Source organism: Streptomyces sp. NPDC050610 (genome assembly GCF_040654875.1).
Classification (GTDB): Bacteria; Actinomycetota; Actinomycetes; order Streptomycetales; family Streptomycetaceae; genus Streptomyces.
In genome coordinates this window covers 227,622-285,292 of record NZ_JBFAIV010000003.1, presented here as the reverse complement: position 1 = coordinate 285,292, position 57,671 = coordinate 227,622, and the positions used below count along the sequence as shown (strand labels likewise).

At 73.3% G+C, this 57,671-nt stretch carries 44 protein-coding genes (1 of these 44 only partly in view); 31 read left to right on the top strand and 13 right to left on the bottom strand.

The window, feature by feature from the left end; all coding sequences use genetic code 11:
• Positions 1-209: 209 nt before the first annotated feature.
• From AB0I22_RS05595 to AB0I22_RS05540, 12 genes are all read left to right on the top strand, one after another.
• Entirely contained in the window at positions 210-1,310 is a 1,101-nt protein-coding gene (locus AB0I22_RS05595) for a zinc-binding alcohol dehydrogenase family protein (protein ID WP_363129344.1), read from the top strand.
• A 21-nt stretch (positions 1,311-1,331) separates the two neighbouring features.
• Positions 1,332-2,678 carry an NAD(P)/FAD-dependent oxidoreductase gene (locus AB0I22_RS05590; RefSeq protein WP_363129343.1) on the top strand — a complete coding sequence of 449 codons (1,347 nt, stop codon included), beginning with the start codon at positions 1,332-1,334 and terminating at the stop codon, positions 2,676-2,678.
• Positions 2,679-2,733: 55 nt separating this feature from the next.
• Positions 2,734-9,249 carry a beta-ketoacyl synthase N-terminal-like domain-containing protein gene (locus AB0I22_RS05585; RefSeq protein WP_363129342.1) on the top strand — a complete coding sequence of 2,172 codons (6,516 nt, stop codon included), beginning with the start codon at positions 2,734-2,736 and terminating at the stop codon, positions 9,247-9,249.
• Entirely contained in the window at positions 9,246-14,006 is a 4,761-nt protein-coding gene (locus AB0I22_RS05580) for a thioester reductase domain-containing protein (RefSeq protein ID WP_363129341.1), read from the top strand. Before AB0I22_RS05585 ends, AB0I22_RS05580 begins: the two co-directional genes overlap by 4 nt.
• Positions 14,003-15,703 (top strand): FAD-dependent monooxygenase, encoded by a 1,701-nt coding sequence (locus AB0I22_RS05575; RefSeq protein WP_363129340.1) that lies wholly within the window; start codon positions 14,003-14,005, stop codon positions 15,701-15,703. Before AB0I22_RS05580 ends, AB0I22_RS05575 begins: the two co-directional genes overlap by 4 nt.
• A 228-nt stretch (positions 15,704-15,931) precedes the next feature.
• Positions 15,932-17,365, top strand: coding sequence for an FAD-binding oxidoreductase (locus AB0I22_RS05570; RefSeq protein ID WP_363129339.1), 1,434 nt, complete (start codon positions 15,932-15,934; stop codon positions 17,363-17,365).
• 75 nt (positions 17,366-17,440) lie between these two features.
• On the top strand, positions 17,441-17,695 hold the full coding sequence (locus AB0I22_RS05565) for an acyl carrier protein (protein WP_363129338.1): 255 nt from the start codon (positions 17,441-17,443) through the stop codon (positions 17,693-17,695).
• Positions 17,692-18,963 (top strand): beta-ketoacyl-[acyl-carrier-protein] synthase family protein, encoded by a 1,272-nt coding sequence (locus tag AB0I22_RS05560; RefSeq protein ID WP_363129337.1) that lies wholly within the window; start codon positions 17,692-17,694, stop codon positions 18,961-18,963. Before AB0I22_RS05565 ends, AB0I22_RS05560 begins: the two co-directional genes overlap by 4 nt.
• 89 nt (positions 18,964-19,052) lie before the next feature.
• The gene (locus tag AB0I22_RS05555) at positions 19,053-19,772 is read left to right on the top strand and encodes an ABC transporter ATP-binding protein (protein ID WP_363129336.1); all 720 of its coding nucleotides are present in this window, start codon (positions 19,053-19,055) and stop codon (positions 19,770-19,772) included.
• Complete coding sequence (locus AB0I22_RS05550) at positions 19,772-20,509, top strand: ABC transporter permease (RefSeq protein WP_363129335.1); 738 nt, start codon at positions 19,772-19,774, stop codon at positions 20,507-20,509. The genes AB0I22_RS05555 and AB0I22_RS05550 overlap by 1 nt, the downstream gene beginning before the upstream one ends.
• A 311-nt stretch (positions 20,510-20,820) precedes the next feature.
• Positions 20,821-21,444, top strand: coding sequence for a TetR family transcriptional regulator (locus tag AB0I22_RS05545; RefSeq protein WP_363129334.1), 624 nt, complete (start codon positions 20,821-20,823; stop codon positions 21,442-21,444).
• A 158-nt stretch (positions 21,445-21,602) separates the two neighbouring features.
• Entirely contained in the window at positions 21,603-22,319 is a 717-nt protein-coding gene (locus AB0I22_RS05540) for a response regulator transcription factor (RefSeq protein WP_363129333.1), read from the top strand.
• 159 nt (positions 22,320-22,478) lie between these two features.
• On the opposite strand, the gene AB0I22_RS05535 is transcribed toward AB0I22_RS05540, so the two are convergent.
• Both AB0I22_RS05535 and AB0I22_RS05530 read right to left on the bottom strand, forming a co-directional pair.
• The gene (locus tag AB0I22_RS05535; RefSeq protein ID WP_363129332.1) at positions 22,479-23,945 is read right to left on the bottom strand and encodes an AMP-binding protein; all 1,467 of its coding nucleotides are present in this window, start codon (positions 23,943-23,945) and stop codon (positions 22,479-22,481) included.
• Entirely contained in the window at positions 23,945-25,081 is a 1,137-nt protein-coding gene (locus AB0I22_RS05530; RefSeq protein ID WP_363129331.1) for an acyl-CoA dehydrogenase family protein, read from the bottom strand. The genes AB0I22_RS05535 and AB0I22_RS05530 overlap by 1 nt, the downstream gene beginning before the upstream one ends.
• A 458-nt stretch (positions 25,082-25,539) precedes the next feature.
• On the opposite strand from AB0I22_RS05530, the gene AB0I22_RS05525 reads away from it, so the two are divergent.
• The 7 genes from AB0I22_RS05525 (at position 25,540) to AB0I22_RS05495 (ending at position 31,659) form a co-directional block, all read left to right on the top strand.
• On the top strand, positions 25,540-27,033 hold the full coding sequence (locus tag AB0I22_RS05525) for a cation:proton antiporter (protein WP_363129330.1): 1,494 nt from the start codon (positions 25,540-25,542) through the stop codon (positions 27,031-27,033).
• A gap of 80 nt (positions 27,034-27,113) precedes the next feature.
• Positions 27,114-28,010 (top strand): 4'-phosphopantetheinyl transferase superfamily protein, encoded by an 897-nt coding sequence (locus AB0I22_RS05520; RefSeq protein WP_363129329.1) that lies wholly within the window; start codon positions 27,114-27,116, stop codon positions 28,008-28,010.
• An 82-nt stretch (positions 28,011-28,092) separates the two neighbouring features.
• Positions 28,093-28,383, top strand: coding sequence for an acyl carrier protein (locus AB0I22_RS05515; protein ID WP_363129328.1), 291 nt, complete (start codon positions 28,093-28,095; stop codon positions 28,381-28,383).
• A gap of 338 nt (positions 28,384-28,721) precedes the next feature.
• On the top strand, positions 28,722-29,393 hold the full coding sequence (locus AB0I22_RS05510) for a helix-turn-helix domain-containing protein (protein ID WP_363129327.1): 672 nt from the start codon (positions 28,722-28,724) through the stop codon (positions 29,391-29,393).
• Positions 29,377-30,000 carry a TetR family transcriptional regulator gene (locus tag AB0I22_RS05505; protein ID WP_363129326.1) on the top strand — a complete coding sequence of 208 codons (624 nt, stop codon included), beginning with the start codon at positions 29,377-29,379 and terminating at the stop codon, positions 29,998-30,000. The genes AB0I22_RS05510 and AB0I22_RS05505 overlap by 17 nt, the downstream gene beginning before the upstream one ends.
• A 189-nt stretch (positions 30,001-30,189) precedes the next feature.
• A complete protein-coding gene (locus AB0I22_RS05500) occupies positions 30,190-30,972 on the top strand; it encodes an alpha/beta fold hydrolase (RefSeq protein WP_363129325.1) in 783 nt (260 codons plus the stop codon).
• Between the two features lie 105 nt (positions 30,973-31,077).
• Complete coding sequence (locus tag AB0I22_RS05495) at positions 31,078-31,659, top strand: hypothetical protein (RefSeq protein WP_363129324.1); 582 nt, start codon at positions 31,078-31,080, stop codon at positions 31,657-31,659.
• Between the two features lie 49 nt (positions 31,660-31,708).
• Here the strand turns inward: AB0I22_RS05495 and AB0I22_RS05490 are convergent, their stop codons facing one another.
• Complete coding sequence (locus AB0I22_RS05490) at positions 31,709-32,293, bottom strand: HAD-IIIA family hydrolase (protein WP_363129323.1); 585 nt, start codon at positions 32,291-32,293, stop codon at positions 31,709-31,711.
• 381 nt (positions 32,294-32,674) lie between these two features.
• Between AB0I22_RS05490 and AB0I22_RS05485 the strand changes: the two genes are divergently transcribed.
• Both AB0I22_RS05485 and AB0I22_RS05480 read left to right on the top strand, forming a co-directional pair.
• The gene (locus tag AB0I22_RS05485; RefSeq protein WP_363129322.1) at positions 32,675-34,480 is read left to right on the top strand and encodes a carbamoyltransferase C-terminal domain-containing protein; all 1,806 of its coding nucleotides are present in this window, start codon (positions 32,675-32,677) and stop codon (positions 34,478-34,480) included.
• 249 nt (positions 34,481-34,729) lie between these two features.
• Complete coding sequence (locus tag AB0I22_RS05480) at positions 34,730-37,540, top strand: M4 family metallopeptidase (protein WP_363129321.1); 2,811 nt, start codon at positions 34,730-34,732, stop codon at positions 37,538-37,540.
• Positions 37,541-37,600: 60 nt separating this feature from the next.
• On the opposite strand, the gene AB0I22_RS05475 is transcribed toward AB0I22_RS05480, so the two are convergent.
• Together AB0I22_RS05475 and AB0I22_RS05470 are read right to left on the bottom strand one after the other, a co-directional pair.
• Complete coding sequence (locus tag AB0I22_RS05475) at positions 37,601-38,782, bottom strand: FAD-dependent monooxygenase (protein ID WP_363129320.1); 1,182 nt, start codon at positions 38,780-38,782, stop codon at positions 37,601-37,603.
• Complete coding sequence (locus AB0I22_RS05470) at positions 38,779-39,537, bottom strand: TetR/AcrR family transcriptional regulator (RefSeq protein WP_363129319.1); 759 nt, start codon at positions 39,535-39,537, stop codon at positions 38,779-38,781. The genes AB0I22_RS05475 and AB0I22_RS05470 overlap by 4 nt, the downstream gene beginning before the upstream one ends.
• Positions 39,538-39,954: 417 nt before the next feature.
• Between AB0I22_RS05470 and AB0I22_RS05465 the strand changes: the two genes are divergently transcribed.
• The 4 genes from AB0I22_RS05465 (at position 39,955) to AB0I22_RS05450 (ending at position 45,617) form a co-directional block, all read left to right on the top strand.
• Positions 39,955-41,529, top strand: coding sequence for a hydantoinase/oxoprolinase family protein (locus tag AB0I22_RS05465; protein ID WP_363129318.1), 1,575 nt, complete (start codon positions 39,955-39,957; stop codon positions 41,527-41,529).
• Positions 41,522-42,601, top strand: a complete 1,080-nt coding sequence (locus tag AB0I22_RS05460; RefSeq protein WP_363129317.1) for a DUF917 domain-containing protein — start codon at positions 41,522-41,524, stop codon at positions 42,599-42,601. The genes AB0I22_RS05465 and AB0I22_RS05460 overlap by 8 nt, the downstream gene beginning before the upstream one ends.
• A gap of 229 nt (positions 42,602-42,830) precedes the next feature.
• Positions 42,831-43,793, top strand: a complete 963-nt coding sequence (locus tag AB0I22_RS05455; protein ID WP_363129316.1) for an alpha/beta hydrolase — start codon at positions 42,831-42,833, stop codon at positions 43,791-43,793.
• Positions 43,794-44,096: 303 nt separating this feature from the next.
• Positions 44,097-45,617: a GMC family oxidoreductase N-terminal domain-containing protein gene (locus AB0I22_RS05450; RefSeq protein ID WP_363129315.1), complete on the top strand. Its 1,521-nt coding sequence runs from the start codon at positions 44,097-44,099 to the stop codon at positions 45,615-45,617.
• Positions 45,618-45,725: 108 nt separating this feature from the next.
• Here the strand turns inward: AB0I22_RS05450 and AB0I22_RS05445 are convergent, their stop codons facing one another.
• Positions 45,726-46,880, bottom strand: coding sequence for a Vms1/Ankzf1 family peptidyl-tRNA hydrolase (locus AB0I22_RS05445; RefSeq protein ID WP_363129314.1), 1,155 nt, complete (start codon positions 46,878-46,880; stop codon positions 45,726-45,728).
• Between the two features lie 295 nt (positions 46,881-47,175).
• Between AB0I22_RS05445 and AB0I22_RS05440 the strand changes: the two genes are divergently transcribed.
• A complete protein-coding gene (locus AB0I22_RS05440) occupies positions 47,176-47,610 on the top strand; it encodes a DUF2795 domain-containing protein (RefSeq protein WP_363129313.1) in 435 nt (144 codons plus the stop codon).
• A gap of 113 nt (positions 47,611-47,723) precedes the next feature.
• Here the strand turns inward: AB0I22_RS05440 and AB0I22_RS05435 are convergent, their stop codons facing one another.
• Complete coding sequence (locus AB0I22_RS05435; RefSeq protein ID WP_363129312.1) at positions 47,724-47,927, bottom strand: hypothetical protein; 204 nt, start codon at positions 47,925-47,927, stop codon at positions 47,724-47,726.
• A 411-nt stretch (positions 47,928-48,338) separates the two neighbouring features.
• On the opposite strand from AB0I22_RS05435, the gene AB0I22_RS05430 reads away from it, so the two are divergent.
• Both AB0I22_RS05430 and AB0I22_RS05425 read left to right on the top strand, forming a co-directional pair.
• The gene (locus tag AB0I22_RS05430) at positions 48,339-48,665 is read left to right on the top strand and encodes a plasmid stabilization protein (protein ID WP_363129311.1); all 327 of its coding nucleotides are present in this window, start codon (positions 48,339-48,341) and stop codon (positions 48,663-48,665) included.
• A gap of 65 nt (positions 48,666-48,730) precedes the next feature.
• Positions 48,731-48,859 (top strand): LPFR motif small protein, encoded by a 129-nt coding sequence (locus tag AB0I22_RS05425; RefSeq protein ID WP_363129310.1) that lies wholly within the window; start codon positions 48,731-48,733, stop codon positions 48,857-48,859.
• 187 nt (positions 48,860-49,046) lie between these two features.
• On the opposite strand, the gene AB0I22_RS05420 is transcribed toward AB0I22_RS05425, so the two are convergent.
• The 6 genes from AB0I22_RS05420 to AB0I22_RS05395 form a co-directional block, all read right to left on the bottom strand.
• Positions 49,047-49,682: a class I SAM-dependent methyltransferase gene (locus AB0I22_RS05420; protein WP_363129309.1), complete on the bottom strand. Its 636-nt coding sequence runs from the start codon at positions 49,680-49,682 to the stop codon at positions 49,047-49,049.
• A complete protein-coding gene (locus AB0I22_RS05415) occupies positions 49,679-49,870 on the bottom strand; it encodes a hypothetical protein (RefSeq protein ID WP_363129308.1) in 192 nt (63 codons plus the stop codon). Before AB0I22_RS05415 ends, AB0I22_RS05420 begins: the two co-directional genes overlap by 4 nt.
• Before the next feature lie 167 nt (positions 49,871-50,037).
• Positions 50,038-50,526, bottom strand: a complete 489-nt coding sequence (locus AB0I22_RS05410) for a hypothetical protein (RefSeq protein WP_363129307.1) — start codon at positions 50,524-50,526, stop codon at positions 50,038-50,040.
• 85 nt (positions 50,527-50,611) lie between these two features.
• Positions 50,612-51,532: a PhzF family phenazine biosynthesis isomerase gene (locus AB0I22_RS05405; RefSeq protein WP_363129306.1), complete on the bottom strand. Its 921-nt coding sequence runs from the start codon at positions 51,530-51,532 to the stop codon at positions 50,612-50,614.
• Positions 51,533-51,668: 136 nt separating this feature from the next.
• The gene (locus tag AB0I22_RS05400) at positions 51,669-52,322 is read right to left on the bottom strand and encodes a response regulator transcription factor (RefSeq protein ID WP_363129305.1); all 654 of its coding nucleotides are present in this window, start codon (positions 52,320-52,322) and stop codon (positions 51,669-51,671) included.
• Positions 52,323-52,432: 110 nt separating this feature from the next.
• Positions 52,433-54,175: a histidine kinase gene (locus tag AB0I22_RS05395; RefSeq protein WP_363129304.1), complete on the bottom strand. Its 1,743-nt coding sequence runs from the start codon at positions 54,173-54,175 to the stop codon at positions 52,433-52,435.
• Between the two features lie 295 nt (positions 54,176-54,470).
• Between AB0I22_RS05395 and AB0I22_RS05390 the strand changes: the two genes are divergently transcribed.
• The 3 genes from AB0I22_RS05390 to AB0I22_RS05380 form a co-directional block, all read left to right on the top strand.
• On the top strand, positions 54,471-55,304 hold the full coding sequence (locus AB0I22_RS05390) for a M55 family metallopeptidase (protein WP_363129450.1): 834 nt from the start codon (positions 54,471-54,473) through the stop codon (positions 55,302-55,304).
• Positions 55,297-56,694, top strand: a complete 1,398-nt coding sequence (locus AB0I22_RS05385; protein WP_363129303.1) for a M20/M25/M40 family metallo-hydrolase — start codon at positions 55,297-55,299, stop codon at positions 56,692-56,694. The genes AB0I22_RS05390 and AB0I22_RS05385 overlap by 8 nt, the downstream gene beginning before the upstream one ends.
• Positions 56,695-56,776: 82 nt before the next feature.
• A protein-coding gene (locus AB0I22_RS05380) for a prolyl oligopeptidase family serine peptidase (RefSeq protein ID WP_363129302.1) crosses the window boundary here: on the top strand, positions 56,777-57,671 show its start. The gene runs 1,100 nt beyond the window's last position; 895 of the gene's 1,995 nt are visible here — the first part of the coding sequence; its start codon is at positions 56,777-56,779; its stop codon lies off the right edge, out of view.

The following is a 57,671-nucleotide window of genomic DNA, read 5'->3' as shown; positions in this document are numbered from 1 at the left end:
GTGCCCGGTGAATTCATCAGGCCGACGGAAGACGGGCAGAACCCTCCGAACGTAGATTTCCATGCGTTGCGCCAAGGGCTGACGAACGCCCGGCCGAGGAAGATTCCGAACTCACCGAGGGGCCTACTCAGGTGATCACCACCGATGCATGGGTATTGCATGCGGGACCCGTCCGCGCGGAATCCCAAGAGCCCGCGCCCGGAGAACTGGTGCGGGAGGATTTCAGTTTTCCGGATATCACCGAGAACGAAGTTCTGGTGGCGCCGCTCTACGGCTCCTGGGAAGCGAACATGAGCCACGCGCTGGAGCGGACCCCGGTGGACGTGTGTCGCCAGCGCGGCGAGGACCGCATGGTCATCGGGAACTTCGGGGTCGTACGGGTGGAGCGCCCGGGGAAGGCGGTCACCCGCGTCAAGGAGGGCGACCTCTGCCTGATCCAGGCGTTCGCCCGTACCGACCAGGACGGCTACGTCAAGCTGGTGCACGCCTACGACGCCCCCGGCACCACCGGCGTCCTGGCCCGCCGCACCAAGATCGGCGAACATCTGCTGCTGCCCCTGCCCAAGGACACCCGCTACTCGCTCCAGCAGTGGGCCGCCTCCTACGGGCGGTACTGGACGGCCTGGGACAACTGGAAGGTCGCCTACGCCTGCTGGCGCTCCCAGGTGCGTACGGACCCGGCGCACACGGACCCGCCGCCGCTCGCCTTCGGCTGGGGCGGCGGCGTGGCCGTGGCCGAACTCGAACTCGCCCGGCGGGCGGGTTTCCGCGCCGCCATGGCCTCCGGCAACCCGCGCCGGCTCGCCGAGATCGAGGCCAAGGGCATGATCCCGGTGGACCGCCGGCTCTTCCCGGACCTCTGCCACGACGAGGCCCGGATGGCCGCCGACCCCGGCTTCCGGCAGCGCTACCGCCGGTCCGAGCGGACGTTCCTGCGGATCATCGGCGAACTCAGCGGTCGGCGCGGCGCCGCCGTCGTCATCGACAACATCGGCGAGCCCGTGTACCGGGCGACCCTGCGGGCCCTGGGCCGGCAGGGGGTGCTCACCACCGTCGGCTGGAAGCACGGCATGCGGCTGGAGACCGTACGGGCCAACGAGTGCATCAAGCGCCATATCCACGTCCACACCCACGCCTGCTGCTTCCACGACATCGAGGAGATCCTCGAATTCCAGGAGAGCTCGGGCTGGATGCTCGACGTGGGCGATCAGCGCGTCTACCGCTTCGACGAGATGCCGGAACTGGCGCGCGACTACGCGGCGGGACGACTGGACTCCTATTTCCCGCTGTTCCGTGTCAACGAGGAATGAAGAGAAGTGAAGGGGAGAGCTGTGTCTGAGGTTGACTTCGATATCGGCATCATCGGCGGGGGCCCGGCCGGCGCCACGGCTGCTTCCTACCTGTCCAAGGCGGGCCTGAGCTGCGTAGTGTTCGAGGGCGATCTCTTCCCCCGCGAACACGTCGGCGAATCGCTGATCCCCGCCACCACGCCCGTACTGTCCGACATCGGTTTCCTGCCGCAGATGGAGGAGGCCGCGTTCCCCAGGAAGTACGGCGCGGCCTGGACCTCGGCCACCGAACAGTCCATTCCCACCATGGGATTCAAGGGCATGTCCCACGGATTCCGGGCCGCCGAGATCGAATTCCACGAGCGCGAACAGCTCGGCGTGCACCAGGATTACACCTACCACGTGGACCGCGGGAAATTCGATCTGCTGCTGCTCCAGCACGCGAACAGCCTGGGCGCCAAGGTCTACGAGGGCATCCGCATCCGCAGGGTCGACTTCTCCGAGGTCTGCCCCCGGATCGTGTTCCCGCTCGGCGCGGGCGAATCCTCGGTCAAGGTGCGCATGGTCATCGACGCCAGCGGCCGCGGCACGTTCCTCGGCCGGCAGCTCGGACTCAAGGTCAGCGACCCGGTGTTCAACCAGTACGCCGTCCACTCCTGGTTCGACCGCCTCGACCGCTCCGCCCTCGCGGTCAACAAGGAGCAGGCGGACTACATCTTCATCCACTTCCTCCCGGTCTCCGACACCTGGGTCTGGCAGATCCCGATCACCGACACCGTCACCAGCGTCGGCGTCGTCACCCAGAAAAAGCACTTCAAAGCGTCCAGTTCGGACCTCGAAGGCTTCTTCTGGGAGTGCGTCGGCAGCCGCCCCGACCTGCGCGATGCCCTGAAGAACTCCCAACAGGTACGCCCGTTCAAGGCCGAGGGCGACTACAGCTACGCCATGAAGCAGATCTGCGGCGACGGCTGGGCCCTCGTCGGCGACGCCGCTCGCTTCGTCGACCCGATCTTCTCCAGCGGCGTCAGCGTCGCCCTCAACGGCGCCCGGCTGCTGTCCGGCGACGTCATCGCCGCCGCGGAGAAGGGCGACTTCAGCAAGGGCTCGTTCCGTACGTACGAGTCCAAACTGCGCCGCGCGGTCGGCAACTGGTACGAGTTCATCTCCATCTACTACCGGCTGAACATCCTGTTCACAGCCTTCGTCCAGGACCCGAAGTACCGCATGGACGTCCTCAAGATGCTCCAGGGCGACGTCTACGACGACGCCGAGCCCAAGGCGCTCGCCGCCATGCGGGAGATCACCCGCCAGGTCGAGGAGAACCCCGACCACCTGTGGCACAAGCACCTGGGTTCGCTCCGCGCACCCAGCGCGGCCCCCCTGTTCTGACCGCTCGGTCGTCGTGCCTGGCCGCCTGACCGCTTGATCACCTGACCGTTTGGTCATGTCTGACCGCCTGGTCGCCCGACCGTCGAACCGCAGCAGTATGGAGGGGAACGCGCCGATGCACGAAGCGATCGCCATGGTGGGGGCGGGCTGCCGCTTCCCCCGCGGGGCCGACGGGCTCCCGGAGTTCTGGCGGCTCCTGCGCGCGGAGACCGACGCCATCGAGGAAGTCCCCCCGGAGCGCTGGGACGTGGACCGCTACTACGACACGGACCCGCACCGGCGCGGCGCCATGTACAGCCGGTGGGGCTCCTTCCTCGACGGCGTCGACCGGTTCGACCCGGCGTTCTTCGGCATCGCGCCCCGCGAGGCCCACGAGATGGACCCCCAGCAGCGGCTGCTGCTGGAGGTCGCCTGGGAGGCCCTGGAGGACGCCGGCCAGTCGCCCACCGCCCTGGCCGGCACCCGGGCCGCCGTCTTCACCGGCGTCATCGGCATGGACTACACCCTGCTGCACGCCCGCCAGGCCGGGATCTCCGGCATCGGCGCCTGGTACGCCAGCGGGCGCGAATTCAGCTTCGGCCCCGGCCGGCTCTCGCACGTGCTCGGGCTCCAGGGCCCCAGCATGTCCGTCAACACCGCCTGCTCGTCCTCGCTCGTCGCCGTCCACCTCGCCTGCCAGAGCCTGCGCACCGGGGAGGCCGACATCGCCCTCGCGGGCGGCGTCAACCTGATCCTCTCCCCGGAGCTCAGCATCTTCCTGTGCAAGGTCCGGGCCATGTCCCGCGACGGGCGCTGCAAGCCCTTCGACGCCTCGGCCGACGGCATCGTACGGGGCGAGGGGTGCGGCCTCGTCGTGCTCAAACGGCTCTCCGACGCCCTGGCCGACGGCGACGACATCCTCGCCGTCATCCGGGGCTCCGCCGTCAACCACGACGGGGCCAGCGCCGGGCTCACCGTGCCCAGCGGCGCGGCCCAGCAGCGACTGCTGTCCGACGCCCTCGCCGCGGCGGGCGTCGCGTCCGCCGACATCGACTACGTGGAGGCCCACGGCACCGGCACACCGCTCGGGGACCCCATCGAAATGGGCGCGCTGCGCACCGTGCTGGGCGCGGGCCGCCCGGAGCACCGCCCGCTCTCCGTGGGCTCCCTGAAGAGCAACTTCGGCCATATGGACGCCGCCGCGGGCGTCGCCGGACTGCTCAAGGCCGCCCTGATCCTCCGGCACCGGCAGATCCCCGCCACCATCCACGTGCGCGAACGCAACCCGCGCATCCGCTGGGACTGGCCCGTGGACGTCGCCACCGAACTGACCCCGCTGCCGGACGCCGAGGACGGCCGGCCGCGGCTGGCCGGGGTCAGCGCCTTCGGCCTCAGCGGCACCAACGCACACGTGATCATCGAGGCCGCCCCGCCGCGCGCCGACGCCCGCACCCCGGAACCGGCCGGACCGGTGCTGCTGCCGCTCTCCGCCCGCGACGGCGCCGCCCTCACCGACCTGGCCCGCGCCTACCGCGACCGGCTCACCGGCCCCGAGGCGCCCGCGCCACGCGACCTCGCCCACACCGCGGGCGCGCGCCGCGCGCACCACGCCGAACACCGCCTCGCCGTCACCGGCAGCGGTACGGACGAACTCGCCGCCCGGCTCGGCGCGTTCCTCGACGGCGGCTCACCGCCCGGCCTCAGCACCGGCGGCGGCGACCCCGAGACCGGCGGCGCGAAGGCTCCGGGCATCGTCCTCGCCTTCTCCGGCCAGGGCGCCCAATGGCCCGGCATGGCCCGCGAACTGCTCACGCCCGGCAGCGGCCACGACGCCTTCCGCGCCGCCTTCGACGCCTGCGACGCCCTCGTCCTGGAACACGCGGGCTGGTCGCCGAAGGAGGAGACCGAACGGCCCGAGGACGCCTCCCGGCTGCACCGCACCGAGTACGCACAGCCCGTGATCTTCGCCGTCCAGGTGGCGCTCGCCGCGCTCTGGCGCTCCTGGGGCATCGAGCCCGCCGCGGTCGTCGGCCACAGCATGGGCGAGATCGCCGCCGCGCACGTGGCCGGCGCGCTCGCCCTCGACGACGCCGCGCGGATCGCCGTCCACCGCGGCCGGCTGCTCGCCGAATCGGCCGGGCGCGGCCGGATGGCCGTACTCGACCTCCCCGAGGACGCGGCGCGGCGCGCCCTCGGCCCGTACGCCGGGCGGATCTGGCCGGCCGCCGCCAACAGCTCCCGCACGACCGTGGTCTCCGGCGACGCCGAGGCGGTGGGCCGGCTGCTGGCCGACCTCGCGGACCGGGGCACCGGCTGCCGGCCGCTGCCCGGCGACTACCCCTTCCACAGCCCGTACATGGAGCCCTACCAGGACCGGCTGGCGAAACTCCTGGACGGGCTCCGGGCCGCGCCGCCCACGGTGCCCGTGGCCACCACGACCCCCGCCGGGGACGGGGGAGGACAGCTCTTCGACGCCGCGCACTGGGTACGCAACATCCGCGAACCCGTCCGCTTCGCCGAAGCCGTCGACACCCTGCTGGACCAGGGCCACCGGACCTTCCTGGAAATCGGCCCGCACCCGGTCCTGGCCCTGCCCATCACCCACGCCTGCGAGGACCGCGGCGTCGAGGACGCCCTGGTCGTACCGTCGCTGCGCCGCGCCGTCGCGGCCCCCGGGACGCTGCTGGCCTCGCTGGGAGCGCTGTACGCGGCGGGGGCCGAGGTCCGCTGGGAGGCGGTGCCGCCGGGCGGCGGCCGTCCGGTGAAGCTTCCTTCCTATCCGTGGCAGAGGGGCAGCTACTGGACGAGGGAGGGGCGGGGGAGCGAGCAGGAGAACGCGTCGGGGGATGTGGCTTCTGCTCCGGAGGGGGCGACAAAGCCCATGCCCGTATCGGGGGATGTGCCCCAGGCCGTACCCGAGCCCGTGCCGGAGCGGGCCGAGCCCGCCGCCGTACGGGCCACAGCGCCCGGCCTGCCGGGCGAGCGGGGCGAAGTGGCGGATCTCGTCGCCCGGGCGACGGCCGAGGTGCTGGGGCACGAGCCCGGCACGATCCGGCGGCGGCAGGGCTTCGCCGACATGGGCATGGACTCCCTCACGTCGCTGGAACTCCGTACGGCGCTCCAGGCCAGGTTCGGGCCGCTGCCCGCCACGGTGGCCTTCGACCATCCGACGGTCGAGCGGCTGACGGACTACCTGTGGGACCGCCGGGCTTCCTCTCAGAGTGCCGCCGCCGCGCCGCGAGCGCCTCGTCCCGCCCCGGAAGGGCCCGAGCCCATCGCGGTCGTCGGCATCGGCTGCCGGTTCCCCGGCGGGGCCGACGGGCCCGAAGGGTACTGGCGGATGCTGCGCGACGGGACCGACGCCATCGAGCTGTCGCCGCCGGGTCGCTTCGACGACGAGAGCCGGTGGCTGGGCGCGTGGCTGGACGGCGTGGACCGCTTCGACCCCCGGTTCTTCCGGATCGCGCCGCGCGAGGCGAAGGTCATGGACCCGCAGCAGCGGCTCTTCCTGGAAGTGGCCTGGGAGGCGCTGGAACACGCGGGGCAGACCCCCGAGCGGCTCGCCGACACCCGTACCGGGGTGTTCGTCGGCATGAACTCCCACGACTACGCCGAACTCATCGCCAACGCACCGCAGAACGTCGACGCGTTCTTCGGCACCGGCAACTCCTTCTGCTCCACCGCCGGCCGCCTCTCCTTCTTCCTGGGGGTGCACGGCCCCAGCCTCGCCGTGGACACCGCCTGCTCGTCGTCGCTGGTCGCCGTGCACCTGGCGGTGCGCAGCCTGCGGAGCGGGGAGAGCGAGGTCGCGGTCGTCGGCGGGGTCAACGCCATCCTGCGCTCCACCATCCACCGCGCCAGCCGGGCGGCGGGGGCGCTCGCCGCCGACGGGCGGTGCAAGACCTTCGACGCGGCGGCCGACGGCTACAACCGCGGGGAGGGATGCGGGGTCGCCGTACTCAAACCGCTCTCCAAGGCCCTCGCCGACGGCGACCGGGTACTGGCGACCGTCCTCGGCTCGGCCGTCAACCAGGACGGTCCCAGCAGCGGGCTCACCGTCCCCAATGGCCCGGCGCAGGAGGCCCTGGTCCGCGACGCGCTCGCCGACGCCGGGGTCGCGCCCGCCGAGATCGGTTACGTGGAGGCGCACGGCACCGGAACACCGCTCGGCGACCCGATCGAACTCCAGGCGCTGGGCGCGGCGTTCGGCGGGCTGCCGGGCCGTCAGCGGATCGCTGTCGGCTCGGTGAAGACCAACTTCGGCCACCTGGAGGCGGCTTCGGGCATCGCGGGCCTCATCAAGACCGTACTGGTCCTGAATCGCGGCGAGATCCCGCCGCACCTCCACTTCAAGGAGCCCAGCCCCGAGATCCCCTGGCACGAACTCCCCTTCGACGTACCGGTCGACGCGGCCCCCTGGCCGCCGGACCGGCGAGCGGCCGGCGTGAGCGCCTTCGGCTTCAGCGGCACCAACGCCCATGTCGTGCTGGGGCGTTCACCGATGGAGGCGGTGCAGCGCGGCCCGGATTTCGAGGGAGGGGGAGGTGGCGAGTCCGGGGACGGCCCGCCGTATCTGCTGCCGCTGTCGGCGTCCGACGAACACGCCCTGGCCGCGCAGGCGGCCAACTACCGGGAGTTGCTGACCGGGTCCGGCCGCGTCGCGGACCGGCCGCCGCACTCGGACGAGAACGCCACGGCGACCGGCGTCCCGCTGCGCGATCTGTGTTTCACCGCGAGTACGCGCCGCGCGCACCAGGCCCGCCGCCTCACCGTCGTCGGCCGTACGCGCACCGAACTCGCCGACAAATTAGCCGAGTTCGAGCGCGGCGAGGCGGGGAACGGCGTCGCCACCGGCCGGGCGGACGGCGGGGCGGAGCGGAAAGTTGCGTTCGTGTTCTCCGGCCACGGGTCGCAGTGGCCGGGCATGGGGCGGCTGCTGCTGCGCCAGGACCCCGCCTTCCGGGAGGCCGTGGCCTGGTGCGACGCGCACCTGACCCCGTACACCGGCTGGTCGGTCCTGGACCACCTGGAGCGCGGCGCCGACACCCCGTCGGGCCCGCGCCGGCAGGAACTGATCTTCGCCGTGCAGACCGCGCTCGCCCGGCGCTGGCAGGCGCTCGGCATCCGGCCCGCCGCCGTGCTCGGCCACAGCATGGGCGAGGTGGCGGCGGCGCAGGCGGCCGGGGTGCTGGGGATCGCGGACGCGGCGCGGCTCATCCATGAGCGCGCCGCCGTGCAGGAACGGCTCGTCGGCAACGGCGCCATGGGGGTGGTCGGGCTGCCGGCCGACGAGGCCGAGGAGGTGCTCGTCGTCGCCGGGTACGAGGACCGGCTGTGGGTGGCGCTCGGCAACAGCGCCCGCAGCACGGTGCTCTCCGGCGCCGAGGACGCGCTCGACGAGGTGCTGGCCGCGCTCAAGGCGCGTCGGGTCTTCGCCCGCCGCGTCGACGCCGCGGGCGCCGGGCACTGCCCGCTCGTCGAACCCCTCGACCGCGAACTGACCGACCGCCTCTCCTGGCTCCGGCCCGCCCGCGGCGAACTGCCCTGCTACTCCTCCGTGACCGGCGGCCCGCTCGGCGGAGAGGCGTTCGACGCCGCCTACTGGGGCCGCAACCTGCGCGACCGCGTACGGTTCTCCACCGCCGTGCGCGCCATGGCCGGCGACGGCTTCGACACCTTCGTGGAGATCTCGCCCCACCCGCTGCTGCTCGCCTTCATCGAACAGGACATGCGCGACCTCGGCGTGCCGGGCGTCCTCGTGCCGTCCCTGCGCCGGGACGGCGACGACTTCGCCGTCATGCTCGACTCGCTCGGCGCCCTGCACGCGCACGGCTGCCCCGTCGACTGGGACGGCATGTATCCGGCGGGCGGCCGGCTGACCGACACCCCGTCCTACCCCTGGCAGCGCAAGCGCTACTGGCTGGCCGCCGCCCCGCAGGGCGACGCGGCGGGGGACACGGCGGGCGACACGGCACCGGCCGGGCCGGGGGCGGCATCAGTGGACGCGGGCTCGGAGGGCAGCGGGGCGGGCTCGGAGGGCGCTGCCCTGCGCCGGGAACTGGCGGCGCTGGCCCCCGAGGACCGCCACGACGTCCTCGTCGGCCATGTGCTCGCCGCGGCGGCCGTGGCGATCGGCGCCGACTCGGACGACGAACTGGACGCCCGGCAGGGCTTCTTCGACCTCGGCATGAACTCCGTCACCTCGATGGAGATGAAGCTCGTCCTCCAGCGGCGCTTCGACTGCTCGCTGCCCAACACCCTGGTCTTCGAATACCCCAACGCCGAGGCCCTCGCCGGATATCTCGCGACGGACGTACTCGCTCTCGGGGATTCGGAGGCCCCGGCCGCAAGCCCCACGAGGGCCGCGAGCCCCACGACGAACGCAAACCCCGACGCGGCGCCCGTCCCGGACGCCGACAAGAACGCCGACGAAAACACCGACAAGGACGTCGACGGGGGCGCCGACGAGGACGACGACCTCGCGGCCCGCTTCGAGCGCGAGATGGCCGGGGTCGATGCCCTGGGCATCGGGCGCCCGGCCCGGACCCGGACCCGTACCGACATCACGTACCGCGGAGAGGCGGAGCAATGACCGGAAGGGACATGGACGACCGGACCAGGCTGGCCCACGCCCTCGATCGGATCGCACAGTTGAGGACCCGGCTGGAGCGGTACCAGCAGACGGACGGGCCCGTCGCGATCGTCGGCATGGGCTGCCGCTTTCCGGGCGGCGCCGACTCACCGGAGGCGTTCTGGCGGGTCCTCAGCGACGGCGCCGACGCCATCGGCCGCTTCCCGGCCGAACGGGGCGACGCGGACGCCGTGTACGACCCGGACCCGGACGCGCCCGGCAAGGCGTACTGCGTCGAGGGCGGGTTCATCGACCGGCCCGACGCCTTCGACGCCGAACTCTTCGGCATCTCCCCGGCCGAGGCCGTGGCGATGGACCCGCAGCAGCGCCTCACGCTGGAGGTGGCCTGGGAGGCGCTGGAGCGCGCCGGGATCGCCCCCGACCGGCTGACGGACAGTGCCACGGGCGTCTTCCTCGGCGCCAGCACCAGCGACTACGCGCGCATGCGTCAGCAGCTCGCCGACGTGCGCGACGTGGATCCCTACCAGCTGATGGCCGAGCCCGCGTTCCTCGCCGGGCGCGTCGCCTACCACTTCGGGCTGCGCGGCCCCGCGCACGTCGTCGACACGGCCTGCTCCTCCTCGCTGCTCGCCGCCCACCTCGCGTGCCAGAGCCTGCGGCGCGGCGAGTGCGACCTCGCGCTCGCGGGCGGTGTCAGCCTGATGCTGACGCCCTACGGGTTCGTGCTGGTCAGCAAGGCCGGAGCGCTCGCGCCGGACGGGCGCTCCAAGGCGTTCGACGCCTCGGCCGACGGCTACGCGCGCGGGGAGGGGTGCGGCGTCGTCGTGCTGAAGCGGCTGGCGGACGCGCTCGCGGACGGCGACCCGGTGGTGGCCGTCATCCACGGCAGCGCCGTCAACCACGACGGGCGCTCCAGCGGCATCTCGGTGCCCAGCGGCCAGGCGCAGCAGGAGGTGATACGGGCAGCCCTCGCCGACGCCGAGGTCGCCCCCGCGGGGATCGGGTGCGTAGAGGCGCACGGTACGGGCACGATGCTCGGCGACCCCATCGAACTCCGGGCCCTGGAGGCCGTGTTGGGGGCGGGGCGGCCGGCGGACCAGCGCGTGTACGTCGGGTCGGTGAAGACCAACGTGGGCCACTTGGAGGCAGCCGCGGGGGCGGCCGGGCTGATGAAGCTCGCGCTCTCCCTCCAGCACGGGCGGATACCGCCCAGCCTGCACTTCACCGCGCCCAACCCCAACGTGGACTGGGACCGGCTGCACCTCACCGTGCCCACCGCCCCCACTCCCTGGCCCGACGCGCCGAACGGCCGCTACGCGGGCGTCAGTTCCTTCGGGGTGAGCGGCACCAACGTGCACCTGATCATGGGCGAGGCCCCGGCGCCGCCCGCCGCCCCGCCCGCCGAGTCGGCGGCCCGCCGCTCGCACGAACTCCTCGTCCTGTCCGCGGCCTCCCGCGCCGCCCTCGGCGACCTGGCCGCCCGCTACGCGACCCGCCTCGGCCTGCCCGGCGAACCGGCCGCCGCGAACGACGTGCCCGCAGCAGACGGCGGTGCGTCCGCCGTAGACCCTGGCGCGCCTGTCGCAGGGAACGGCGCGCTCGCCGCCGCGAACAGCGCGGCGAGCGGGGACAGCCGTACAGGCCCGAGCGCGCCTGCGGGCAGTGGCCCGTTGCGCGGAGACGGTTTTACGGGCGCGGGCTCGGCGGCGAGCAGCGGCGCGGTGACCCGGGGCGGCCGTGCGGACGAGGCGGCGGGCGGCGGGACGGTGGGCAGTGACGCTCGAACGGGCGCAAGCGCGGCGGCGGGCGTCGGGTCGCTGGCGGATGTCTGCCGGGCCGCGGCCCTTGGCCGTGCGCAACTGTCGTACCGGGCCTCGCTCGTTACCTCATCCATTCCCGAACTGCACTCACAACTCGGCAAGTTCGCCGCTGGAGGGATCGCGCCGGGAGTCTCCAGCGGGCGGGCCGCGCCCCGCCGCCGCGCGAAGGTCGCCTTCCTCTTCACCGGTCAGGGAAGCCAGTACCCCGGTATGGGCCGCGGCCTCTACGAGAGCGAACCCGCCTTCCGGGCCGCGCTCGACGAGTGCGACGCCCTGCTGCGCGGCCGCCTCGACCGCCCGCTGCTCGACGTGCTGTACGGCGGCCCGGAGGACACCGCGCTCCTGGACCGCACCGCGTACACCCAGCCGGCGCTGTTCGCCGTCGAGTACGCCCTGTCCCGGCTCTGGCGCGCCTGGGGCATCCGCCCCGGCGCCGTACTGGGACACAGCGTCGGGGAGTACGCCGCCGCGTGCGTGGCCGGGGTGTTCAGCCTCGACGACGCGCTCACGCTGGTCACCGCCCGCGCCGCGCTCATGCAGCGGCTCTGCGAGCCGGGCGCCATGCTCGCCGTGCCGCTCGCCGCGGCCGAGGCGGTCGAGGAGGCCGAGGCGGACGGCGGCCTCCTCGCCCTCGCCGCCGTCAACGGCGACCGCGAGTGCGTGCTGTCCGGCGCGGGCGACGCGGTCGAGAGGGTCGCCGCCCGCCTCGCCGGGCGCGGCGTCCGGGCCCGGCGGCTGCGCGTCTCGCACGCCTTCCACTCGCCCCTGGTCGAACCGATGCTGGCCGAACTGCGGGCGACCGCCGCGCGGATCGCCTTCACCGCGCCGCGCGTCCCCGTCATCTCCAACCTCACCGGCGAGGCCGTCGGCCCCGACACCCTCGCCGACCCCGACTACTGGTGCCGGCACGCCCGTACGACCGTCCGGTTCGCCGACGGGCTGCGCACCCTGGACCGGCTCGGGTTCACCGCCTTCCTGGAGGCCGGCCCCGGCCGCACCCTGCTCGGCCTCGGCGCCACGGCCCTCCCCGGCCCGGACCGTACCTGGCTCGCCTCGCTGCGCCGCACCGCCGAGGACGCCGAGCAGGTCCGTACGGCGCTCGGCGGCCTGTACGTGCTCGGGGCCCCGGTGGACTGGCAGGCGGTGCACGGGGGCGCCGGATCACCCGCCGCCCCCGTGGACCTCCCCACGTACGCGTTCCAGCGGCAGCGCTACTGGTTCCAGGAGCGGGCGGCCGTACCCGCGGCGGTACCCACGGCCGCGCCTGCCGTCGCCGCGCCTGCTGGAGCCGAACGGGACACCGACGCCGACACCGACACCGACGCCGACTCTTCGACCGTCCCGGCCCTGCTGGCGCGGCTCACCGAAGCGGCCCCGGACGCGCGGCCCGGCCTCGTCGCCGCCCACCTCCTGGAACTCCTCGCCACCATGCTGTGGACACCCGCCGAGGAGATCGCCTCCGACGCCGACCTGCTCGAACTCGGCGCGGACTCGCTGATGGTGATGCAGGTGGTCACCGCCTGCAAGACCGAACTGGGGCTCGTCCTCTCCCCGCGCGAACTCTTCGAGCGGCCCACCGTCGCCGACTGGTCGGTGCTGATCACCGAGCACGCGGAGCGGGACCACGGGCTGCCCGGCGCCGTCGGGCGCGACGCCCCGGCGGCGGGCCCCGACTGGACGGATACGGCCGTGCTGCGGGCCGACGCCGTACTGGACCCGGACATCCGGCCCTCCGACGTTCCCGCCGGGCCGGGCGATCCGGGCGAACCCTGGCGCGACCCCTCCGACGTCCTGCTCACCGGCGCCACCGGGTTCGTCGGGGCGTTCCTCCTGGACGAACTGCTGCGCTCCACCGAGGCGACGGTCCACTGCCTCGTACGCGCCGACGACCCGGACGCCGGGCTGGCCCGGCTGCGCGCCGCCGCCGAACGCTATCTGAGCTGGCGCGAAGGGGACGAGAAGCGGATCGTGGCGGTGCCCGGCGACCTGTCCCAGCCGCTCCTCGGCCTCACCGAGGAGGCGTTCGACGCGCTCGCGCACCGCGTCGACGCGATCTACCACAACGGCGCCAACGTCAACTTCGTCCACAGTTACCGGCAGCTGCGGGCCGCCAACGTCGGCGGCACCCAGGAGGTCCTGCGCCTGGCCTGCCGAGGGCCGCTGACGCCGGTCAGCCACGTCTCGACGTTCGGGGTCTGGGGCGTACCCGAGGATCTCACCTCCACCTTCGCCGAGGACGACGACCTCGACCGGGCCGGGCGGCTGCCCAACGGCTACCTCCAGACCAAGTGGGCGGCGGAGCGGCTGGTGCTCGCCGCGCGCGAGCGCGGGGTGCCGGTCAACGTCTACCGGCTCGGCCAGATCATGGGCGACTCGTGCCGCGGCGCCTGCGTCACCACCAGCTTCACCTGCGCGGTCATCAAGGGCTGCATCCAGTTCGGCACGGCGCCCGAGCTCGACATGCTCGTCGAGATGACCCCCGCCGACTACGTCAGCCGGGCCCTCGTGCACGCGTCGAAGACGGCCGGCTTCGGGCAGAACTTCCACCTCCTGAACCCCGAGCGCATCACCTTCGCCGAGCTGGTCGGCTACCTCCAGCGGGGCGGCTGGCAGGTCGGCCGGCGGCCGGGGCCCGAGTGGGTGGCGGAGTTCCGCGCCGGAGTGGGCCTGGAGGACAACGCGCTGCACCCGCTCATCGACACCATCAGCGAGATCGTCCAGGCCGGTCAGGACTCCATGACCTACCGGGTGGACAACCTGCGGCGCGCGCTGGACGGCAGCGGCATCAGCTGCCCGCCGCTCGACGACGCGCTCCTCGACACGTACTTCGGCTGGATGGTCCGTACCGGCTTCCTGCCCGCACCCGACGAGCCCGCCGCGCGGCCCGGCGCCCACCGGCACCTGCCCGCCGCGCAGCCCAGGACGGAGCAGCCATGAACACGTCCGACGCACACCCCCGGAACGGGGCGCATCACCGGGACGGGGCGCACAACGGGGACGGGGACGGGGACCTCCGCGACGTCGCCATCCTCGGCGGCTCCCTGCCGGCGGCGACCCTGGCGACCGTGCTCGCCGCCGGCGGGGCGCGCGTCACGCTCATCGACGAGGACCGGCCGCCGCCCTTCCCGCCCGGGGAGATGGGCGTGCACGCCGCCGGGCTCTTCCGGGTGCTGGCCGAGCGCTACAAGACACCGGAACTGGCCCGGCTGTCGACCGTCAAGGACATCCACGCGCACATCACCCGGACCGTCGGCGCGGAGCACTGCCACAGCTTCGTCTACCACCGGGAGGGCCGGCCGCAGGACCCGGCCGAACTGCTCCAGGTCTGCCCGCCCAAGGGCGCGCCGCCCGAACCGCACTTCCACCGCCCCGACATCGACGCCCACCTGCTGCGCTGCGCGCGGGACCGGGGCGCCGACGTGCGCCGGGGCGCCAAGGTCAGCGGGGCGGCGGCGGGCCCGGACGGCGCGGTCGTCCGGCTCTCGGACGGCGCCGAGATCCGGGCCCGGTACCTGGTGGACGCCTCCGGGCCCGACTCGCCGCTGGTCGCCGGGCTGGGGCTGCGGGAGGAGCCCGTCAGGTTCGCCACGGCCAGCCGCACGCTCGCCACCCATATGACGCGGATACGGCCGTTCGCCGACGCGGTAGCCGACCGGGCGGCGGACTACCGGCCGCCGCTGCCTTGGCACCGGGGCAGCATGCACCACCTCACGGACGGCGCATACCTCGCGGTGCTGCCGCTGGGCAACCACCCGGAATCCACCGGCGGACTGTTCAGCGTCAGCCTGACGCTGGACGCCCGCCGCTTCCCCGCGCCCGAGCGGGCCGGGCGGCCGGCGGAGGACGAGTTCCGGGCCTTCGTCGCCCGATTCCCCACGCTGGCCCACCAGTTCGCGTACGCGGTGACCGAGCGGCCGTGGCTGTCGACCGAACGCAACCAGTACGCGGCGAGCCGCACGGCCGGCGACCGCTGGTGCCTCATCGGGGACGCGGCGGGCTATGTCGACCCCTTCATATCGCGGGGGCTCGGGCTCGCCCTGGAGACCGTGAACGTCCTCGCCCGGCGGCTGCTGGACGCCGTGCGCGACGGCGACTTCTCCGCCGAACGCTTCGCCCTGGTCGGTGAACTGACTCGTGATCACCTCGACGCCAACGACGAGCTGGCCGCCATGGTGCACGCGTCGCTGTGCGACCCGGCGCTGGTGCGGGCCGTGCTCTTCGTCCTCGAAGTCGGCTTCCGCTTCGGCGGGTTCCCGATGCTCGCCGCCTGGTCCGAGCTCCGCGCCACGGGCGGCGACGCGGCGCTGCGGGCCCTGGAGACGGTGCCGTACCGCGGCCATGTCTTCGCCGGACACGAGGGCTACCACCGGCTCTTCGCCGCGGCCGGCGCCACGTGTGCGGCGGTCGCGGCCGGCGAGCTGGACCCGCGCGCCGCGAGCGAACGGATCTTCCGGTCCGTCCGCGACGCGGAGTTCGTGCCAGCGGCCTTCAAGCTCCGCGACCCCGCGGCCCGTTCGCTGCGGATCACCCCGGTGACCCTGCTGCGGCTCGCCCTGTGGACGGTCCGCGCGGCGCCGAAGGACATCGCCCCGCTGGTCCGCGCCGGGATCAAGAGCGTTCTGCGGGGCGGTTGAGGGCGCGGGGCCGCCCGTACGCCCGTCAGCCCGGCCCCGCGCCCGTACACCGCTCCACCTGCCCGTATGTCCGTCCCCGACCGTACGACCCGCATTCGTCCCCCGACCGTACGACCCGCATTCGTCCCCCGACCGTACGACCCGCATTCGGCTCCGGCCGTACCGCTCCGCCCGCGCCCCATCCGCTCCGCCCACCACATCCCGGTCCGACCGTCTCAAGGAGCACGCATGGCCACCTCCGCACGTTTCGCCGGTACCGTCCTCGCTCCGGGGGACCCCGGTTTCGAGGACGCGAGCCGCACCTGGAACGCGTGCTTCGCCTCCCGCCCGCGCGAGGTGATGGTCTGTCACAGCACGTCGGCGGTGGCGGAAGCGCTGCGCGGCGTGCGGGAGCGCGGCGTGCCGTTCCGCGTCCGGTCGGGCGGCCACTCCATGGCCGGACTGAGCAGCGTCGAGGACGGGGTGGTCATCGACCTGGGCGGCCTCGATTCCATCACCCTCAGCGAGGACCGCTCGCTGGCGACCGTCGGCGGCGGGGCCCGACTCGGCGACGTCTACCGCGAGTTGTGGCGGGCGGGCGTGACGATACCGGCGGGCACCTGCCCGCGGATCGGCGTCGGCGGCCATGTGCTGGGCGGCGGCATGGGGGTGCTGTCCCGCTCCCGCGGGGCTCTGGTCGACCACCTCGCCGCCGTGGAAGTGGTCGACGCCGAAGGCCGGGCGTACACGGCGGACGAGAACGAGCACCCCGACCTGTTCTGGGCCTGCCGGGGCGGGGGAGGCGGCAGTTACGCCATCGCCACCTCGTACACGCTGCGCACCTCGCCGGTGGACGAGGTCACGCTCTTCACGTTCAGCTGGAACTGGGAGCAGTTCCCGCAGGCCGTACGGGCGTGGCAGGGCTGGCTGGCGTCGACGGACGACCGGGTCAACACCTTCCTCTCGCTCTTCCCGCGCGAGCAGGACCTGGTGGCGGCCTTCGGCGTGTACGACGGGCCGGCCGCGGAGTTCGAGGAGCTGATGCGCCCGCTGGTGGCCGCCGTGCGGCCGCAGGACCAGGTCGTGGAGCCGATGCCGTTCATCCAGGCCGTCGACACCGTGGAGGCGCTCCAGGGCGAGGCGGCGGCGGCCGACCAGGTGCGGGCGCAGGGCAGTTCGGCCATCGTCGCCGAGCCGCTGGACGGCGCGGCGATCGCCACCCTCCAGGAGTTCCTCACCGACCCGCCGAGCCACCGCGCCGAGGTCGCCGTCTACGGCATGGGCGGGGCCATCGGACGCCCGGCGCGCACCGACACGGCGTTCGTGCACCGGACGGGGCTGATGGCCTTCGAGTACCGCACCGACTGGGACCGGCCCGAGGACGACGGGAAGAACCTCGCCTGGGTCAAGGCGCTGCGCCACGCGATGGCCCCGCACACCACCGGCGCCGCGTACGTCAACACCATCGACCTGGCCCTGGAGAACTGGCTCTGGGCCTACTACGAGGAGAACCTGCCGCGGCTGATGGAGGTCAAGCGCCGCTACGACCCCGGCGACGTCTTCCACCACCCGCAGAGCATCCCGCTCTCGCTCACCGAGGCGGACATCGCCCGGCACGGCATCCCGGAACCGGTGGCCGCCCGGCTGCGGTCCGCCGGACTGACGTCCCCTCTCGCCGACTGACGGCAACGTCATCCGGCTTGCCAACAACGGAAATTGACGATTCATCACATCTGTCGACCGAGGAGGTCGCACACCATGGCACACACCGAGCAGGAGATCCTGGCCGGCGTCGCGGAGATGCTGCACGACATCTGCGGGATCGCGCCCGCGCGCAGCACCGCGGAGAAGTCCTTCGTCGACGACCTGGACGTCGACTCGCTGTCCATCTACGAGATCGGCATGACGACCCAGGACCGCTTCGGCGTCGAGGTGCCCGACGAGGCCATGCGCGGGCTGCGCACCGTGGGCGACCTGGTCGCCTACATCCAGGGAGCGGGAGTCACGGCATGACCGGCGGCCGCCCCGCCGCCGACGACCGCGAGGTGATCGTCACCGGGCTCGGGGCGGCCGGTCCGGTCGGCGGCGACGTCCCGGCGATGTGGCGGGGGCTCCTCGCGGGCGTCGGCGGCGTGCGGCGCGTCGAGGCGGCGTGGGCGGCCGGCCTGCCGGTGCGGATCGCCGCGCCCGCGGCCGTGGAACCGGCCGAGCGGCTGGCGGTCCACGAGACGCGCCGGCTGTCCCGGGTGCAGCAACTGGCCCTGCTGGCCGCCCGCGAGGCGTGGGCGGACGCGGGGGCGCCGGACCCGCCGCCCGAGCGGTTCGCGGTCGCGGTCTCCTCGGGCGGGGGAGGGGTGGGAGACCTGCTCGACCAGTACGACGTGCTGCGGGAGCGCGGCTGGCAGCGGGTCTCCCCGCTCACCCTGCCGATGTACATGGCGAACGGCCCCGCCGCCTGGATCGCCCTGGAGTTCGGGGCCGCCGCCGAGCTCCACGCGCCCGCCGCCGCCTGCGCGTCGGGCGCGGACGCGCTGGCCCGGGGGCGCGAGCTGATCCGGTCCGGGCAGGCGGACGTGGTGCTGGCGGGCGGCGCCGACGCGATGATCCACCCGGTGATGGTGGCGGGGTTCGCGGCCATGCGGGCGCTCTCCCGGCGCAACGACGACCCCGAGGGCGCCAGCCGGCCGTTCGACGCGGGGCGCGACGGCTTCGTCCTGGGCGAGGGCGCGGGCGTCATGGTGCTGGAGTCGGCCGAGTACGCGGCCCGGCGCGGCGCGCGCGGCTACGCGGAGCTGGCGGGCGCGGGCCGCTCCGCGGACGCATACCACATCGCCAACCCCGACCCGTCGGGCGCGGGCGCGGTACGGGCGATGCGCCGGGCGCTCGCCGACGCGCGCGTGGAACCCGGCGTGGTCGCCCATGTCAACGCGCACGCGACCGGCACGCCGTTGGGGGACGCGGCGGAGGCGGTGGCGCTGCGCGAGGTGCTGGGGCCGGACCTCGGCGGCGCGTCGGTGACCGCCACGAAGTCGCTGACGGGCCATCTGCTGGGCGCTGGGGGCGCGTTGGAGGCCGTGATCACGGCGCTGACGCTCCATCACAACACCGTGCCGCCGACCGTCAACCTCGACGAGCCCGACCCCGCCATCTCGGGGGACGTACTGCGCGCCGTGGTCACGGGCGGGCCGGGGACGCTCCCCGGGGGAGCACGGGCGGCGCTCAGCAATTCGTTCGCCTTCGGCGGCCAGAACGTCTCCCTGCTGCTGCGCCGCAGGCAGTGAGGGCGCGTGCGCGTGGACTTCCCACCCGGAACTTTTTCACCTACTGTTGAATTCAACGTTGGGTGAGTTTTCCTGCGAGGAGAGATCACATGAAGACCGCGATTGAGGTCCAGGACCTCGTGGTGACCCGCGGTGGGAAAGAGGTGCTGCACGGCCTCTGCGCACACATCCCGCACGGCGGGATCACCGGACTGCTCGGCCCGAGTGGCAGCGGAAAGACCACCCTGATGCGCGCGATCGTGGGCGTGCAGCGCGTGAAGTCGGGGCGGGTCACCGTGCTCGGCGAGGCGGCGGGCGCCCCGTCGCTGCGCCGCAAGGTCGGCTACTTCACCCAGTCGCCGAGCGTCTACACCGATATGACGGTCCGTGAGAACGTCCGCTACTTCGCCAGCTTCTACGGCCTCGGCCCGGCGGCGGCGGACGAGACCATCAAAGAAGTGGGGCTCCAGGAGCAGGCCGGACAGATCGTCCGCACCCTCTCCGGCGGCCAGCACAACCGGGCCTCGCTCGCCTGCGCCCTGGTCAGCCGCCCCGAACTGCTCATCCTGGACGAGCCCACGGTCGGCCTCGACCCCGTGCTCCGCGAGGAGCTGTGGGTCCACTTCCGCCAACTGGCTGCCGACGGCACCACGTTGGTCGTCTCCAGCCACGTCATGGACGAGGCCAACCGCTGCGACCGGCTGATCCTCATCCGGGAGGGGGCCGTCGTCGCCGACGACACCCCCGACGCCATCAAGAAGAAGGCCGGCACGGACGATCTGGACCGGGCGTTCCTCACCCTCGTCCAGGAGAAGGCGGAGGTGGCGTGATGTCGGTGCGACTGATGCTCAGCACCACGGCCCGGGTCCTGGGGCAGCTCCGGCACGACCGGCGCTCCGTCGGCCTGCTGATCGGCGCTCCGCTGCTGCTGCTCACGCTGATCTACTTCATGTTCGAGAAGAACGGCGCGACCCTCGACCGGGTCCTGCTGGTCATGCTCGGCGTCTTCCCCTTCCTGCTGATGTTCCTGGTCACCAGCATCGCCATGCTGCGGGAGCGCACCTCGGGCACGCTGGAGCGGCTCTTCACCACCCCGCTGGGCAAGCTGGACCTGCTCTTCGCCTACGGGCTCGCCTTCGGACTGGCCGCCACCGTGCAGGCCACCGTGGCGACCACGGTCGCGTACTGGCTGCTCGACCTCGACACGGCGGGCAACGGCGCGCTCGTGGTGCTGATCGCCGTGGGCAACGCCCTGCTCGGCGTCGGCCTGGGCCTGCTGTGCAGCGCCTTCGCCCGTACCGAGTTCCAGGCGGTGCAGTTCCTGCCGATCGTGGTGCTGCCGCAGATCCTGCTGTCCGGCCTCTTCGTGCCGCGCGCCGAGATGGCGGGCTGGCTGGAGGGGGTCAGTGCGGCCATGCCGCTGGCCCACGGGGTAGAGGCGCTGCAACAGGTGGGAGCGCATATCGACGCCACGGGAGCGCTGTGGCGCGGGTACGGCGTGGTGATGGGGTGCGTGGTCCTGGCCCTGGTACTGGCCGCGGGCACGCTGCGGCGGCGTACCGCGTAGGCGCTGCGAGCGGTGCCGCTCCGCCGCCAGGCAGGGGCGGGCGGCGCCGCTCCCGCGAGCCGGTGGGGGCGGGCGGCGCCGCTTCCGTCGGCCGCCTGCCGCTTCGCGGGCCGGTAAGGATGTCTCTCGGGAGCGGCGAAAGTGTGGCTCGGGGGCCGGTAAGGGCGTGTCGTTTCGCGGGGCCCGTAAAGACGCGGAGCGTTGGGAACGGCTCAGAAGTATTCGGAAGGATTCAGCAAGCTTCGGAAAACTTCGGAAGGCGTCGGAAAGCTTCGGAAAGTTTCAGAGAGTTTCGGAAAGCGAGGGTGCTCGTGCGGGGACGCAGCGGCCGACGGCCCGGCAAGCCGGACACGCGCGGCGCGATACTGGCCGCCGCCCGCGAGATCTTCGCCGAGCGAGGCTACGACGGCTCGTCCATCCGGCACATCGCGGCGAGCGCCGGCGTCGATCCGGCCCTCGTGCACCACTACTTCGGCAACAAGGAAGACCTCTTCATGGAGGTCGTCAAGGCGCCCATCGAGCCGGCGGCCGTGATGGACGAAATCTTCGCCGAGGGCATCGAGGCCGCCCCCGAAAACGTGGTGCGGGCCTTCCTCGGCGTGTGCGAGGGGCCCGTGAGCGGCCCCGCCTTCCTCGGGCTGCTGCGGGGCGCGGTCGCGCACCAATGGCAGGCGCTGCTGCTGCGGGAGTTCTTCACCACCCAGATCGCGCGCCGCGTAGTGCGCCGCCTGGGGACGGCCGTCGATCCGGCTGAGCTGCCACTGCGGGCCTCGCTGGTTTCGAGCCAGCTGTTCGGCCTCGCGATGGCCCGGTACGTGCTGCGCATCCAGCCGCTGGCGGACGCCTCGCGGGAGGTCGTGGTGGCGGCGGTCGCCCCCAATATCCGCCGGCACATGATCGGCGCGCTGGACGCCGACGACCGCGAGGCGGTCTGAGACCCGCTGCCCGGAGCGCTCTCCGGTATTGATCGTTCCCGGCGGAATACCCGGCTCAATATTACGAGTCAGTATAATTGCCGGACCATGCGATGCGGTAACTCATCCTGTGACGAAAGGTTCCCTTCCGCCCTTCGCCATGTTACCTTGACTAAGCGATGAGGCGCAGTACGGGGGTGCTTTACTGCATGCGCATATTAGTCGTCAGCGATAGAACCGTTATCAGGGCCGGTTACCGCATGCTCTTCGAAGGCAAGCCGGATCTTGAGGTTTCCGGGGACGCCGGAGATATGTCGCAGATTGAAAAGAGTGTGGACAGTCTGCGACCCGATGTGGTCGTCATAGATTCCGAAACGAATTCGCTGGACGCGGCAGAGGTGATCCGGTTCCTCGGGGCGTCCGTCCCGAGCGCCCCGGCCCTGGTGCTCGTGGGCGAGTTCGATGACCAGGTGCAGCGCCTGCTGCGGGCCGGGGCCCGCGGGCTGCTGCTCAACCGCTCGTCCCCGGCCGAGATCGTGGCCGCGGTCCGGCTGGTCGCGGCGGGGTATTCGCTGCTCTTCCCCTGCCGCGGCCGGCGGCTCGTGGACTGGTCGGCCCCGGCCGAGGGCGAGGAGAAGGACTCCGGCCGCGAGGGGCTGGGGCGGCTGACGCGCCGTGAGGTGGATGTGCTCCGCCTCATCGCGCGCGGCTGTAGCAACGCGGAGATCGCCGACGTGCTCTTCGTCAGCGAGAGCACCGTCAAGTCGCATGTCCAGCGGATGCTCGACAAGCTGGATCTGCGCAACCGGGTGCACGCGGTAATCTACGCATACGAGATCGGCATGGTGCGTACGGCCGGACTCGCCGCCGGGCTTCCGGTGGCGCCGGTGGGCTGAAGCGGAGAGCCGAACCGGCGAGGCGGACCGGCGGGATGAACCGGCGGGATGAACCGGCGAGGTGGACCAGTGGGATGGAAACGGGAGCCCGAATTATTTCGGCGGGCTCCCGTGCACACCCCGGAATTTCCTGGATTCACCGGGAAAACGGCCGGAAAATCATTGGCCCGGGGCGATGTCCCGGGCCATTCGCACGCGGTCCTTCTTTCCGTTTCCGGTGCGGGGCAGCTCATCGACCACATGCAGCGCGTCCACGATCATGTAAGAGGGCAGCCGCCGAGCCGAGAACTCCTTGATTCCGAGCAGCGACACCCGCGCGTCCGGTCCCCGCTTGGTGACCACCGCGTGGAGCGCCGCCTCCAGGCCGGACCCGACGACGACCACCGCCGCGTCCGCCACCCCCGGATGCGCGCCGAGCACGCTCTCCACCTCGCCCAGCTCCACCCGCTGGCCGCGCACCTTCACCAGGTGGTCGCGGCGACCGGCGAACTCCAGGTTCCCGCCGTCGCCGACCCGCACGATGTCGCCGGTCCGGTACGGGCCGGTGTGCGGCTCGCGGCCCCAGTAACCGAGCATCACCGTCGGCCCGGAGACCAGGAGTTCGTACTCGCCGTCCCGGTCCTGCGGCACCAGCGTCACCGAGTCGCCCGAGCAGACCGTCCCGATCGGCAGGGCCGCCGAACGCTCCGCCACGTCCACCCCCACCTCGTACGAGGTGCAGACGTTGGTCTCCGTGGGCCCGTACCAGTTGAACATCCGCACCCCGGGCCACCGGGCACGCAGCTCCTGGACCTGAGGCAGCGGGAACGGCTCGCCGGCGAAGACGCAGACCCGCAGCGCGGGCGGCGGCGCCTCGTCGAAGAGCCCGCCCTTCGCCATCATCAGCGAGAGCGCGGAGGGCACCGAGTACCAGACCGTCAGCTCGTTACGGCGCACGAACCGCACCAACTGCTCTGGCGCGTAAGCAAGTTCACTGGATATCAGATGGACCGACGCCCCGGCGTGGAACGCGGCATAGAGGTCGAAGACCGAGAGGTCGAAGTTGAACGGGGCGTGGTTGGCGAGCCGGTCCGAGGGCCCCAGCTCCAGCAGATCGGCGGCCCACGTCACGAACGCGAGGGCGTTGCGGTGGCTGAGGCACACGCCCTTGGGCTCGCCGGTCGACCCCGAGGTGTAGAGGATGTAGGCCAGATCGTCGGGGGAGCCGCCGGCCGGCGGCAGCGCCGCGCCGTTCGCGGACTCCAGCAGCTCCTCGAAGGTCACCAGCGCCCCCGCCTCCCACGGCGCGTCCCCGGCCCGCGCGGCGCCGGCCGCGTCCGTGACGGTCAGCGCCGCGCCGCAGCCGCGGCCGATACGGGCCGCGCGGGAGGGCGGATTGGAGTCGGCCACCGGCACGTACACCGCGCCGAGCCGCAGGCACCCCTGTGTCAGCGCCACGGCTCGCGTGCTCTTCCCCGCCCACAGCACCACCCGGTCGCCGGGCCGCACGCCCCGCGCGGCCAGCGCGGCGCCGCAGCGGTCGGCGAGCGCGTCCAGTTCGCCGTAGGTCAGACGCCCGTCGGGGCCGTGCACCGCGAGGGCTCCCGGATCGCGCCGGGCCGCGTCGCTGACGAGCTGATGCAGCATCACAGTCCCAACTCCTTCGCCGCAAGCTCCTTTTGGATGTCCGATGTGCCGGAGAAGAGCAGGCCCGGCACGGCGTCGCGCAGCTCGGCCTCCACGCCGCACTCCGCGAGGTAACCTCGGCCGCCGAAGATCCGTACCGCGTCCAGGGCGTTGGCGACCGCGCCCTCGGACGCCGCGAGCTTGGACAGCGCCACGGCCAGCCGGGCGGGCCGCCCCTGGTCCATCTCCCAGCACGCGCGGTAGAGCAGCAGCCGCGCGCTCTCCAGCCGCATCGCCATGTCGACGATCCGGTGCGACACCGCCTGGAAGCCGGTCAGCCGGCGGCCGAACTGGGTGCGTGAACGAGCGTGTTCGGAGGACCGCCGGACCAGCCGGGCCATCATCCCGACGTACCCGGCGAAGAGGCAGGCCCGCTCCCAGCCCATCGAATGCTGGAAGACCGTCGCCCCCATGCCGGGCGCGCCCAGCACGTGAGCGGCGGGTACGAAGCAGTCGGCGAAGGTCACCGTGGACGCGGGGGTGGAGCGCAGGCCCATCTTGTCGAACGGCTCGCCCGCCCGTACGCCCGGCGCGTCCGCGGCGACCGCGAAGGCCGTCTGGCCGAGATGGCCGGCCTCCGGGTCGGTCGTCGCGTAGGCGACGAGGACATCGGCGGCGGGTCCGTTGCTGACGAAGCTCTTGCGGCCGTTGAGCACATAGCCGCCGTCCACCGGCACGGCCGTCATCCGGAGCCTGGAGACGTCGGAGCCCGCGTCGTCCTCGGTCATGGCGTTGCCCGCGATCACCTCGCCGGAGCACATGCCGGGCAGCCAGCGGGACTTGAGGCCGTCAGAGCCGAACCGTTCGAGGGGCACGGCGCAGGCGAACAGATGCGCGCTCGCCGCGAAGACCAGCCCCGTGTCGTCGCAGCCCTCGCCCAGCGCCTCGTACAGCCGCGCGGTGTCCAGCGCGCCCAGCCCCGACCCGCCGTACGCGCCCGGCAGGCAGGCGCCGAGCAGCCCCATGCGCCCCAGCGCCGCCCAGTCCGCACGGGCGAACGGCTCCCGCGGCGCCCGGCCGGCGGGGAAGGCCGCTCGGACGGCCTCCAGCGTCCGCCGATGCCGCTCTTCCTGATCAGCACTCCAGCCGAAATCCATGAGACTCCCCGTTGCGTGGTCATGTGATGTCATGTGATGGGGCATCACGATGTGGGGCGCGTGATCCCGGGGCCGACGGCGGGGCGCCCGGGCGGCCGGACCGACGGTGCGGCCGGATGTGATCCCGGCGCCGGACCGGCCGTCCGCGGAGCGAGCGCTCCACCCCACCCGCGCAAGGCTCCGTGTGACGCCCCGCCCGCCAACACCGTGCCACGCCCGCCGGGCCGACCGCGGCCGGGCGGACGGTATTTCATCCCTTCTGCTGGCCCTCCTCCTCCCGGTCCCCCCAACGGTGCTGAACGCCGGACGACGGGTATCCCCACCATGGCCGATGGCGGCGGCGCCGACGGATCGGCAGAATTTCCCACCTCGTGCGTGGACCGGAGGCGCCGCGAAGGCGCACCGAGACGGCTGGAGGACGGATGGCGGCGGAAGGACTTCCGACAGAGGCGATCGCCATGGCCGACGTGGCCATCGTGCTGCTCGCGGGCCGGCTCTTCGTCCGGCTGAGCAGACGCGTCCGCCAGCCGCCGGTGGTGGCCGAGATCGCCATCGGCATCATGCTCGGGCCCAGCCTCCTCGGGCTGCTGCCCGGCGACCTGCCCGGCCGGATCTTCCCCGCCGACGCCCGCCCGATGCTCTCGGCGGTGGCACAGGTCGGGCTGCTCCTGTTCATGTTCCTGGCCGGCTGGGAGATGGACCTCGGCCGGCTGCGCGGCCGGGGCCGGTCCGTCGGCGCCATGGCCGGACTCTCCATGGCCGTGCCGTTCGTGCTCGGCGCCGGGGCGGCGGCCCTGCTCGCCGGGCGGTACGCCGGCGCCGGACGGAGCACGACCGCTTTCGTCCTCTTCCTGAGCACGGCCTTCGCCATCACCGCCTTCCCGGTACTGGCCCGCATCATCACGGACAGCGGACTCACCGGAACCCGCGTGGGCTCCATGGCCATGGCCTGCGCGGCGGTGGGCGACGTACTGGCCTGGTGCGTCCTCGTACTCGTGGTCGCGGTCTCCGAAGCGGACGGGCCGGGGCACTTCTTCACCGTCGTCGGGCTCACGGCGGCGTACGCGCTGGCGATGGTCCTCGCCGTACGGCCGCTGCTGCGGCGGCTGCTCGCCCGGTCGCCGCGCACCGCCTCCGGGGCGAACCTGCTCGTCCTGATCGTCTCCGGCGTCTTCCTGTCCGCCTGGGCGACCTCCTGGATCGGCATCCACGCCATTTTCGGCGCGTTCGCCTTCGGGCTGATCATGCCGCGCGAGGCCCGGGAGCAGCTGCACCGGCGGGTGGCGACGCCGCTGACCGGGATCGTGACGCTGCTGCTGCCGGTCTTCTTCATCGTCACCGGGCTCTCCGTGGACGTGGGGCTGCTGGGCCTCGGCGGCCTGGCGTACCTCGGGCTGATCCTGCTCGTGGCCGTGGTCGGCAAGTACGCGGGCACCGTGCTGCCCGCCCGCCTGTCGGGGATGACATGGCGGGACGCCGGGGCGTTCGGCACGCTGATGAACACCCGCGGCCTCACCGAGATCGTGATCCTCTCGATCGGCCGCGAACTGGGCGTCATCGACCGGGAGATGTTCACCATGATGGTGCTCATGGCCCTGGTCACCACGGCCATGGCCGGGCCGCTGCTGCACTGGCTGGGGGTCACCCGGCCCCCGGCCCCGACCCCTGCCCCGGTCCTGGCCTCGGTTCCGGGCGGCCGGGCCTCGGCTGAGGACGGGCCCTCGGCTCCGGCCTCGCGAGCGGAGGCGCGTGGAGCGTACAGAGAGGTGTACGGAGAGCTGCACGACGAGGCGTACGGGGAGGCGTCCGGCCGGACGCGGAGCGAGGCCCGGGACGGTACGGGGGAGGGCCCGGCGGGGGAGGAGCCGCGGGACGGCGGCGGTCGCGGTCACGGCGGGACGCCGCCGGAGGCCGACGGCGGGCTCCCCGCCCCGGCGAAGGCCCGGCCGTGACCCGGTCGCAGCGGACGGCGGCAGAGGCCCCGCCGCCGCACAGCCGACCACCGCACGGCCGACTGCCGCAGGCGGAGGCGATGTTACGGACGCACTCGCGCGCCCTGCGGGGGCTCCGCCTGTGGCACGGAACCGCCGCCCGGACCGAGCCCTCGGCGGAGGACTGGGCGGAGGACTGGGCGGTCCTCTCGCCGGAGGAACAGCAGCGCGCCCACCGCTTCATGCGGTCCGCCGAGACCGGCCACTACGTCCACGCCCACGCCCGCGTCCGGCGGATCATGGCGGGGCTGCTGGACTGCCCGCCCGGCGCGATCCGGTTCGGCCGCGAGCCCTGTCCGGGGTGCGGCGACGCCGGACACGGCCGCCCCCGCGTCGCCGCGCCGGCCACCGCGCTCCGCTTCAACCACTCGCGCAGCGAGGCCGCTTGGCTGCTCGCGGTCGCCCCCGAGGGGCAGCGGGTGGGAGCCGACGTCGAACGGATCCGGCCACTCGGCGCGTTCGCGGGGCTCATCGACAGTTGCCTCGCCCCGGACGAGCGGGACTACGTCACCGGCGCCGCCGACCCGGTGCGCCGCCGACTCCGCTTCTACCGCTGCTGGGTGCGGAAAGAGGCCGTACTGAAGGCGGTCGGCACCGGCCTCGCGGGGGGCCTCGCGCGGCTCGACGTACGGCCGGCCGAGACCGGCGCGGCGGTGGTCCGGGTCGACGGGCCCGGGGCCGGGCGCTTTCTCGTCCAGGACATCCCGCTGGGGCGCGGGCTGGCCGCGGCCGTCGCCGGGGAAGTCACCGGCGACCGCGCCGAGGAAGTCACCGACGACCGCGCTGAAGAACTCGCCGCCGACTGCGCCGACAGCCGCGCCTGCGACCGTGCCGACAGCCGTGTCGGCGAGCGCGCCGCCTTATTCGGCGACTCATCCGAAAGGACGGTTCCCGAATTCATCAACGGAGCCGATGAGATGGCCGGGCGCGCTGGCTAAGGTGAGGAGCGCGGGCTTCGCGGTCCGCGTGTCAATCAGCCCTTCACGTTCCTTACGGATCGGATTCCCGGAGGTCATACGCATGCCGGAGAGCACCATCCCATACGGGTACGACGAGGTCATCGCCGAGCTGACGGGGTATGTGGAGGCGCGCTTCCTCCCCGAGGGGGAAACCGGACTCCAGCCCGGCTCCCCGCTTCTGGAGTGGGGGATTCTCACTTCACTCACCACCGCGGAGCTGATCTCTTTCATTCTCGACCGATATGGGATCTCCATTCCGCCGGAGCGGATAGTCGGCGCGCACTTCAAGAATCTCGACGCGATTTCCCGGCTGGTGGTCTCCCTCCAGGGCGACCCCGCGGGCCGCTCCTGAGCCGGGCGGCTGGCTCCTGGCCCGGACGGCTTCCGATCCGGACGGCTTCCGGCCCGGGTCGCTCCCGGCCCGGGCGGCGGCGTCCGGGCCGGGGACGGGCACGGCGGCCGGGCCGGGCGCGCGCCGGCCGCCCGTTCGCGTGAGAGAGCGTGGGAGAGCGTGAACGAACGGGCGAGCGAGAACGTAGAAGAGAGAAACGGCCGGGGACCCGAGAGCTTTGGCCAAGACTCATCGGCCCCGTCACCGCATCCTCGTCCTGAGGGTGTCCCGGACTCGAAGGATCACCTACTGTATTAACTCACTGACAGATGAATTACATCTCCCGGGGGTGGGCGCCAATGACCGGTCGGCCGACCAGAGACCGCATCCTGGACGCCGCGCGCGAAGAACTGGCGGCCCACGGCTACAACGGCACCTCGACCCGCAACGTGGCCAAACGCGCGCAGGTCGACATCCGGCTGCTGCACCACTACTTCGGCTCGCGCAGCCGCCTGCTGCACACGGCCCTCCAGCCTGGCCACCGCTCCGCCCGTGCGCAGGAGGAACCGGAGCCCGACGCAGCCCCCGCACCCGACATCGGCTCGGACGCGGCCTGGCTCACCGAGCGGCTGACCGACCTGTGGGGGACCGACCCCCTCGCCCGGCGCGCCCTGGTCGCCTCCGCCATGACCGACGGCCCGACCGGGTACCGGCTGGCCGCCTTCGTCACCACCCTGCTGCGCGACCTCGAACCCCCCGCCGGCGCGGACCGCGCACGGGGGTACGACGACCCGCCGGACGACGGGGCCCTGGGCCCCGGCCGCCCCGGCTACGACGAGCTGAGCCGTGCCGTCGCCGCCGCCCAACTGCTCGGCCTGGCGGTGCTGTGCGAGTCCGGGGCGCTGGAGCGGCTGGCCGTGGCGAGCGGCGAGGCGGACTGCCGGCTCCAGGAGTTCAGCCTGGAGTCCCAGCTCGCCGCCGTGCTCGCCGCCGTCTCCGCCGAAGGAGGGCTCGATGCCGTACGGGGTTGAGGCCGCCAAGCGGCCCGGGCGACCGGGCCCCCACGCCACCGCCAGCAGCAGGCTCATCCTGCGGGCCGCCCGCGAGGAGCTCGCGGAGCACGGCTACGGCGGCAGCACCGTACGCGGTGTCGCCGACCGGGCGGGCGTCAACACCAGCCTGGTCCACTACTACTTCGGCTCCCGCGAAGGGGTGCTCACCGCCGCCCTGCGCGAGGCCGCCCGGCTGCTGACCGCCGGCTGGGACGGCGCCGGCGCGGCCCCCGACGCCCGGCCTCGCGGCGGGGCCGAACTGCTCCGTCGCGAACTGCCGTTGTGGGAGTCGCCGGAGTGGCGCAGCGCGGTGCTCGCCCTGATCCGCAGCTCCGTGACGCATGAGGAGACGGGCCGCTATCTGGCCGACGTCGTGCGCCGCGTGTCCCCCGACGCCGGCGGACCCTGCCCGCACACCGTGATGATCGGCGCCCAGTTGATCGGCCTGATGGTCGTACGCCACATCACGCCCGTGGAACCGCTGGCCTCCGCGGACCTGGACGGCCTGATCGCCCTCATCGCCCCCGTGGCCGAGCGCCTCCTCGCCGGACACGGCGAATACGCGGCGGACCCGCCGGGCTCCTGAGCACCACCGTGCACGGCGAGCGCCCGGCCGACCCGCCGGGCCCTCACCGGCACCGCGCTCTTGACCCGCGCCGCGTGCCGGAAGCGTCGGAAGCACCGGGGGAGCGCCGAAGACGCCGGACGAGGCGGAAGAACGGGCCGACGACACCGGACGAGGCGGAAGAACGGGAAGAGAACGGGAAGAGGGGCCATGACCGACCGTGGAACAGCCGGGCTCGATACGGCGGGCGGCCCCGTCGCGGACGTACGGGGCCGGTCCGCCCGACCTCAGCTCTTCTGCCTGCCGCACGCCGGCGGCAGCGCCGCCGGCTTCGGCCCGTGGAAGCGCCGCGCCGCCGGCCACGTCCGCGTACACCCCGTCGAACTGCCCGGCCGCGGCGCCCGCTGGGGCGAACCGCCGCCCGCCCGCCTCGCCGCCCTCGTCGCCGACCTCGCCGCGCGCGTCAGGGCCGAGGCCGACGGCCCGTATCTGCTCTACGGCCACAGCTTCGGCGCGCTCCTCGCCTACGAACTGGCCCACGCCCTGCGCCCCGCCCTCGGCGAACCGGCGGCCCTGCTGGTCTCCGGGCGCAACGGACCCGGCGTCCCACACCCGGCGCTCCCGCTGCACGCGCTGCCCAGGGACCGGCTGATCGAGCGGCTGCTCGCGCTCGACGGGGTACCGCTCGCCCTCGTCGGCAAACCTGACCTGATCGACCCCTTTCTGCCCGTGCTGCGCGCTGACGCCAGGCTCGCCGAGCTCTACCGGCGGGGCCGCCACCCGGTGCTGGGCTGCCCGGTCCGGGTGTTCGCAGGGGACCACGACCCGCTGGTCGATCCGGCCGGGCTGCGCAGGTGGGCGGAGGAGACCACGGCTGGCTGCGAGGTCGAAACCGCCCCGGCGGGCCACATGCTGACGGACCGTCCGGAGTTCCTGGCCTGGCTGGACCGGACCCTGAGCGGCCTCACAGCGGGCGCCGCCGACCGCGGCTGAGAAACATCCCAGGCCCTCCACGCCCCGTGCTCCATGCTCCGCGCTCCATGCTCCGTGCCCCGCCTCGGCCGGATGCCTGTCAGTGGCGCGGGGGAGAATCGGCGCATGACGATGAGCGGAGCGAGACCCGGGGTGCTGCTGGCGGCGATGGCGGCGATGGCGGCCGTGCTCGTGACGGGGTGCGGAACGGAGCGGTCCGGGGAGAGCGCGGGCGCGGCCGCGCCCTCGCGGACCGTGGCGACGCCGAGCAGGCCGGCGAACTTCCCCTGCCCCGGCGAGAGCCGCACGCCCTCGCCGACGAGGACCGCCGGCGCCTCCTCGGACCACGACGGTCCGCCCGCCGACCACGACGCCGAGAACCACGGATTCCGGGTCCCCTTCGAGCTCTACGGTCAGCATCGCTGCGACGGGCTCGCGGCCGTCAAGCGCGTCAAGGGCGCGCTCGAACCGTTGCGCGAGCGCGGCGATTTCGCCCCGGAGAACGTCAAGGCCGCGCTCACCGGCCTCGGCTACCCGGCCGGCAAGGTCAGCTCGTACGAGTACGGCCCCGGGAGCGCGGGCTTCCTCATCGAGGCCGACGAGTCGTTGTGCGTGGAAGGCCGGGTGAGCGGCGACTCCACCGAGGCGAACGCCTTCGGCGGGTACCCCGACCACTCCGGCTGCGAAATACCCAGCGGCGGCCACTGAACGCGGCGCGCCCCGGCACGCCCGTACGTTCGCGGCGACCGCTCGGTGCTCAGCCGCGTGGCAGGGCGTACGGGCCCGCCGAGCCGGCCAGGAGCGCGGCCGCGGCGCGGAGGTCGGCGACGCTGCCCAGGCAGCCGGGCGGCGGCCGGCGGGGCAGCGTGCCGCGGCCCGAGCGCACGTGCAGCGACCGGCAGCCCGCCGCCGAGGCGGCCCGGAGGTCCGATTCGTGGTCGCCGACGAGCACCGTCTCGTGCGGGGCGGAGCCCGTGATCCCGAGCGCGCGCAGCACCATGCCGGGCCGCGGCTTGCGGCACGCGCAGGCCGCCTCCGGGACATGGGGGCAGTACACGACGTGCGGGGGAGCGGCGCCGTCGGCGGTGAGGTCGGCGGCCATGCGGGCGTGGACGGCGTCGAGGTCGTCGACGGTCATGAGGCCGCGGCCGACGGCGCTCTGATTGGTGATCACCACCAGCGGCAGCCCGGCCGCGGCCAGGGCCCCGTACCCGGCACGGGCGCCGGGCAGCCACTCCCAGTCCTCCAGCGAGCGGACGTACCCCGGCCGGTTGACGTTGAGCACGCCGTCGCGGTCCAGCAGTACGGCCCGCAGGACCGGTGCGTCCGTGGGCGGCGGCACTAGCCCGGGCTCCGGACCGGCCGAACCGGGAAACGCGCGCCGCGGGCGCCCGTACGAAAGGGGCGGCGGTCCGTCCGTAATCCTCTGCGGATGCTGTGGATGCGGAAACAAGGCAAAGAACGCTTCCCGTGGCGATTCGCATTGCGCTGGCCGAGCGGAATTTCCGTGCTTGACGCGGGTAGTCGAACGGCTATGATCCGACGGTCGATTGCCATGGCCGCAATGGTGTGATCTTGAATTGCAGTGATCTTGGCGGACGGTCAAAGTAACAGTGGGCGATGTACCTGTCAATGACAGTCGAACGGCCCGGAAAGATCGGTATCCGGATGCGGTGACAATCGGCCAACCGCTGCGCGGCGCAATGCGAGGGAGCGGGGAGCGATGTACATACTCGGCGTCAATACCGGACCCCATGACTCTTCGGCGTGCCTGCTGAAGGACGGGGAACTGATCGTGATGGTGGAGCAGGAGCGGCTGAGCAGAAGAAAGCGGGCATTCGACGAGGCCCCGCGAAAAGCCGTCGCCGCCTGCCTGCGGGCCGCGGACATCTCCCTGGCGGATGTCGCGGAGATTGCTGTGGGCTGGGACGTCCCCCTGCTCAGCGAGGTGGAGGGGGCGCCCTTCGACGCCGCACGGTTCCATGAGTGGCTGCTGCCGGACGGCGGCGAGGGACGGCCGCCCACCCGGTTCGTACCGCACCACATGGCGCACGCCGCGAGCGCGCTGTGGACGAGCGGATTCGAGGACGCCGCGATTCTCGTGCTCGACGGCCGCGGCGAGTGCCGGTCCACCACCCTGGCGCGGGGCTCCGCCGGAAAGATCGAGGTCATCCGCGACTGGGACACCAGCCTCTCGCTCGGCAACTTCTATTCCATAGCCGCCCAATGGGCCGGATTCACCATGTGGGACGCCGGGAAACTGATGGGACTCGCCGCCTACGGACGCCCGAACCAGGCGGTGCCGCTGACGGCCGCGGACGACGACTACACCTTCCCCGGCGCGCCCGCCCCGCGCCGCCGCCCGGCCCAGCACTACCTCCAGCTGCATGACTTCCTGTTCGAGAACTTCGGAAAGAACAACTACCCCTACGCGGAAGGCGACCGGAACGAGCCGATGGCCCACGCGTCCTTCGCCGCCTCGGTGCAGGCGGCGCTGGAGGACGTCCTGCTGGAGCTGGCCCGCTTCGCCCGCCGCCGCACCGGGGCCGACCAACTGGTGCTGGCCGGCGGCGTGGCGCTGAACTGCGCGGCGAACGGACGGCTGGTGCGCTCCGGGATCTTCTCCGACATCTACGTGCCGCCCGTGCCGCACGACGCGGGGGTCGGCCTCGGCGCGGCCCTCCTCGCGGACCGGGAGCTGAGCGGCCGCGGCGACACCGGCCCGGCCCACCGCATGCGCCACGCCTACTGGGAGCCCGGCATCACAGCGGAGGACATCGCCTCCTCGATCCGCGACGCCGGCCTGTCGGCCATGCACCTGTCCACCGAGGACGTGATCGGCCGGACAGCGGCCCACCTCGCGGCCGGCCGGCTGGTGGCGTGGTGCGCGGGGCGCGGCGAGGTGGGGCAGCGGGCGCTCGGCGCGCGCAGCATCCTCTGCGACCCGCGCCACCGGAGCGCGGTGGCGCGCCTCAACTCCGTGAAGGGCAGGGAGATCTGGCGTCCTCTCGCCCCGAGCGTGCTGGAGGAGTACTGGAGCGCGGTGTTCGAGACCGCGCCCTCCGCCCTCTGCGAATTCATGCTCGCCGCCGTCCCGGTCCGCGGCGCCGCCCGGCGCATGCTCGCCGCGGCGGTGCACGTGGACGGCACGGCCCGCCCGCACATCGTCCGCCGCTCGGTGAACGAACGGTTCTGGTCCCTGATCGACGCGTTCCGCAGGCTGACGGGCGTGCCCGCCGTGATCAACACCTCCTTCAACCTGGCCGATGAGCCCGTGGTGTTCAGCCCTGACGACGCCATCGCCACGTTCCTGCGCAGCGACATCGAGGTACTCGTGCTGGGGGACTGCCTCCTGGAGAAGCCCTCCGTCGCCGAGCCCGTACGGGACCACGACGCGCGTCGAACGGCGCGGGGAGCCCACGGCGTACGGGCCGTACGAGCCGTGCGGGGTGCGCTGGGCGAGGGGACGCCGTTCCTGCCGTGGGAGGCGGCACCGCGCCCCGACGGAGAGGCGGACGTCCGGTGGTAGCTGTGGCGGGCCGGCCGTGGCCGTGTGCGGACGGCGGCCGGAAAGCGCCGCCCAACTCCTCTTGAGAATTGCCGAGTTGGGATGGTCGCCGCTTGCATTGCTCTCCCTGTAGCCGGTGCTGTTGTCAGGCATGTGATGGAGGGGGACACCTTGCGCGAACCTGGAACGCGTTTCGGTCGACTGGGCGGACCGAGCAGACGCGGCAGACGGAATAGACGCGGCAGACGGAGTGGGACGGGCGCGTCCGGAGTGCGGAGCGCCACGGCCGGTGCGGTGGCGCTGATCAGCGCCACCGCACTCGTCGTCTCGGCCGCCCCCGTTGACGCCGCCCCCGCCGACGCCGCGCCGGGCGGCGGGCCGGTGCGCGGCCCGGCCCCGGCCGGTCCCGGTGAGCTGATACCCGGCAAGCACACCGACGCCCCCGCGCTGGTCGACAGCCTCCGCGAACCCGCAACGGGCACGGGAAGCGCCGTGGACGCGGCGCGCGGCCATCTCGCCGCCCACAAGAACCGCTACCGCATCGCCGATCCGGGGCGCGACCTGCGGCCCGTACGGACGGTGGACGCCGGCGGCGGGGAGACCGTACGGCTCCAGCAGAGGTTCCGGGGCGTGGAGGTCCTGGGCGGCCAGTACGTGGTCCGGATGGAGCGCGAGGGCGGCGAGCGCGTCGTCACCGGCGTCTCCGGGGCGTACTTCACCGGCCTGAAGACCGGCACCGCCCCCGAGGTCGACGCGGCCCTGGCGGTCGAACGGGCCGTGGACGCCACGACGGACCAGCTCAGGGGTGCCGGAGCGGGCGGCGGGGCCGGGGCCGGGGGTGAGGCGCGGCCACTGACCGGAACCGCGCGCGGGCTGGTCGTCCTGCCCACGGGCACGGGCCTGCTCACCTGGCATGTGACCGTACGCGGCGAACGGCCCGGCACGGGCGAACCGGTGCTGCGGGAGGTCTACGTCGACGCGCGGGCCGGGTATCCGGTGCTCCAGTACAGCGGTATCAAGACGTTCGCGGCGCCGGCCGCTCCCGCTCCCTCCGTCTCTTCCGCCGCTCCCAAGGCGGCTGTCCAAGGCCCGGAACAGGGGCCCTCGGTGGTGGGTTCCGGCGTCAAGTACGACGGGAAGGCCGTCGAGTTGCAGCTGACGCGGGACGAGGCGCGCCAGAAGTATGTGATGCGCGATCAGTCCCGTATGCGGGACGGCGGAAAGAACCCGATCTCCACCTGGGACGCGCGCGGCAAGGACGTCGGCGACGTCTCCGGTACCTGGCCGCCGGACATCGAGGAGTTCGGTTCGCCGACCCCGGCCTTCGGCGGCGATGCCACCGAGGCGGGCGCGGTCGACGCGCACTGGGCGGCCGGCAAGGTCTACGACTACTACAAGCAGGCGCACGGCCGCGACAGCCTCGACGGACGTAGCGGCGTCATCAACTCCCTCGTCGGCGTCACCGATTTCGGACGCCCGTACAACAACGCCTTCTGGGACGGAACCAAGATGGTGTACGGCGGCGGCGACGCCGAGTACCGCGCGTTCTCCGCGGGCCTGGACGTCGTCGGGCACGAGATGACGCACGGCGTCGTCGAGAACAGCGCGAACCTCGTCTACGCGGGCCAGTCCGGTGCCATGAACGAGGCGATCGCCGACTACTTCGGCAACGCCGTCAAGACCGACGCCTACGGCATCCCCATGGACAGCCCCGACGCCGGACTGCTCGGCGAGTCGCTGTGCCGGACCAAGCCGCCGCGCGAGTGCGCGGCCCGCGACCTCAACGATGGTCGGACCGCCGCCAAGTCCTTCCTCGGCGTCTCCCTCACCACCGACAACGGCGGCGTCCATCTCAACTCCACCATCTTCTCGGGGGCGTTGTGGGACATGCGCGAGGACATCGGCCGCACCCTCGCCGACCGCGTCGTCTATCGGGCGCTCACCGCGTACCTGACCCCGCTGGACGGATTCACCGAAGGCCGCGCCGCGGTGCTCGCCGCCGCCCGAGAGCTCAAGGCGTCCGCGAAGGAGCTCAAGGCCGTCGAGCGGGCCTTCAACGCCCATGGCATCGTGCCCGGTTGGGAACTCGCCACGGGCGTCGACTCCGACCGGCTGCTGGGTGATGTCAACACGGAAGGCGTTCGGGTGGGCGCGGGAGGCGGCTGGTGGGCCACCTCCAAGTCCGACGAGAACGGCAGCGAGCCGTACTCCGTGTGGGCCGGCCGCGCCGACGGCGGCGGCGCGCCGCGGCGGATCAGCCCCAACGACGGCCGGTACCACGTGCACCCCGCCACCGACGGGAAGACCGTGGTGTGGCTGGCGTACAACCGCAGGACCGTCGACCTCCTCGCGCGGCCGATCGCGGGCGGGCCCGTCAAGAAGCTGTGGTCGGGCCGGCGGGTCGGGCCCGAGCTCCAGATCGAGGGCGACGTGGTCGTCGTGGAGTCGCGGCCCCGGGGGGCCCGGTCGATCGTGGAGTATCTGCGGCTCAGCGACCCGACCCCGGTGGACGTGACCGGTGACCGGAGCGTGAACTCCGCCTACCCCTCGATCAGCGACGGCCGCATCGCGTACGCCACGAGTCAACGTTCCGAGGGCAACTGGACGTACGGGACCGAGGTGCTGGACCTCAAAACGGGCGTACGGACCCGGATGGGACAGCTCGGGACGCCCACGGGCATCGGGCAGACCGCGATCAACGGCAGTCATGTGTTCTGGCTGGCCCATGAGGACGCGGAGAGCCGGTCGGCGGCCGTGCGCCGCGCCGACCTGGACGGCTCGGGCGTCGTGGACCTCAGCCCCGCCGAGGGGCCGGGCGCGCTCCAGGCCCTCGACCTCATCGCCTCCCCGGACGCGGTGACCGTCGCCACCTGGACGCCCGCCCCCGAATACCGCAACGAGGCGCTGCCCAAGCTGTGGCAGCTCTCGGCGGACGGGAAGCGGAAGAGCCGGGTGTCCTGCAACCGCGGCGAGCAGATGTGGGCCGGCGTGCCGGGCGGCCGGCAGGTGGTGTGGACCGACTCCACCACCGGCCACAGCGATGTGGTGACGCGCGTCCGTCCGGCGGGTGACTGCGGATGAGCACCGACTCCGCTGTCCAGTAGGGGAGTTGGCCACCTCACCCGGCTGCCTGACGCGCTGTCAGACGGCCGGGCCGGCGGCCTCTTCCGCGTACTGGTTCATCAGGTCCACGAGCCCCTTCGGCGCGTCCGCGCGGAAGCAGATGCCGAGGTTGTCCGCGGACTCGGCCGCCGAAGCCTCGCTCCGGGGGAAGAGGGCCTGTTCGTACGCGGTCAGCGCGGTCTCGACGTCGCCGGGGTGCGCCACGATGGCGGCGGCCAGCTCGGCGCCGTCGAGCATCGCGAGATTCGCGCCCTCGCCCGCGAACGGGGACATCAGGTGGGCCGCGTCGCCGAGCAGCGTCAGACCGGGCGTCCGCGCCCAGCTGTGCCCGACCGGCAGGGCGTGGATCGGGCGGGGGACGAGCGGGCCGTCGCTGTCGGCGACCAGCGCCCGCAGCCGCTCGTCCCAGCCGGCGAAGGGCTCCAGCACACGGGCCTTCGCCGCCTCGGCACCGGCGTCGGCACCCGTATCGGCGCCCGTATCGGCGAGGAGCTGGGCGGCCCAGCCCTCGGGGACCTTCAGCGCGCAGTACGTGTGCAGCGCGCCGTCGGCCTCGCGGTGGGTGAGGAAGCCCTTCTCCTCGCTCAGCGCGAACAGCATGCCGCCGCCGGCGAGGGCCGCGCTCCGCGGGTGCCGGGCGTCGGCGTTCGCCATGTGCGCTTCGACGAAGGAGAGGCCGGAGTAGACGGGTGCGGCGTCCGAGACCAGCGGGCGCACCTTCGACCAGGCGCCGTCGGCGCCGATCAGCAGGTCGGTGGTGAACACGGCCCCGTCGGCGAGCGTCACCTCGTGGCGCGCGTCGCCGAGGGAGCGGGCGGCGGTGACCTTGGAGCCCCAGCGGACCGTGTCGTCGGGCAGGGTGTCGAGCAGCAGGTCGCGCAGTGCGCCGCGGTGCACCTCGGGCCGGTTGGAGTCGTCGCCGGTGTCCTCCCAGTGGAGGGCCGCGTCCTTGTCGACGATGCGGGCGGCCTCGCCGCCGGGGAGGACGAGCGCCCGGAACTCGTCGTAGAGCCCGGCCGCGCGCAGTGCGGCCTGGCCGGACTCCTCGTGCATGTCCAGCATGCCGCCCTGGTGGCGGGCGGTCGGCGAGGCGTCGAGTTCGAGCACGGTCACCGCGATCCCGTTCAGGTGCAGTACGCGGGCGAGGGTGAGGCCGCCGAGGCCGCCGCCGACCACGGTGATGGGCTGGTGCGTCGTCATTTCCGGTGTCCTTCCGTGGGGGCCGGCGCGGGCCGGCGGTCCTCCGCCGGTGCGGCGTCGGGCCGCGGGGTGTGCAGTGTTCCGTTGATCAGCAGGTGGAAGCCCCAGGCCAGGCGGTCCGGGCCGGTCCCGGAGAGCAGCTCCGTGCCCAGGGCGGCCAGCCGCGGGTGCGTCTGCTCGGAGACGTCCCGCAGCGCCGCGGCGACCGCGTCCCACTCGCCCTTCCGGGCGGTGGCCCCGTTTCCGGCCCCGTTTCCGGCCGCGTGCTCGGCGGCCGTCGCGGTGCCGTGCTGGAGCAGCAGATCGACCGCCCACGCCGCCTGCCCGGCCGGGACGCCGCCCTCGTCCAGCAGCGAGAGCAGCGCCTCCAGCAGGTCGAGGTAGTGCTGCCCGGACGGCCGGGCCACCAGCGCCGACTGGGCGAGGCCGGGGTTCTCGAACAGCACTTCCGTGTACGAGGTGAGGACCCGCACCAGCCGCTCGCGCCAGTCGCCCGGCGTCCTGGCGGGGCTCAGGTCGACCGCGCCGAGCAGCTCGTCGAGGATGGCCGCGTGCAGTTCGGCGGTGTTGCGGACGTACACGTAGAGCGAGGCGGGGCCGGTGTCGAGCTCCTGCGCCAGGCGGCGCATGGTGACGCGGCCGAGTCCTTCGGCGCGCATCAGCCCGACGGCTGTGGAGACTATGCCGTCCCTGCTGAGGGCGGGTTTCGCGGGCCGTTCCCGGCGGCTCCGGGGGGAGCCGGTGTTCGCTGTCATGACCGCAATGGTAACGAACATGTTCGTTACGAACGAGTTCGTCGCGAGGGAGGGGGAGCTACGGGAGCCGCGGGAGCCGTTTTCCGGGGTCGCTGAGGGCCGTACGGGGGTGTGGCCCGTAGGTGCGCCGGACCGTCTTCGTACGCTGGTTCGCATGCGCATGGACGCCGGAGTACCCGCCGACCCCGCGCGACCCATGCCCGTCCCGCCCCGGCGCCTGCCCGTCCCGCCCGTCCTGCCTGTCCTGCCCGTCCTGTGGCGGCAGCCCGGCCCCGCTCCCTGACGGCAGCCACGGCCCGACCACCGCCCCGTACGACGGCCCCTCGCCCGTACTCCGAAGCCCGTACCCCGAAGCCCGTACCCCGAAGAAAGACACCACCGCCCCGTACGACAGCTCCCTCAACGAAAGACACCACCATGCGCATCGGCATCGACGTCGGAGGAACCAACACCGACGCCGCCCTCCTCGGGGACGACGACCGGGTGCTCGCCGCCGCGAAGTCGCCCACGACACCGGACATCACCTCCGGTGTCACGGCGGCCATCCGGGCCCTCGACCCGCCCGTCGAATCCATCACCGCCGTGATGATCGGCACCACCCACTTCCTCAACGCGCTCATCGAGGGCGCCCGGCTCGCCCCCGTCGCGGCCGTACGGCTCGGCCTGCCCGCCACGGCCGCGCTGCCGCCCATGACCGACTGGCCGGACCGGCAGCGCGCCGCGGTCGGCGGACACGGCTACCTGTGCCACGGCGGCCGGGAGTACGACGGCCGGCCGCTCTCGCCGCTGGACCCGGCCGAGCTGAAGCGGACCGCGGCCGACATCGCCGCCCGGGGCATCACCTCCGTCGCGATCTCGTCCGTGTTCTCGCCCGTCGCCGAGGAGGACGAGCGGCGCGCCGCGGACATCCTCCGCGCCGAACTCGGCGACGCCGTGCACTTCTCGCTCTCCCACGAACTGGGCCGTATCGGACTGCTCGCGCGGGAGAACGCCACGATCGTCAACGCCGCCCTGCGCGACCTCGCGACGGTCATCGTGCAGTCCTTCGGCGAGGCCCTGGCCAAGGTGTCGATCACCGCGCCGTTCTTCCTGTCGCAGAACGACGGGACGCTGATGGACGTGGACTTCGCCCGTACGTACCCGGTGGCGACCTTCGCCTCCGGGCCCACCAACTCCATGCGCGGCGCGGCCTTCCTGTCCGGGCTCGGGGACTGCGCCGTCGTCGACGTCGGCGGTACCACGGCCGACGTCGGCATCCTCGCCGGCGGCTTCCCGCGCGAGGCGGCGGGCGAGAGCGAGGCCGCCGGCATCCGCACCAACTTCCGCATCCCCGACGTCCTCTCCCTCGGCATCGGCGGCGGCTCCCTCGTCTCCGACGACGCGGAGACCGGCCCCCGGTCCGTCGGCTACCGGCTCACCGACGAAGCCCTGGTCTTCGGCGGCGCCACCCTGACGGCCACCGACCTCGCGGTCGCCGCGGGCCGCGCCGACATCGGCGACCGGGACCGGGTCGCCCACCTCAGCCCCGAGTTCACCGACCGGGCCCTCGCGCGGATCGCCGAGCGGCTGGCCGAGAGCGTCGACCGGATGCGCACCTCGGCCGCGCCCCTGCCGGTCGTCGCCGTCGGCGGCGGCTCGATCCTCGTGCCCAAGACCCTGCCCGGCTTCGACGACGTGCGCAGACCGGGCCACTTCGGCGTGGCCAACGCGGTCGGCGCCGCCATCGCACAGGTCGGCGGCGAGGTCGACCGCGTCTTCCAGGTGCCCGAAGGCCGCCGCGAGGCGGTGCTCGCCGAGGCCCGCGAGGAAGCCGCCGACCGCGCCGAGCAGGCGGGCGCCCGTCACGGCAGCGTACGGATCGTGGACATCGAAGAGGTACCGCTCGCGTACCTGCCGGGCGGCGCGACGCGCATCCGCGTCAGGGCCGTCGGCGACCTCGACCTCGGCAGGCTCGGCACCCAGCGGCACGACGGAGCGACCCCCAATGCGTGAGATCACCCTCGACATCCTCGACGACATCGCCCGCGGCGCCGGCATCCTCGGCACCGGAGGCGGCGGCGACCCGTACATCGGCAAACTGCTGGCCCGCGAGGCGATCCGCAAACACGGACCCGTGCCCGTCGTCGCCATCGACGAGGTGCCGGCCGACGCCACCGTCGTCCCGGTCGCCGGGATGGGCGCGCCCACCGTGCTCCTCGAACGCGTCCCCAACGGCGGCGAGGAACTGACCGCCCTGCGCGCCCTGGAGAAGCACCTCGGCCGCCCCGCCACCCACATCGCGCCCATCGAGGTCGGCGGCGTCAACTCGATGCTGCCCATCGCCTGCGCCGCCGCGGCCGGCCTGCCCATCGTCGACGGCGACGCGATGGGGCGCGCCTTCCCCGAACTGCAAATGGTGCTGCCCGGCCTCATGGGCGTCGCCAACTCGCCGATGGCGCTCGCCGACGACAAGGGCAACACCATCATCGTGGAGGCCGTCGACAACCACGCCGCCGAGCGCATCGCCCGCGCCGTGTGCGTCGAACTCGGCTGCCAGGTCTCCTGCGTGGACACGGTGCTGCGCGGCGACCAGCTGGCCGACGGCCTCGTACCGGCGACGCTGACACTGGCCGGCCGCCTCGGCGCGGCGGTCCGCGAGGCGCGGGCCGCGCACACCGACCCGGTCGCCGCGGCCCGCGCCATGCTCTCCGGAATCCCGCTGCTGACCGGCAAGGTCGTCGACGTCGGCCGGCGCACCGAGGGCGGCTTCGCGCGCGGCCGGGCCCGGCTGGAGGGCATCGGCGACGACGCGGGCCGGGTGCTCGAACTCGACTTCCAGAACGAGCACTTGCTGGCCACCCGCGACGGCGTGACCGTCGCGACGACGCCGGACCTGATCTGCGTCCTGGACAGCGAGACGGGCTCACCCGTCACGACCGAGGGGCTCCGCTACGGACTGCGCGTGAGCGTCCTGGCGGCGCGCTGCGACCCGCGGTGGATCTCCCCGGCCGGCCTCGCGCTCACCGGGCCGCGCTACTTCGGCTACGAGGCGGACTACCTGCCGTTCGGGTCGGGGAGGGGGTGAGGCGGCCGGGCGGCTGAGCGGGCGGGTGAGGCGGCGTCGGGGGGCTGAGCGGGTGGATCAGGCGGCGGTGGCCCGAGAGCCTGTGCCCACCCCTTGGCCGTAAGCGCATGCGGTCGTATGCGCATGTGGTCGTACGCGCGTCGGCAGAACCGCCGGTGCCGCACCCCCTGCCGAGGTCGCGGCGCGCGATCGTCATCCTGGTAGGGATCCCGACCGTGAGGAGACCCGCATGAGTTTCGCGCTCCACCCCGAACTCGTCCCCGCCATCGCCCAGCGCATGGCGGCGGGACCACCGCCGCCGCCCGCGGACCGCGGCGATTGGCGGCGGCTGCGCGCCGACGGCGAGGCGGGCCTCGCAGCCGCGGAAGCCGGGCTGCCCGAATCCGCGGACATCGGCCGACGGGAGTTCACGACCACGTCCCACGAAGGAGCGCGGGTGTCACTGCGCTGGTACACCCCGCCGCGATCCGGCGAGACGCCGGAACAGCCCGGCCCGGCGGTCGTCCACCTGCACGGCGGCGGCATGATCCTCGGCTCCGTCCAGCTGTTCGACCGTACGGTGGCGGGGTACGTCGCCGAGAGCCGCGTACCGATGCTGGCCGTGGACTACCGGCGCGCACCCGAACACCCCCACCCCGCCCCCGTCGAGGACTGCTGGGCGGGGCTGGCCTGGCTCGCCGAGCACGCGGCCGAACTCGGTGTCGACCCGGCGCGCATCGCCGTCATGGGGGACAGCGCCGGCGGCGGACTCGCCGCCGGTACGGCCCTGCTCGCCCGCGACCGCGGCGTGGCGCTCGCCCGGCAGATCCTCGTCTACCCGATGCTCGACGACCGCAACACCCGCCCCGACCCCGTCCTGGCGCCCTTCACCGGCTGGAACTGGGACTACAACTACACCGGTTGGCACGCTCTGCTGGGCGACGCCGTCGGCACGCCCGACGTGCCCTGCGCCGCGGCCCCCGCGCGAGCCGACGACCTGACGGGACTGCCCACCGCGTACATCGAGGTGGGCGAACTCGACATCTTCCGCGACGAGTCCCTCGACTACGCCCGCCGCCTCACCGCCGCCGGGGTCTCCACCGAACTGCACCTGCACCCCGGCTGCCCGCACGGCTTCGACCGCCTCGCCCCCGCCGCCGACATCGTGCGACGCTCCCGCGCCGACCGGCTCCGCGTCCTGCGCGGCCTGTGACGGACGTCCTGCGCGACCTGTGAAGGCCCCGCGCCGACGGCCCGCGCACACCACCGCGGCCTGCACGTACGCCCGGCGCGGCCCTCGGTATGGCGGTCGGCGCGGCGCTCGTTCGACGGGGCACGCGACGTGACACCCGGCGCGGTGTGAAGCCGACCGTCGGCACGCTTCAAGCCAATCTCGTCGACTTCGCCCATTTAGGCGGCCGTTGCGGCAGCACTCCGAAACAATCGACGCGTTTCGTACGGGCGTCATGAACGTCGCGAGGGGTACGGACGAACATCGTGAACGGGGGGCGCAGCGATGTCCGAGGAGTACGACTACATCGTCGTCGGAGCCGGTTCGGCCGGCTGTGTGGTCGCCGCGCGGCTGACCGAGGACCCCGGCCGTACGGTCTTGCTGATCGAGACGGGGCCGCCGGACACCAAGCCGGAACTCGCGACGCCGTCCGCCTGGCCCGGCCTGGGCGGTACGGAGGTCGACCACGGCTACAGCACGGTGCCGCAGCCGGGCATGGGCGGCGCGGCGCACCCGTACCCGCGCGGCCGGACGCTGGGCGGTTCCAGCGCCATCAACGCGATGGTGTTCCTGCGCGGCCACCGGGCGGACTACGACCGCTGGGCGGCGGCCGGCTGCGCGGGCTGGGGGTACGACGCGCTCCTTCCCGTCTTCCGGCGCATGGAGACCGTGGCGGGCAAGGATCCCGCGTACCGCGGCGACAGCGGGCCGATGCGGCCGGCGCCGGTGAGCGGCGGCAACCCGCTGTCCCAGGTCTTCGTCGACGCCGCGGTGGCCGCCGGACACCCGGAGACCGACGACTTCAACGGCGCCCGCCAGGAAGGCGTGGGCTGGCACGATCTGAACATCGTCGACGGCCGGCGGCAGAGCGTGGCGAGCGGCTACCTGCACCCCGTCCGCGCCGGGCGCCCCGACTTGACCGTCTCGACCGGCTCCCACGTGCGGCGCCTGCTCCTCGACCGGGGCCGGTGCACGGGCGTGGAGTTCTTGCGCCGCGGCGAGACCGTGACCGCGTACGCGCGCGCCGAGGTGATCGTGAGCGCCGGCTCCGTCGACTCGCCCCGGCTGCTCCTGCTGTCCGGCATCGGCCCCGCGGACGAACTGCGCGCGACGGGCGTCCCCGTCCGCCACGACCTGCCCGGCGTCGGCCGCAACCTGCACGACCATCTCCTGTGCGGCCTCGTACACGCGGCGGCCCGGCCCGTCCCGGTCGGCCTTGCCAACCTCGCGGAGTCGTCGCTGCTCTGGCGCAGCGACCCGGCCCTGCCGGGCCCCGACATGCAGTTGATGTTCATGCATGTGCCGCTGCCTCCGCCGACGGGGCCGGTCCCCGCGGACGGTTTCACCGTCGCCGTGTCGACTGTCCCCGCGAGCCGCGGTTCGGTACGCCTCGCCGACGCCGATCCCGGCACTCCGCCCCTGATCGACCCGGCATATCTCGGAACCGAAGCGGACGTCCGGCGCATGCTGCACGGCATCGGCATGGCGCGCCGGACCGTCGCGCAGAGCCCGTTCGCGCCTTGGTGCGAGCGCGAGGTGTACCCCGGCCCGGACGTCGCCGACGAGCGGTCGCTGCGCGCCTTCCTGGCCGAGGCCACCGGCCCGTACTTCCACGCCGCGGGCACCTGCGCGATGGGAACCGGCCCCGACGCGGTGGTCACTCCGGAGCTGCGGGTACGCGGCCTCGCCGGGCTGCGGGTGGCCGACGCGTCCGTGATGCCGACGATCGTCTCCGTCAACACCAACGCCGCCGCCATCATGATCGGCGAGCGGGCGGCCGAGCTGATCCGCCAAGAGGCGAGGTAGCCCCGAGGCCGCCCGGACCTCAGAGCGCGTCCGGACCTCGGCGCGTCCGGGCCTCCGAGCGTCCCCGCTCCCGGCGGGCCCGCTCCGCCTCGGCGCGGCGCCGGGCGCTCAGCCCTGGCGCGCGGGCTCCGTCCAGCGCAGGACCGCGCCGAGGCCGCCCGAGGGGGCCTCGGCGGGATCGTTGATCACGACGGCGTCCGCGCCGCTCGCCACCGCCGCGCGCACCAGGGCGTCGTCCGCGCGCGCCGAGACCGGGCTCACTTCGCCCAGGTATTGAAGGTCCGAGGCGCGCACGCCGACCTGGTCGGGGTCCGGGCCGACCCAGACCTCGCGGGGCGCGTCCGAACCCTTCGGGCCCAGGATCAGCGTCGCTATCCGGTGCTCCCGCGCGGCCTCGACCAGCGCCGGGACGCCCGCCGCCGCGTACGGGGCGGTACCACCCACGGGCTCCGCTCCGGCGTGGAAGCGGTCCATCGCGGCAGCGGCCCGGTCGCATTCGTAACCGGCCAGGACCTGGGCGAGATCCCGCTCCAGGAGCGCGTTGTGCGCGGCCTCCGGGCCCCGGCCGCCGTGCTCGCTCTCGTACGTCACGGCCCGCAGGGGCTCGGGGAGCTTGTCGTGTACGGCCCGGCGCTCGCGGACGTCGCCGGTCAGGAGCAGGACGTCGGCCCCGCTCTCCTCGAACGCCTCGGCGGCGGCGTCGGCGATCTCACCTGCGTTGTGCTCCCAGGTGTTCTCCACCTTGTTCTGGAAGCGGCGTTCGGACCAGTCGGCCGAGGCCGTGCGGTGGATCGGCCAGTCCGCGCCGCTGACCTGCCCGGCGTCGGCGCTGTCGCCGCCGCCGTTCCCGGCGGCGCGCAGGGCGAAGTCCGCCCCGGTGCGGTCCAGCGAGACGACGAGGCAGACCGGCGCCTCGCCGACCGTCTCGACCAGGGGCGCGAGCCGGGGCAGCGGGCCCCACGCCGCGAACGGCGCGGAGGGAGCGCCGGGGAGGGGCACATCGAGCACGACGTCACCGCCGGCGGCGAAGAGGGCGCGCCCGGCCGACGCCGTCGTCCCCTCCTCGCCCGCGTCGGTCAGCCGGTCGTGGACCGCCCGCACCGTGGCGTCGTCCGCGCCCTGCTCCCGCAGCTCCGCGGCGGTGGCGCGGGCCGCCAGCTCCTGCCGCTTGTCCGCGTCCTCGGTGTTGTGGGTGGTGTCGACGTAGACCGACGCCCAAGGGCCCGGCCGGTCGCCGACCGGCTTGAGGAATGAGAGTCGCATGGCACTTCCTCCTCGATATCTCCGGATGCGTGTTTCCAGCGCCGTGGACGCCTGTCCCGGCGTCCTCACGGGTTCCCTTTCTCGATCCACTGCAACACATGTCTGTGGGAATGCCCACAGATCTCCTCCCGCGCCGGGGCCGCCACGCGCACCCCGGCAGATGTTGAAAGTCCAGGGCGAGCCTGTTAAGCCGGAGGAGTGACGGAGCCGGGCCCGTGTGAACGTACGGACACCGGGGCCCGGCAATTGCCGACAGGCGTATCGGGCCTATGCGCCCGCACCCCAGGAGGCGGAAATGGGCATGCAGCACGGAGCGGACAAGACCGGACCCGCACGCGACGACATGATGAAGAAGCAACTGCGCGGCGAATTGAACGCCGACCGGTGGCTGCGTACGGACGAGGAACACGAACTCCAGCCCGCCGGCGAGGACCAGCCGGCCGTAGCCCGCGACCCCGCCGACGCGTTCGGCGGCGGCACCTCGGCCGGTACGGGCGTGCCCCAGGGAATGACCGAGCGGGATGTGGCGGTCCGCTCCGACCTCGCCCGCCACCTCGGGCGCGGCATCTACCCGGCGGACCGGTCCGCCGTGCTGGAGTCCCTGCGGGAGCACCACGCCCCGGACCAACTGGTGGACCTGGCCGAGCGGCTGCCCGCGAGCGAGCGGTACGAGAACGTCCAGGGCATCGCCGCCTCACTCGGCCTCGGCACGGAACACGGCCGGGCCTAGGCATCAGCGGGGCCTGAACATCAGCAGGGGCTGACCGCGACGGCCGGGCCTGACCGCGAGGGTCGGGCCGCTCCCCGTGTTCCCCGGAAGGCCGGGGAACACGGGGAGCGCGGTCAGTTCACGCTGCGGATGATGTTCCAGTCCGGATCCGTACGGTCGTCCTGGTGCGTGAACGCGTCGTGCGCCGACGCGACCGCACCCCGTTCCGAGGACGTCGGCCCGCCGTCCTCGGGGGCCGCGGCCGCGGGCGCCTGCCGCGAGTGCCGCGAGCGGTCGGACGAAGCGCGGTGGTCACCGTTGGACTCTGAGGCGGACACTCCTGCTCCTCTCGTTCGCCATGAGGCACGGGCTCGTGGCACCGGCTCCCGGCGCGGGCGGCCCGCCGCGTGCCGGGCGGATCTCACGCGTCCCTGCGGCCTGTGCGTCCCGAGTTCCCGGGTGGCTCACGGCGAAGCCTACGTACGCCCGCCCGGCCGCGCATGCGGAGCGTCGCGACCGGTCACCGCCGGGTGACCGCGGCCGCGAACCCGCGCTCCGCGTCCCGGCGGTGACACACCCGCGGGCCCTCGCGGACCGGCTCGAAATGCCGAGCGCGGCATGGACTGGTTGGCTGGGCAAGGTGTCACGTCCGGCGTTCGGGGCACCCGTGGACGGCCGGGCCCGGCCACGTGAATCGCCTTTACGGAATTTCCAGGGTCTCCAGAGTTTCCGAAGCTAGGAGCGACACCATGCCGGCAGGTGCGAACAAGAAGCGCGAGCGTCAGTACGAGCACATCAAGGACCAGGCCGAGGAGCGCGGCACTTCCGAAAAGCGTGCGAAGGAAATCGCCTCGCGCACCGTGAACAAAGAGCGAGCCCGCGCCGGAGAAGCCAAAACGGCCAGTAGGACCTCGACCCGCGATCCCAAATCCGCCTCGGAGCGCGGTGGTGAACGCTCCCACAAGGGACCCGTGAGCCCGACCAGGGACCAGCTCTACGAAGAAGCGAAAAAGAAGAACGTCGAAGGCCGCTCCACCATGAACAAGGAACAGCTCCGCAAAGCCGTCGGCCGCTGAGCCGACAGCCGAATCGCACTGCCGCGACGCGGGGCATCACCGGCCGACCTTTTGGAGGAACAGCCATGCTGAAAGCCATCGCGGACGTCTTACGCTCCGTCGGCGGAGCCATCGCCACCGTCGTCACCCTGCCGTTCCGCGCCATCGCCCGCCTCTTCGGCGGCGCCTCGGACAGCACCCGCGGCAGGCACTGACACCAGGCCGCCGAAGCGCGGCCGCTACCGGCGCCAGGCCGCCGAAGCGCGGCCGTACACCGACCGGCGGCTCCGGCCGCCCTCCGCGCGAAGGAGGGCGGCCGGAGCCGACGTGGTTCGGCGGCGTGCGCCGGTACGACGCGATGGCGATGGTGCTGATGACAGCGACGGCGATGGTGCCGTGGTCTCACACCAGGCCTTCGCGGGCGGCGGGGGACGGCGGGGCGGAGCCGTCCGGGAGCCGTCGGCCGAATGTCTGGAGGACGAAGTCCTCCTCGAAGTGCTCGCCCGTCACGGCCAGGCTCGGTACGGACGCGAGGACGCTCGCCAACTCGCAGCCGGTGCGGACGTGCTCGGCCACCCGGTGGTTCCAGTGGACGGCGACGACCGTGCCGCCCGGCTCCAGCGCGTCGACGGCGCGGGTCAGCAACCGGTCCAGGGTCTCGGTGTCGAAGTAGTAGAGGAGTTCGGAGAGCACGATGAGGTCGAAGGCGCCGTCGGGCCACTCCTCAGGCACGGTGAGGCGGCGCACCTCGACGTTGGGGAGGTCCCGAGTGCGGCGGGCCGCGCTCTCCACGGCCGACGGGACCCGGTCGCAGGCCAGCAGGGAATCGCACCGCTCCGCCAGCCGCGACGTCAACTCCCCGACAGAGCAGGCCGGTTCGAAGGCCCGGCGGTAGCGGCGCTGGGGCAGGGAGGCGACGGTGAGCTCGTACTTGCGGTGTTCGTACCAGCGCTCCGCCAAGTGCCAGGGGTCGGCCGCCTCCCGGTACAGGGCCTCGAAATACGAGGACGGGGTGGATGGTGCGGACGGTGTGCTCACTGGAAAACGACCTCCACGTCACGCGGCTGGTGTGCGGTCTCCAGGCGCCCCGCGTCGATGAGGCCGGTGACGCGGGCGAACCGTGCGGCGGTCTCCCGCCGCACGGCCTCCGGAACGCTGCCGTCCGCCGCGAGGCCGACGGGCCCGTTCTCCCGGCAGGACGGCGGGGAAACGGTGACGTCAGCCATGCGCACACTCCCTGTCGGCTGCCTGGTCCCCTCCACTCTGGTGCCTCTTCGCCCCGCCCGCCTCCCGGCGTCCGCCGTTCGACCGGCGGGGCCGCCGAGCTACGGGCGCGAGGACGCATAGGCCGTACGGGCGTCAGAGCCTCCGCGCGTACGGGCCGGGCCGCCGGTCAGGCGACGGCCGCGGCCCGGCGCCGTACCAGCAGGCTCTGCACCGCGAGGGTCACCGCCAGATACAGGTAGAGCGTCGAGACGCCGAGCAGCCCGACCCCCGTGGTGTGGTCGATCCACCGGTCCATGCCGATATGGACCGCCAGCGAGACGAGCCACAGCACTGTGGTGACCACCGTGCCCTGGCGCAGCGCCTGCCCCTCGGGCGCCCGCCACACCCGCACCGTACGGGCCCGGGCCGCCCCGAACCCCGCCGCGATGACGAGGCTCGCCGCCGTGAGGGCGATCGTCGCGGCGCCCAGCGGGTGGTACTTCACGACGGAGGCCACCCCGAAGACCACCGCGACGATTCCGAGCAGGCCCAGCAGCCCCAGCAGAAGCAGCGGACCGCTGCCGTACACCGGCCGCGTCCGCAGCTGCCGGCGTATCACCAGCGCGACGATCACGAGTCCGATCACGATGCCGCCGTTGTCCATGGCCGAGGCCACCCCCCTGTGGTGCCGGTGCCGGCTCATGGTGCCTCGCCGACCGGCACCAGATCATGATGATGCGACAAGTAGATCGCTATAGGTATCAGACCGCGTCGTCGGGGATGGCGGTGGCCGTACCGGAGACATGGGAGCGGGGGTCGCCCGCGCGGAGTTCGACGGTGAGCAGACCTGGACGGCCGAGGTCGTGCCCCTGGTGGAGCGTGAGCGTCGCCGGCGTCGCGACCAGGCCCAGTTCGCGGACGTACGCGCCGAACGCGGCCGCCGCCGCACCCGTCGCCGGGTCCTCCACCACGCCGCCGACCGGGAAGGGGTCGCGGACGTGGAAGACGTGCCCGTCGCTGTTGCCGCGCTCGCGCCAGACCAGGTGGAGCGTCGTCAGGCCGAGGCGGCGCATCAGCGCGGACAGCCGGTCGAAGTCGTAGTCGAGGTCGGCCAGGCGCTCGCGGGTGGCGGCGGCCAGGATCAGGTGGTGGGCGCCCGCGAACGCGATCCGCGGCGGCAGTTCCGGGTCCAGGTCGGCGCGGGCCCAGCCGAGGGCGGCGAGTGCCTCGTCGAGATCCGGCGATGCGGCCTCCCGCACCGCCGGCTCCACGCTCGTGAGCGTGGCCCGCAGCACGCCGTCCGCCGCGCCCACGGCGACCGGCACCACCCCGGCCGGGGTGGCGAAGACCAGGTCGCCGGGGCCGATCCGCTCCGCGAGCGCCACGGCCGAGGCGATGGTCGCGTGCCCGCAGAAGGAGACCTCGGTGAGCGGGCTGAAGTAGCGGATCGTGAAGGAGCGGCCGGGCGCGCCTCCCAGCCCCTCCGGCGGCGGGGTGAGGAACGCGGTCTCGCTGTAGCCCAGCCGGGCGGCGATGCCGAGCATCGCGGCGTCGTCGAGGCCGGCCGCGTCCGGGACGACGCCGGCCGGGTTGCCGCCGGCGGGATCGTCGGAGAAGGCTGCGTAGCGCAGCACCTGGGGGTCGCTCGTGACAGCGCTCGAACCAGCGCGTGTGACAGCCATGACTGCGCAACTCCCTTGGGGATCGGGGGTATTCCCGACTCCCGGCCGATACGTCCTATCCCCCGAGCCGGTACGTTCCATCTCCCGTACCGGTACGCTCCGCCTCCCGCACCGGTACGTCCCGGCGCCCCCGCCGTCAGCTCTCCAGCCCCGCGTCCCTGGCCAGGAGCGCGGCCTGCACCCGGTTCTCGCACTCCAGCTTGGTCAGGATGCGGCTCACGTACGTCTTGATGGTGGCCTCGCTCATATGGATGCGCCGGGCCGCGGCCGCGTTGGACAGCCCCTGGCCCAGGAGCGCGAGGACCTCCCGCTCGCGGTCGGTGAGGGTGGCGAGCCGGCTGCGGGCCGCCTCGGCGCGGCGTCCGGTGTCGCCCGCGGCCAGCGAGTCCACGACGTGTCGGGTGGCCGCGGGGGACAGGTAGGCGTCGCCGGCCGCCGCGGCCCGTACCGCGCCGATCAGCTCCGCCGGGGCGGAGTCCTTCAGCAGGAAGCCCGCGCTGCCGCTCGACAGGGCCCGCAGCACGTTCTCCTGCTCCCCGAACGTCGTCAGGATCAGCACCCGCGCGTCGGGCCGGGCCCGGCGCAGTTCGGTCAGGGCCGTGAGCCCGTCCATGACCGGCATCTGGATGTCGAGCAGGATCACGTCCGCGCGGTGGGCCCGGGCCAGCTCCACCGCGTCCCGGCCGTCGCCCGCCTCCGCGACGACGTCGATGTCGTCGGCGGAGTCGAGGATCATCCGGATACCGGCTCGGATGAGCGGTTCGTCATCGGTGATGAGGACCCTGATCACTACTCTCCTGCGGGCCTGAGCGGCCGGTCGTGTGTGCGGCTACCGGGACATCATCCCCGACCGGGCCGCCCGCCGGGCCCCGGGGCCGGACGGCGGCGGCCCGGTCGGAGCTACGACTTGACCTCGAACGTCTTCTTCTCGACCAGCCGGCCGCCCTTGAAGCAGAACCGGTAGACGATGTCGTTGTCCGAGTTCTTCGCGTCCTCCATGGAGAGCAGGCTCAGGCACTCGGCCCCCGCCGGCTTGGGCGGCGCGCCCTTGCGCAGTCCCTGGGTCAGGAAGGACTTGCCGTCGGGCAGTTGGTCGCGCACCGACGCCTCCGACTGCCCCACCTCGATCTCGTCGTACTGCTCCGGCTCGATCGTGCTCCGCTGCACGTGCTGGAAGAGCTTGATCCCCCCGAAGACGACGGCGGCCACGACGATCAGCGCCGTCAGTCCGCAGCCCAGGGCCCAGCCCCCGCGTCGCTTGTTCCTGTTCACTGCTCTCGCCAGCTCCTTGGGCAGGCCGTTCCCTTCGATGACCGGATCACTGTCACCGTGGGAGCCCGTCCGGGGCAGCCGCCGAAGGTCGTCCGCCGCGTCGACGATCGTCGTCGGCCGCGGCGCGGGCGCGTCCGGCGCCGCCGGGCCGTACGGCAGCACCCCCGCCAGCCGGAACCCGCCGTCCGCCGTCGGACCGGCGTGCACCATGCCGCCGACCAGCCGGGTCCGCTCGCCGAGCCCGGTCAGCCCCTGGCCGCCGCTGATCGCGGCCCGCCCGGCCCCGGCCGGAGGCGGGCCGTTGACGACCTCCACGACCAGGGAGTCCGCGTCGTAGTGCAGGGCGAGTTCGATCGGCGCGCCCGGCGCGTGCTTGTGCGCGTTGGTCAGCCCCTCCTGCGCGATGCGGTACGCGGCGTGGTCGGCGGCCGGGGTGAGCGGCCGCGGCTCGCCGACGCGCCGCACCTCCACGCTCGTACCGGCGGCGCGGGAGGCGCGCGCCAGGTCCTCGACGCCGTCCGCGACCCCGGCGGCGGGCCCGGCGTCCTGGGGCGGGCCGGGGACCTGCGTGCCGTCCCGCAGCAGCCCCACCACCTCGCGCAGTTCGCGCATCGCGGTCACGGACGCCTCCCGCAGGACGCCGACGGCCTCCCGCTGCCGCCCGGTCAGCTCGCTGTCCACCTCCAGCGCGCCGGTGTGCACCGAGATCAGCGCGAGCTGGTGGCCGAGGCTGTCGTGCATGTCCTGCGCGATGCGCTGCCGTTCCCGCAGCCGGGCCTGCCCGGCGACCATCTCGCGTTCGCGCAGCAACTGGGCGTTGTAGTCGCGCAGCGTGTCCAGCAGCGTGTGGCGCTGCGACGAGTAGCGGCTGATCAGGCCGGGCAGCAGGATCAGGGCCAGCATCAGCAGGGAGCCGAAGACCACGGACGACGGGAGGACGCGGGGGAGGTCCTGCACCAGGGACGCGGCGACGCTCAGGACGTACGCCACGGCGAAGACGACGGTGGCCCGGCCGTGCCCGGCGATCCGCTTCCCCGCCGACCAGGCGGCGACGGGGGCCAGCGGGAGGAGGCCGGAGATCTCGGGCGAGCCGATCGCGGCCAGCAGCAGTACGGTCGCGGGCAGCACCCGGCGCAGCGGGGAGAGCAGCGCGACGGCGACGGCCACCGCGATGGTCCGCGGGGTCTCCCCGGCCGTGTCCTCCAGCGTCAGGGCGGTCAGCCCCAGCACCACGCTCAGCAGCGTCTCGCCGACGATGCGGCCGAAGGACCACATGCCGGGCGCGAAGAGCCGCCGGAACGCCTCGGCCAGCCGCCGCGGCGCCCGGCGCAGTCCCTCCGCGAGGCTTCCCCCGTGTTTCACAAGTCTCACGCCACCACGTTAAACAGCTCCTTTCACCACCGCAGTAACCATTGGTCGCGGCCCGCGACGACGAAAGTCGCGCGGCCGCGGCGCCCGATGAGATCCGAAGCTGCGCCCGAAGAGGTCCGTAGCGGCGCCCGAAGAGATCCGTTCTGATCGCACACGTGTCCGCACAGGGAGCCGCAAGGGAAGCTGGTTAGGGTGGGGCATGGCCCGGCTCGCGGAACTCGCGCGCAATCGTTGCCGTCAGTTGACGTCGGGACTGCTGCGCACAGCCTCCCACCTGCGATAGGACTGGTGCATGGTGAAGATCCTCATCTCCGCGGACATGGAGGGCGCCACCGGGGTCACCTGGCCGGCCGATGTGCTGCCGGGAGCCTCGCAGTGGGAGCGCTGCCGGCATCTGTTCACGTCGGACGTGAGCGCGGCCGTGGCCGGGTTCTTCGCCGGGGGAGCTGACGAGGTGCTGGTCAACGAGGCACACTGGTCCATGCGCAATCTGCTGGTGGAGGAGCTGGACGAGCGGGCCCAACTGCTCGTCGGCAAGCACAAGACGCTGAGCATGGTCGAGGGCGTGCAGCACGGCGACGTGGACGGCATCGCCTTCGTCGGCTACCACACCGGGGCCGGCACGGAAGGGGTCCTCGCCCACACCTACCTCGCCAATTCCATCACCGGCGTCTGGGTGGACGGCGCGCGCGCCAGCGAGGGGTTGCTGAACTCCCTGGTCGTCGCCGAATACGGTGTGCCCGTGGTGCTGGTGACGGGCGACGATCTGACCTGTGAGGACGCCAAGGGCTATGCGCCGCGCGCCCGTTCGGTCGCGGTGAAGGACTATGTGTCGCGGTACGCGGCGATCTGCCGCACCCCGGCGCGTACGGCGTCCGACATCGAGGCCGCGGCGCGGGAGGCCGTGGCCCTGGCACGGCGGCACGAACCGGTGCAGGCCGGACCGCACACCGTTGAGCTCGAATTCGACGCCGAACACCTGGCGGGCGCCGCGACCGTGGTGCCGGGCGTGGAGCACACCGGGGAGCGCCGCGTCGCCTACACCACAACGACCATGTACGAGGGCATCCGCGCCTTCAAGGCGGTCACCACCGTCGTGTCGGCCGCGGTGGAGGAACAGTATGGCTGAGGAGTCCCTGAGCGACGGCGGCGACGGCGGTGGCGACCGGGTGGACAGAGCGGCGCTCGACGAGGTCGTGCGCTGCACCAGCGAGTTGATCCGCATCGACACCACCAACCGGGGCGGCGGCGACTGCCGGGAGCGGCCCGCCGCCGAGTACATCGCCGAGCGCCTCGCCGACGCCGGCATCGAGCCGACGCTGCTGGAGCGCGAGCCCGGCCGTACGAACGTGGTCGCCCGCATCCCCGGCGCCGACCGCGGCGCGGACGCGCTGCTCGTCCACGGCCATCTCGACGTGGTCCCCGCCGAGCCCGCCGACTGGAGCGTGCACCCCTTCTCCGGGGAGATCCGCGACGGCGTGGTCTGGGGGCGCGGCGCGATCGACATGAAGAACATGGACGCGATGGTCCTGGCGACCGTACGGGCCTGGGCGCGGGCCGGGGTGCGGCCGCCGCGCGACATCGTGCTGGCCTTCACCGCCGACGAGGAGGACAGCGCCACGGCCGGCTCCGACTTCCTCGCCGAGGAGCACGCCGGCCTCTTCGAGGGCTGCACGGAGGGCATCAGCGAGTCCGGCGCCTTCACCTTCCACGCGGGCGGCGGGATGCGGCTCTACCCGGTGGGGGCGGGGGAGCGCGGCACCGGCTGGCTCCGGCTCACCGCGCGCGGCACCGCGGGCCACGGCTCCAAGGTGAACTCGGACAACGCCGTCAGCAACCTCGCCGCGGCCGTCTCCCGGATCGCCGACCACCAGTGGCCCGTCCGCCTCACCCCGACCGTACGGGCCGCGCTCACCGAACTGGCCGCGCTGCACGGCATCGAGGCCGACCTGGACGCCGCCGACTTCGACGTCGACGAACTGCTCGGCAAGCTGGGGCCCGCCGCGGCCCTCGTCGCCCCGACCGTCCGCAACAGCGCCAACCCGACCATGCTCGACGCCGGGTACAAGATCAACGTCATTCCGGGCACCGCCGTCGGCCACGTCGACGGACGGATGGTGCCGGGCGGCGAGGAGGAGTTCCACGCCACCCTCGACCGGCTCACCGGGCCGGACGTGCACTGGGAGTTCCAGCACCGGGAGGTCCCGCTCCAGGCGCCCGTCGACTCCCCGACGTACCGGGCCATGCGGGCCGCGATCGGGAAGTTCGACCCGACCGCGCACACGGTGCCGTACTGCATGTCCGGCGGCACGGACGCCAAGCAGTTCTCCCGGCTGGGCATCGTCGGCTACGGCTTCTCGCCGCTCAAGCTGCCCGCCGGCTTCGACTACCAGGCACTCTTCCACGGCGTGGACGAGCGGGTGCCGGTCGAGGCGCTGCACTTCGGCGTCCGCGTCCTCGACGACTTCCTGATGCGGGCGGGCAGCCAAAGCCCGCCCGCTCCCCGGCCACGGCAGTAGATCCCCGCCGAACTCCCCGCCGCAGTACCGTCGCAGTCCCATCCGACCCGCACCGTCCCCGTCCACAGGAGGCGTAGCCATCATGACGACCACGGCGCCCTACGGAGCCTGGCCCTCCCCGATCGACGCCGCGCTCGCCGCCTCGCGGGACGGCCGGCCCGGCTTCCTCGGCACGGTCGGCGACGAGGTGTGGTGGATCGCGCCCCGCCCCGAGGAAGGCGGCAGGCGCGCGCTGATGCGGCTGCGCGCCGACGGCGTCGAGGAGTCGCCGCTGGCCGCGCCGTGGAACATCCGCAGCCGGGTCGTCGAGTACGGCGGCCACCCCTGGGCGGGCGCGCCGCGCGAGCACGGCGGCCCGTTGATCGTCTTCAGCGACTTCGCCGACCAGCGGCTGTACGCGTACGAGCCGGACGACCCGGACGGCGCCGCCCCCCGACCCCTCACCCCCGTCTCGTCCGTCGGCGGCGGGCTGCGCTGGGTGGACCCGACCGTCCACCTGGAGCGGGGCGAAGTCTGGTGTGTCCTGGAGGAGTTCACCGGCGAGGGGCCGACCGACGTGCGCCGCGTCATCGCGGCCGTACCGCTGGACGGCTCCGCCGCGCGGGACCGGGACGCCGTCCGCGAACTGACCGACGACCGGCACCGGTTCGTCACCGGGGCCCGGCTCTCGCCCGACGGGCGGCAGGCGGCCTGGATCGCCTGGGACCACCCGCGGATGCCCTGGGACGGCACGGAGCTGCGCGTCGCGGAGACCGCCGAGGCGGCGGCGGGCGGCTTCACGGGCGCGCGCACCGTCCTGGGCGGCCCGGGCGAGGCGGTCGCCCAGGCCGAATGGACCGCCGGCGGAACGCTGCTGGTCGCCACCGACCGCACCGGCTGGTGGAACGTGCACAAGGTGGACCCGGCCACCGGCGGGACCGTCGCCGTCTGCCCGCGCGACGAGGAGTTCGCGGGCCCCCTGTGGACGATCGGCGAGC

Bases quoted from the DNA above. Each gene is read 5' to 3' on its own strand.
- AB0I22_RS05495 (WP_363129324.1), top strand. From the start codon at position 31,078: ATGACGATGAGCGGAGCGAGACCCGGGGTGCTGCTGGCGGCGATGGCG.
- AB0I22_RS05560 (WP_363129337.1), top strand. From the start codon at position 17,692: ATGACCGGCGGCCGCCCCGCCGCCGACGACCGCGAGGTGATCGTCACC.
- AB0I22_RS05510 (WP_363129327.1), top strand. From the start codon at position 28,722: ATGACCGGTCGGCCGACCAGAGACCGCATCCTGGACGCCGCGCGCGAA.
- AB0I22_RS05440 (WP_363129313.1), top strand. From the start codon at position 47,176: ATGGGCATGCAGCACGGAGCGGACAAGACCGGACCCGCACGCGACGAC.
- AB0I22_RS05465 (WP_363129318.1), top strand. From the start codon at position 39,955: ATGCGCATCGGCATCGACGTCGGAGGAACCAACACCGACGCCGCCCTC.
- AB0I22_RS05525 (WP_363129330.1), top strand. From the start codon at position 25,540: ATGGCCGACGTGGCCATCGTGCTGCTCGCGGGCCGGCTCTTCGTCCGG.
- AB0I22_RS05570 (WP_363129339.1), top strand. From the start codon at position 15,932: ATGGCCACCTCCGCACGTTTCGCCGGTACCGTCCTCGCTCCGGGGGAC.
- AB0I22_RS05415 (WP_363129308.1), bottom strand. From the start codon at position 49,870: ATGGCTGACGTCACCGTTTCCCCGCCGTCCTGCCGGGAGAACGGGCCC.
- AB0I22_RS05385 (WP_363129303.1), top strand. From the start codon at position 55,297: ATGGCTGAGGAGTCCCTGAGCGACGGCGGCGACGGCGGTGGCGACCGG.
- AB0I22_RS05585 (WP_363129342.1), top strand. From the start codon at position 2,734: ATGTCTGACCGCCTGGTCGCCCGACCGTCGAACCGCAGCAGTATGGAG.
- AB0I22_RS05575 (WP_363129340.1), top strand. From the start codon at position 14,003: ATGAACACGTCCGACGCACACCCCCGGAACGGGGCGCATCACCGGGAC.
- AB0I22_RS05460 (WP_363129317.1), top strand. From the start codon at position 41,522: ATGCGTGAGATCACCCTCGACATCCTCGACGACATCGCCCGCGGCGCC.
- AB0I22_RS05430 (WP_363129311.1), top strand. From the start codon at position 48,339: ATGCCGGCAGGTGCGAACAAGAAGCGCGAGCGTCAGTACGAGCACATC.
- AB0I22_RS05425 (WP_363129310.1), top strand. From the start codon at position 48,731: ATGCTGAAAGCCATCGCGGACGTCTTACGCTCCGTCGGCGGAGCCATC.
- AB0I22_RS05535 (WP_363129332.1), bottom strand. From the start codon at position 23,945: ATGCTGCATCAGCTCGTCAGCGACGCGGCCCGGCGCGATCCGGGAGCC.
- AB0I22_RS05515 (WP_363129328.1), top strand. From the start codon at position 28,093: ATGCCGGAGAGCACCATCCCATACGGGTACGACGAGGTCATCGCCGAG.
- AB0I22_RS05505 (WP_363129326.1), top strand. From the start codon at position 29,377: ATGCCGTACGGGGTTGAGGCCGCCAAGCGGCCCGGGCGACCGGGCCCC.
- AB0I22_RS05565 (WP_363129338.1), top strand. From the start codon at position 17,441: ATGGCACACACCGAGCAGGAGATCCTGGCCGGCGTCGCGGAGATGCTG.
- AB0I22_RS05550 (WP_363129335.1), top strand. From the start codon at position 19,772: ATGTCGGTGCGACTGATGCTCAGCACCACGGCCCGGGTCCTGGGGCAG.
- AB0I22_RS05500 (WP_363129325.1), top strand. From the start codon at position 30,190: ATGACCGACCGTGGAACAGCCGGGCTCGATACGGCGGGCGGCCCCGTC.
- AB0I22_RS05405 (WP_363129306.1), bottom strand. From the start codon at position 51,532: ATGGCTGTCACACGCGCTGGTTCGAGCGCTGTCACGAGCGACCCCCAG.
- AB0I22_RS05555 (WP_363129336.1), top strand. From the start codon at position 19,053: ATGAAGACCGCGATTGAGGTCCAGGACCTCGTGGTGACCCGCGGTGGG.
- AB0I22_RS05475 (WP_363129320.1), bottom strand. From the start codon at position 38,782: ATGACGACGCACCAGCCCATCACCGTGGTCGGCGGCGGCCTCGGCGGC.
- AB0I22_RS05540 (WP_363129333.1), top strand. From the start codon at position 21,603: ATGAGGCGCAGTACGGGGGTGCTTTACTGCATGCGCATATTAGTCGTC.
- AB0I22_RS05530 (WP_363129331.1), bottom strand. From the start codon at position 25,081: ATGGATTTCGGCTGGAGTGCTGATCAGGAAGAGCGGCATCGGCGGACG.
- AB0I22_RS05470 (WP_363129319.1), bottom strand. From the start codon at position 39,537: ATGACAGCGAACACCGGCTCCCCCCGGAGCCGCCGGGAACGGCCCGCG.
- AB0I22_RS05450 (WP_363129315.1), top strand. From the start codon at position 44,097: ATGTCCGAGGAGTACGACTACATCGTCGTCGGAGCCGGTTCGGCCGGC.
- AB0I22_RS05485 (WP_363129322.1), top strand. From the start codon at position 32,675: ATGTACATACTCGGCGTCAATACCGGACCCCATGACTCTTCGGCGTGC.
- AB0I22_RS05580 (WP_363129341.1), top strand. From the start codon at position 9,246: ATGACCGGAAGGGACATGGACGACCGGACCAGGCTGGCCCACGCCCTC.
- AB0I22_RS05455 (WP_363129316.1), top strand. From the start codon at position 42,831: ATGAGTTTCGCGCTCCACCCCGAACTCGTCCCCGCCATCGCCCAGCGC.
- AB0I22_RS05520 (WP_363129329.1), top strand. From the start codon at position 27,114: ATGTTACGGACGCACTCGCGCGCCCTGCGGGGGCTCCGCCTGTGGCAC.
- AB0I22_RS05445 (WP_363129314.1), bottom strand. From the start codon at position 46,880: ATGCGACTCTCATTCCTCAAGCCGGTCGGCGACCGGCCGGGCCCTTGG.